The organism is uncultured Ruminococcus sp. (assembly GCF_946415235.1).
Lineage (GTDB): Bacteria > Bacillota > Clostridia > Oscillospirales > Ruminococcaceae > Ruminococcus.
The window spans coordinates 1-44,327 of the sequence record NZ_CAMKRR010000014.1 but is presented as its reverse complement, the minus strand read 5'-3'; the positions used below and the strand labels follow the sequence as shown (position 1 = coordinate 44,327).

Below are 44,327 nucleotides of genomic sequence, written 5' to 3'. Positions count from 1 at the left end.
ACATCGGGTTCGAGTGTTTCCTCATAATTGAAATCTGACATTTGAACTCCTCCTACTATTTATATTATCCTTTAATTCATCTAAATTTATATATCAGTCTATAAATACACTTTATATTTTAGCATAATGCAGCATTTTTTTCAAGTCCTAATTAAACATTTTTTATTTTCAGCGAATTTAACAAGAACAAGCGGTAGAAACACAGCGTTTTGTACAGGAGAAAATTTACTCACCATTGAGTATCCTGAGCGCCGCTGTTGTCGGAATATCCGCTGTAGGCCGTGGTCTCGGCTATGTAGCCGCTGTCGTCGCCGCCGCTCCACCGGCTTCCGTCGTCGTAGCCGCCTGCACTGTTGTCGGACCATTGTGTAGCAGGAGTTTCTGTCCATTGTCCCGAGCTGTTGTCGGACCACTGATTTCCGCTATAATCCGTCCATTGGCCCGAACTGTCGTCCGACCACTGATCCGAACTGTAATCTGTCCACTGATCGCTGCTGTTTCCTGTATAATTCGGCGCAGTTGTCTGTGATTCAGTCCTGCGGTTGTTGTTCTTTTTCTCAAAATCGGCTTCCTGTTCGGGATTTCTCTCGCCCTTTATGGGATTGCCGTATTCATCGGTAAGAGGCTCTGTGGTAGTTTCGGCACCTCCCGGCACGGAAACAGGTCCGTCATTGAGCCTGAAGCTGCACTGATTTGTGCCTATCATAGTGAGATAGCCCTTTTTGCCCTTTACATCTTCCTGCTTCATGACATTCTCGGCAAGACTGAGCTTATACTCCACATCGTTCCAGTTGCCCATTTTAAAGATCATTTCGTTCTTGTACTTGACCATTATGGAGTGTTCGTCGCTCATATCCACAGTCATTATCTTGTCGTCGCCCATTTTCACAATGCTTGCGATAAGAGCCTCAAAGGCTTCGTTCTTGTGCTTGTTTTCGGAAGCGGCAAGCTTACCCGGGGTCTTATCCGCAGGATCAAGTCCGTATATTATGGGAAGATCGGGGGTTATAAAGTTGTTGTCGGCAAGTATCTTTCCTTTTTTGCTCACAAGAAGAGTTCCGCTGCCGTAATTGACATTGAATGCGGGGATACAGCGTGTCACTGTTATCTCAAGCGCCGACGGAAATTTCCTGTCCACGTCCGCACTCTCCACATACAGGAGCTTGTCAAGTATGCGCTGAGCGCTTTTTTTGCAGTCAAGCCGCAGGAGATTATCCCCCTCTTTTATGCCCGAGGCTTCCACTATCTCCTCTGCCGTATACATATCGGACTGTCCTGCCACACGTATCTCGCTTATATTGAATAAAAACGTGTAGCTAATGGTTATGCCCGCAGTAAGAACGAGCAGTATGACCACAAGTCCGTATACGTTCGTCCATCTCTGACGCCTTCTTATGCGCTTTCGGCTGTTCTGCCTTTCAACACTGGTCTTTTCAACGTCTTTCATACATTCTCCATATCTTTCCGCCTCAGCTTCGGCGAATATCTCCGCCTAACCTGCTTACGGCTTCTTCCATTTTTTCATATCCTCTGTCAATATGACATATCTTTGTTATCTCGGAGCTTCCCTCAGCGCAGAGCGCCGCTATGACCATTGCGGCTCCGCCGCGGAGATCGGTGGCTTCGACCTTTGCTCCGCGGAGCCTTTCAACTCCCTTGACCACAGCGACCTTGCCGAGGACCTGTATATCGGCTCCCATTTTTATGAGGGCTTCCGTATGCCTGTATCGGCAGTCGAATATGTTCTCCTCAAACACACTTGTACCGTCTGCGGCTGCAAGTGCCGCCATGAGCACCGCCTGAGCGTCCGTGGGAAAGCCCGGGTGAGGCATTGTCCTTATCCTGTCCCTTACAGCTCTCAGCCGTGAACCGCTGCGAAGATATATCTTTTTTTCAGATGTATAAATACTGCATCCCGTCTGCTCGAGCACCGATAAAAACGGCTCGGTCTCGGGGATACAGGCATTTGTAAGTATAAGCTCGCCCTTTGTCGCAGCTGCCATGGAAAGGTAAGTAGCCGCTACTATCCTGTCGGGCATTATTGTATATTCACAGCCGTGAAGCTGTTGTTTTCCTCTTATAATGATGCGGCTCTCGCCGTCGCCCTTTATGTCGGCACCGCAGCTCCTTAGAAAAGAGCAGAGGTCGCGTATCTCGGGCTCACGCGCCGCATTGTTTATGACCGTTTCACCCTCGGCTGTAACAGCGCAGAGGATAATGTTCTCGGTAGCTCCCACTGAGGGGAAGGCAAGGTTTATCTTTGCGCCCCTTGCTCTGCCCGAAGCGGCTCTGCATATGATGCTTCCCCCGCTTTCACGGATATCTACGCCCATTTTACCGAGTGCGGATATGTGCATATCTATGGGACGCGGTCCGAGCTCGCAGCCTCCGGGAACGCTTACTGTACACTCCCCTGTCCTGCCCAGCATTGCGCCCATAAAGATTATGGACGAGCGCATTTCACGCATGAGCTCCTCGGATACAGCCGTTTCCGAGATCACGGAGGAGTCTATAGACGCGGTATTCTCCGAAAAAGTACACCTGCACCCCACACAGTTGAGTATCCTTGAAGCCGCATAAACGTCGGTCAGGCTCGGACAGCTGTGCAGCGTACATTCGCCGCAGCACAGCAGCGACGCAGCCATTATGGGCAGGGAGCTGTTTTTGCTTCCCTGCAAGGCAAGCTCGCCTCTCAGCCTCCTGCCGCCGTTTATTATGAATTTCTGCATTATACCACCCCACAGCATTTTTATGTATTGTATGCCTGTGGTGCGGATTATGTTACAGATCAAAGTTATGATCTATGAATTTTATGAACGTCTCCGACATTTCATCGGGGATAAACGCGTACATCATATGTCCCTTGTCGGACAGATGTACTTCTCCGCCGCATTTCGCAGCATAATCCATTCCAGCCTGCCGCCATGACAGCTTTTTGGACAGTGTTTTCATGTCGCTTATGTAAAAACAGCACGGACATATCAATATGCCCGTATTGTATGCTTTCTTTGCATTTTCAGTCATCAGAAGAGCTTCTTCCGTGTACTCATCATTGGCTATATTCCTGTAGAAAAGCTCTCTGTATACTTTCTTTTCTTCGTCATCGAGCTCACTGCCGCTGAGAAGTCCCGAGACATTTTCCAGCTTATTTTTCAGCAGCTTTGTTATCAGACCGCCCTTTGCGACCTTTTGCATCACCTTCTGCTGCTTTTTTACCATAGCACAGCGCTTTTCCTCACCGATCTCCTTAGACTGCGAAACAGCCATATCGGGAATGCCCATATCCATGCTGAGTACTGCTTTAACCTCCTCGGGATATGTATTAGACCAGTATACAGCCTCAAATCCCGAATAAGAATGAGCTGCGAGAGCATAAGGCGGCTCAATGCCTGCCTTTCGCAGTGCCTCCCTGTCCTCGGAAACGAGATTTTCAAGTGTTCGCGGAGTTTTCGCACTTCCGCTGAAGCCGTAGCCTGCTTTCTCTATGACCGCAATGCGGTATTTCTCGGACATTCTCCTGTAGATCGGCTTATACTCAAGCACAGGACAGGTCACGCCGCTGCCTGCCATAAAAACTATGGTGAGAGTGCCGCTGCCCTCGGTATACACATTAAGCTCTGTCCCGTTTACCGTAACCTTATTTGTCAGGTTCATTTTTGCGCCTTTGCAATGAGCTTTTCAACTACTTCGAGTATGCGCTCATTTGTATCGGAAAGATGAAGCTTTGCCGCGCTTTCAGACATTTCCCTGACCTTTGCGCTGTCGCCGTAGAGCTTCTCTATCTCTGCTATCATTTTCTCGTTGGTAACGTCTTTCTGCTCGATGACTACTGCCGCTCCCGCATTGCCGAGGACCATTGCGTTGTGGTACTGGTGATTTCCCGCAACTATGGGGGACGGTATCAGTATGGAAGCCTTTCCCGCCGCTTCAAGCTCGGCAAGGGTGGAAGCTCCCGAACGGCAGATAACAAGGTCAGCTGCTGCGAGACAAACGTCCATATCGTTTATATACTCGGTAATACGCAGTCTGTCGGACTTAAGCGGTATACCTGCGGATTTCATGGCCTGCGGAAAAGACTCCTTTCCCATGCCGCCGTAGCCGTGGATATGGTTTATATCAAGCTTTTTGCCTGTATGCCATTTTATGACCTCAGTCATGGTGTCGTTGATACAGCCTGCACCGAGGCTTCCGCCGAAGGAAAGTATAGTGAAGCTGTCGTCGAAACCGAGCTTCTTACGGGCCTCCTCACGGCTCATGGTATTTATGCTGCTCCTTACGGGAAGTCCCGTAACGCTGTACTCGAACTTGCTCTCATCCATGAACTTGAGTGCTTCCTTAACGGTGAGCATAACATAGTCCACTTCTTTTGAGAGGAGCTTATTCGTAACGCCCGGGTACGCATTCTGCTCGTGGATAGCGGCAGGTATGCCCATTCTTGCGGCTTTTCTTATGACAGGTCCTGCTGCATAGCCGCCTGTACCGATAGCGATATCGGGCTTGAAGCCCTCTATTATCTGCTTTGCTCTCCTGCCCGATGTGACAAGATAGGCAAGAGCCTTTGCGTTCCTGCCTATATTTTCAAGGGATATCTTTCTCTGAAAGCCTGCGACCTTGATAGTCTCAAGCTTATAGCCTGCCTTTGGGACAAGCTTTGACTCCATTCCCTTGGGAGTTCCCGCAAAGAGGAATTCTGCATCGGGATACTTTTTCTTTATGATATCTGCTATGGCCAGTCCCGGGTTGATATGTCCGCCCGTTCCGCCGCACGCGATAAGCACTTTCATTCTCATGCTCCTTTTGGCTCAGCAGTTTTCACTCTGCGCCCTGTTCTCTTTTTCCCCGCAGTTTTTGCTTTTTCGTCGGGATAGTACCTCTGCTGGGATATATTCAGCATTATTCCCATTTCCGCAAGCTGCATTATAAGCGCGGTTCCGCCGTAGCTGAAAAACGGCAGGCTTATTCCCGTATTCGGTACGAGATTGCTTACAACGGCAAGGTTGAGCACCGTCTGTATGCCAATCTGTGTGGTGATACCCACCGCTATGAGCATACCGAAGCGGTCCTTGCAGCGGACTGCTATAGAATATCCCTCAACAACAAGAAGGAAGAATACGATTATTATTGCAAGAGCTCCCGCAAAGCCGAGCTCCTCGCATACTATCGGGAAAACGAAGTCGTTCTTTGTTTCGGGGAGGTAAAGGTACTTCTGACGGGAGTTTCCGAGACCGAGCCCGAAAAGTCCGCCCGAACCGATGGCGATAAGGGAGTTTCCCGTCTGCCACGAATCGCCCAGCTTATCCTCAAAGGGCGCCTGCCATGCGTTGATACGCTTGCTTACGTAGCTTCCCGGGATCTGCGCCTGCCATGAGATATAGGCTATGGCAACGCCGAGAGCCGCTGCACCGAGGCCGAGAAAATGCTTCTTGTTGACTCCGCCGCAGAGTATCATGGCTACGGCGATAGTACCGAGAAGGATACAGCCCGAGATATGCTTCTCAAGGACGATGAGCACAAGGTATACACCAAGTATCAGCGCATACTTCACTACTCCCGTCTTGAAGGTATTCATTTTCCTGCCGTCGCGCTCCATGCTGTAGGCAAAGAATATTATCAGAGCAAGCTTCGCTACCTCCGACGGCTGAAGGTTCAGAGGTCCAATATCTATCCATCTTCTCGCGCCCATTGAACCGCCCTCATCGTTACCAATGAGAAGTACTGCAATGAGCAGAACGATACCGCCGAAATACAGAAAGCTTGCAATGTTGAGCTTCTTGAGTATGGGCAGCTTTATGTTCTTGAAGTTGTGATAGTCCATCTTCATAAAAAAAATCATGGCGATGAAGCCGATAACAGCGTGCTTCGCCTGATTTTTCGCATAGAAAAGACCGTCACCGTCGTGCTCGCTGTATGCCCATGCATAGCTTGCGGAGGACATCATTACGATACCCACTACGAGCAGTATCATAACATAAGCAAAGAACGAAAGACTGAGGTCTCCGCGCCTGCCGCCCGAGAATGGGTTAAGGTCGGCAAAGCGCTTTTTTGTATTTTTTTTGCTTGAAGCCATTTTTTCTCCTTATGGTCCGATCATATTTGCAGTATCAGAATACCAGCAGTGTAATTATTCCCAAAACTCCGAAAATAATGCCGCAGAGCGAAAAAGTTATCACGATCTTATACTCGCTGAAGCCGCTCATTTCAAAGTGGTGATGTATAGGCGTCATTTTGAATATGCGTCTGCCCTCGCCGTACTTCTTCTTGGTATGCTTGAACCAGCACACCTGTATCATGACTGAAAGCGCTTCGAGGATATATACCATTGCAGCGAGTACGAGAAGCAGATGCTTGTGCAGAACAAGTCCCACAGCCGTTACCGATGCACCGAGGAACATCGAACCCGTATCGCCCATGAAACACTTGGCAGGGTTCAGGTTCCAGAGAAGGAAGCCGAGACAGCCGCCTGCAAGCGCCATAGTAAAGAAGGTCATCTCGTTCTCCTTAACTATTGAGGCAGCTACAGTGAATATCAGCATCGCTACAAATGTTACCGATCCGCAGAGACCGTCAACTCCGTCTGTGAGATTTACCGCATTCGTAAGGTATATTATCACAGCCATCATCAATACATAATAAAAAATGCCAAGTGACGGACTGGTCCAGAAGCCGAGGTCTATCTTTGTGGATCTGTCGCCGAAGCAGCGTATCGCAAAAAGAAATCCCACGGAGAATACCAGCTGCAGGACTATCTTCTGCCATGCAGTAAGTCCGTCATTGTTCTTTCTCGATATCTTTGTAAAGTCATCTATAAAGCCGATAAGTCCGAAGGAAGCAGCATAGACGATACAGCTGAGCATACGGTAGAAGGCGTTGAAGCTCTCCTTGTCGGTGGTATCTATACCGCCTCTCAGCCTGTATATCCAGTATCCTGCAATAGCAGCTATAATAGTCGAGATTATGAACATGAAACCGCCCATTGTGGGAGTTCCCTGCTTTTTGGCGTGCCATTTCGGGCCGTCCACAGTCTTTATAGGCTGGCCGAACTTTATCTTATGAAGGAAGGGTACAAGGAATATTCCCGATACTCCCGCTATCACAAAGGATAAAAGAACTGTTACAAGATTGATGATCCAGAAAGACATTGACATTTTTTCCAACAACTCCAGTTTTTCTTATTGATCGAGCAGTTTAAGTCCGTCTGCGACGACCTCGCGCTCGTCGAAATGGATATGCTCCATGCCTGCAAGGATCTGATAATCCTCATGTCCCTTGCCCGCAAGTACTATTATATCACCTTTCTCAGCAATTTTCAAGGCATGATATATAGCTTCTCTTCTGTCAGCCACAACATCATAGTTCACAGCCGTTCCATCAAGCCCTGCAAGTATGTCGTCAATAATGGCTTCAGGATCTTCGTTTCGCGGATTATCTGAGGTAACAATGAGCTTGTCAGCGTATTTTGCGGCAGCTTTTGCCATTTTCGGACGCTTTGCCGCATCACGGTTGCCGCCGCAGCCGAAAAGGCATATAAGATCGTTCTCGGTGTACTCCTTTACGCTCCTGAGAATATTCTCAATGGCGTCGGGAGTGTGGGCGTAGTCGCATATAACGGTAAAGTCCCTGCCCGTAGGTATGATCTCGCAGCGTCCCTTTACTCCGTTGTATTCCTCTATTGCGGGGATTATTCTCTCGATGGAGAGCCCCTCTTCAAGGCAGGCTGCAATGGCAGCTGTGATGTTTGACACGTTGAAAAGCCCGGGCATTCTCGTCTTTACAAGGTGGGACTTGCCGTCCCTGCAGAACCAGAAGCTTGAGCCTGTTGACTTTATCTTTATGCCGTCAGCATAGATATCGGCGTTCTCCTTTACGCTGAAGCCGTATTTCTTGCAGCTCACCTCGCCGAAAAGGCGCTTTCCGTAATCGTCGTCGGTGTTTATCACGGCGCAGTCACAGATGTCGAACAGCAGCTTCTTTGCCTGATAGTAGTCCTCCATGTCCTTGTGGTAGTCAAGGTGATCCTGCGTGAGATTGGTAAATACTGCCACATCAAAATAAGATGAGCCTATCCTGTACTGACAGAGTCCGAAGGAGGATACCTCCATGACCACATACTCGCAGCCTGCGTCAGCCATTTTTGCCAGCAAAGCCATGAAATCATAGGTCATGGGCGTTGTATTGTCGGTGTGGAGCACCTCGTCGCCTATCTCGTTCTGTATGGTACCCACAAGTCCTGTCTTGTGACCGTTCTTCATGAGGATATGCTTTATGACGTTTGTGATCGTGGTCTTACCGTTTGTACCCGTTACACCTATCATTTTCATCTTACGCTCGGGATGTCCGAACCATGCGGAGCATATCTGTCCGTAGAGCTTTCGTGAATTATCGGTAAGTATCTGTTTGTCGCCGAGTCCTAGATCACGCTCGCAGACTACTGCGGCTGCTCCCTTTTCAAGCATTTCCGCAGCGGCGGTATGTCCGTCAAAGTTTCCGCCCTTTACGCAGACAAAGAGGCTTCCCTCGGTCACCTTGCGCGTATCATCGGTCACGGAGCTTATCTCGGTATCGCCGATAGCTGTAACAGCATTATTTTCGATAAGATCACTTAATTTCATTTTGTCTGCCTCCTGTCTTTCTGTTTCTCTTTCTTTATATTTATCTCTGTATTTTTTCTTATTTATACGTCAGTCGGTAAATGTCTCGGTCTCGAATTCCAGCTCGATGACCGTTCCTCTCGGTACGTAAGAGCCGCCTGCAACGCTCTGCGACTTTACATAAGAGCCGTCCTGTGCGTTCAGGACGCCCTTTGCAACATAGTTCAGATCGTAGGCGCTGAGTGATTCGTTTGCTATCTGCGGTGAAACTCCGATAAGATACGGCACCTGCACCTTCTTTTCGGTCTCGCTGAGCTTCTCAGTATACAGGTAAATACAGCCGTCCTTTGCCATGGTCTTGCCTGTCATGGGCGACTGCTCGACAACTTCTATGCCGTTTCCGAATTCCTTATGCTTTATGCCCTTTTCATCAAGTATCCTTATCGCCTCGTCGATGCTTGAACCTGTAAGGATCGGGACCTTGATGTCGAGATTTTCAAGCTCTGCTTCATTGTACTCGGGGTTCATGCCGAGATACGGGAGTATCTCCTCGAGCATATCGGCAGCGCAGGGCTTTGCCACGGTGCTGCCGTAGTATCTCTGATCTCCCGCATAGGGCATATCGCCGATAACAAGAAGTATGAGCTCGGGATCGTCTGCGGGAGTAAAGCACATATATGAAGCTCCGTATTCAAGACCGCTTCCTTCGGTATCGTTGTTGTCATTGAGATTACGCATTACCTCGGGCTCGCTTCGTCTCTCTGAGGTTCCCGATTTTCCGCCGATAGCATATCCCTTTATGTACACGTTGCCCTTCTGGTTCTCGATCACTACCTTTTCAAGAGCATCTCGCATCTTTGCAGAGGTATCCTCTGATATGACCTGACGTCTTACGGTTCGCTCGTTCTTCATAACTATATTACCGTCGCTGTCAACAACTCTGTCGACCACATAGGGCGTAAGCAGATATCCGCCGTTAATAGCGGCGCTGCACGCGGTTATGAGCTCTATGGGAGTTACGGTCTCGCACTGTCCGAATGAGGAATATGCAAGGTCGATGTGTGTCATTGCGGCTCTGCCTTCTGTGTCAACAAGGGGCGGGATGTCGCCGTATGCTTCAGCAGGCAGGTCAATGCCTGTGGGTTCGAGGAAGCCGAATGCTTCAAAATAATTATGAAACCTGTCAACTCCGAGGAGCTTTCCGAGCTCCATGAAGGCAGGGTTGCAGGAGTCCTTGAGGGCACCCTGAAAGCTCTCCACGCCATGTCCGCCTCTGTCATGACAATGTATGGGGAAGTCTCGGTCTCCGTCCTTGAACATCTCGACACCGACACAGTAATGCGACCATGTTTCAGTATCTATGGTTTTTTCTTCAAGTGTTGCGGCAGCCGTTATGACCTTGAATACCGATCCCGGCTCGTAACGCTCGCTGATGCACTTGTTCTTTTTCTGCCTTTCCAGTACCTCTGATTCATATTTCTCCTCATCTTCCTCGGTAGGATTATATATAGCCTTCTCGGCGTATACCTTCTGAAGCAGCATATCCGTGGTCAGCTCACCGGGATTATTAAGGTCGTAGCTCGGATATGTAGCCATGCCAAGCACTGCGCCTGTTTTCGGATTCATGAGTATGGCACTGGCGCGGTTCTTTATGCTGAAATCATCAGCCATTTCCTTAAGGTGCTTTTCAAGGATATACTGTATCTCTCTGTCGATAGTCAGATAAACGTCAGAGCCGTCCTTCGGATCGTATGTCTTTGCATACTTGTACGGAAGCGCGTTTCCGTGAGAGTCCTTTGCGGATATCACTCTTCCGTCAACACCCGAAAGGTATTCGTTGTAGGAAGCCTCAACTCCGTAGAAAACATTTCCGTTGGTATAGCCGATAACGCTTGCAGCAAGGTCCTCCTGAGGGTAATAGCGCTTGGTATCCTCCTCATAGCCTATGGATACGAAGCCTAAGTCCTCAAAATAGCTGTATATCTCGTCAACAGTGTTCTTCTCGACCTTGTCCTTGAGCTTTACGTACTGGCCTTCCTTTTCGATGGCGTCCCTGAACTTTCTCTGGGGTATCTCAAGCTTAACCGAAATGAACTCGGTAGCCTGATCCACGACCTCGTCTATGGAAGCGGGAAGAGCGTCCTTTTCATTACCCTCTTCATCATACTGCGGGACATATTCGCCGTTTGCCTTGTCGATATTGCGCTTTTCTATGAGCTTTGAAAGTCTTTCCTTATCCTCCTTGAACTGCTTAGGATCGACAAAAACTGTATATACCGTTGCGCTCTTGGCAAGTGCCACTCCCTTTGCATCATATATAGAGCCTCTGTGTGCCGTTATGGACATAGAGGCAAAATGCTGGTCATTGGCTCTTTCCTGATACTCCTTGTTCTCGAGCACGGATATCTTGAAGAAATTTGCAGCTACAGCCGCAAAAAGTATACTGAACGCAGCTGTCATCACAAACTTGGTCCTGAACCGCATTGCATTTGACGGATTTGTATTTATCACTGAATAATCTTCCTTCCGTGATTAACTGGATAACTGTATAAATAAATAAAGGCAGGGTTTTTATTTGCCCCGCCTTTGAACATCTTATTTATCTTCTCGGATGTCCTTTTCTTTTGATACGACGAAGGATTTATCGCTATTCAAGCGTGGAATTGCCGTTCCCGGGCCCTTTTCACGCCCGAGCCCGGGAACCGCGATCCCTAAATTGATCACCCGCTGTATCTCCTTGTTCTACATATGACCTCGGCAGTTATATATTTTTCAGGTTGCCGATAGTATTCATTTTATACGGGGCAGTCCGTCTTTTTTATATTTATATTGGATCTACCCTCTGAAATATTCCACGCATCTGTCGAAAAAGGACTTTATTTTCGATATCAGGCCTTTTTCCTTCTCGGGAATAGTTACGACATCACCCGTCTGTATTTTGATATAGTTGATCTGTGAGGAGTTTATCTTCTCCATTCCAAGAGACTTCGCATATTCTTCTATGCTCTTGGCAGATACCTTTCCTTCAAGTTCAGACTGGAGTCTTACATTTTCGGCTGCGGTGCTTTCAAGCTTCTCGTTCAGTGCGAATACCTTGTTGTACATGGTATTGCGCTTATCAAGCGAATAGATCACCGAACCGAGCAGTGCGGCAGCTAAGACAGATACGAATATTATCATCATCAATGAACCGCTTCGGGCTTCATTCTTTGTCATACGTATCTCCTGCTTACGCTCAGCCTCATCGCGCATAACATCGCCGTCTCCGGTTGTCTCGTCCGTATCGGCATCGTCATAGCTTTCGTCCATATAATAGCGTACAGTGTTTTCAGCCATTGCTTTCCGCACTCCTTTCTATTATTCTGAGCTTTGCGCTTCTGCTTCTGTTGTTTCTTTCAAGTTCTTGTTCTTTAGCCTCTATGGGCTTTCTGTTCACAAGCATTCCCTGCGGCTTGTGTCCGCATACACACTGGGGAAAATCAGGCGGGCAAATACAGCCTCTGCACCATTCCGCGAACTTTTTCTTTACTATCCTGTCCTCTAAGGAATGGAAGGTTATAACAGCGAGGCGTCCACCTGCTTTCAGACTGAAGAATGCGTCCTCGAGACCTTTTTCAAGGTGCTCGAATTCTCCGTTGACTGCTATTCTTATCGCCTGAAATGTCTTTTTACATGGGTTCTTTTCACGTCTCGCCTTCTGAGGAACACTTTCTCTTATTATATCTGCAAGCTGCAATGTAGTCTCTATAGGCGAACCCTCCCTTGCGCTGACTATATTCGAGGCAATTCTTCTGGAGAATTTCTCTTCCCCGTACTCGAATATTATTCTTGCAAGCTCGGACTCGGAATAGGTATTCACAACATCCGCTGCGCTCATGCCTTCCTTGCTCATTCTCATATCGAGCGGAGCGTCGGAGTGGTATGAGAAGCCTCTGCTTCCCTCATCGAGCTGAAATGACGACACGCCGAGATCCATGAGGATACCGTCGGCATAGTCTATATCAAGTTCATCGAGGACTGCTCTTATCTCAGAATAATTTCTGTGCAGCACCCTTGCATTGGGATAGACAGACAGACGTTCCGTCGCTGCGGCGACTGCATCGGGATCTCTGTCAAGAGCGATAAGTCTGCCCTTTTCATTAAGGCGGGCAGCTATTGCAGAGGAGTGGCCTGCGCCTCCTGCGGTACCGTCAACATAGACACCGTCGGGACGTATATCAAGGCCTTCCAGACATTCCTCAAGCATAACAGGTATGTGGCTGAATTCCATTAGATATTTCTCTCCTTAGTTCCGATATATATTCGGACACAAAGACAAAAACGTCTGTATCAGAGAACAAGATCAGCAAGTGCATCGTTGATCTCGTCCTGTGAGATATTGCTGCTGAAACTCTCCCACTTGGACTTATTCCATATCTCAGCTCGGTTATTTGCGCCGATAACCACTACTTCGTCGGTTATCCCGGCATGGTCCCTGAGCTGCTGCGTGATAAAGATACGTCCCTGCTTATCGGGGACCTGCTTATCAGCGCCCGCAAGAAGTATACGTCTTATGTCGTCGCCCTTCTTACCGGGTAAGGAATGAAGCTTATTGCAGTATTCCTGAAATGCTTCAGGCGAGTAAACGGCGATATAGGAGTCATCATGTCCCTGGCAGAGAAAGAACTCCGCTCCGAGTATTTCGCGCAGCTTTGTGGGAAAGCTCATACGGCCCTTCTGATCTATGCTCGGGTAATAAGTACCGCACAACAGATCTGCCATAGAACTTCGCCTCGCTTTCTCGAAAACTCTTAGGAACGATTTACCCTAATTTGGAAAATTTCACTTCCAATCACCTTTTTTCACCCTAAAACCATTTTACCATTATTTTATGGAGAAAGCAAGTGGAGTTTTTTACAATTGTTAACGCAAAAATTCACTGTTTTTTGTGGATTTTGTTTAAACATTAACCAAAGCAAGAACAAACGTTTTTGTTATTGTTAATTGATTTTCTGAGTTTTTCACCTTTTTTCACCTTAGGGGATTAATTTCAGGTTTTTTTCACCTCTCGGCTTCACCTTTCATCACCCAAAAGGAGAAATAAGTCTTCGGATATACCAAGGCACTGCCCCATATTCATCCAAAGACTTATTTCTTTTGTTCTGTAATACTGTATCGGCACAAAGCCGTTTATCAATCATATGTATATGTAAGATTGAATTTTGAGGATTTAAGTCCCATCATCATAGAGAAGGGATATCCCTTTGCTGTTGTCTGTCCGTCGATGCTGACTTCCGTGACATATCCTGTCTGCTCTGAGTAAACAGGCTTTATCCAGTTGCCCGGATCGTCGGAAAGTGTTATATGGTATGCAGATTCAAGCTTTTTCTTTACTGTTTCTGCATCCATATATGTGACCGTTCCCCAGTGAGGATCGAATGCGGCGTCGTAATCGCTGGGCACACTTCTCAGATAGGGGTAATCCGCATAGAATACCTCATAGCAGTTTGCCGAGCAGCCGCCGCTTGAAGCGGAGAATACTGTCAGGGCATAGCTGCCGTCATAGAAAAGCGCTTCGCCGAGGACCTCGTTGCAGGCGTCGATAACTATTTGCGGCGGGTCTGCCTTTCCTCTAAGGTCACTGGAATCGTCGTGGTTATACTTAAGATAAGTATATACGGCAACTGCCTGTGCCTTGATAGCTTCATAAGAGAAGCTTCCGCCTACCTCGCGGTTTACTATCTCGGATACTACCTTAAGGGTATCTCCCGCAGGCTCGTGAGCAATAGTAAGCTCTTCCTCATCGGTCTCGCCTGTATTCATAAGGTAAGTACCGGGGTAATAGTGGAACAGGATATCCTGATATGTCCATCCTGCGTAAGCTGCATAGAAATTAGCGCCGTTCTGGCTCATTCCCACGCCGTGTCCCCAGCCGTATGTAACAAAGGCGAATTGTCCCGGCTTTGTATCAAGGTTGGGATCTGGCTGTGAAGAAGGTATATCTCCGACAGTAGCTCCCGAGGTAACGACCTCTACAGCTGTCGGGGTCTTTGTACGGCTGATGGCCGCATTCTTTGACAGAGTGGGCGTAGCCTTCCTGAGTGCATTTTTCTTCTTTGTAACAGCTTCCTCAAGAGCTTTGCGCTCTTCCTCGGAAAGACCCGCATAAGGGTCAACGGGCTCGCCTACCCTTGCCATTTCGGGAGTTGCGGGCTCGTAGCTTATAAGAGTAAGACTGGAATCGTAATCGCTGACATCAGCTTTTTCCCAGTCAGCGGGTGTATTCTGTTCCGCGTCCCCGTTTTCTGCGAGGGCTTCGGAAACTGCTTCAGTTATTTCGGATGTGGTATCAGCCGTTTCGGTTTCGGAAACTGCCGCAGCAGTTTCCTCTGCGGACGTACCGTCCTCCGCAATGGTGATGCCTGTAGAAGCCGAGAGCACCAATGCTCCCGAAGTGACAGCTGCTGCTCTTTTAAGCATTGTCTGTACCTTCATAACGATCTCCTTTTATTATATAGTAAGGCGTTACTGCTGAGGCTGCTCGGCAGCAGCCTGTTCAGCTGCTTCCTTTTCCTTCTGAGCCTGTAAAAAGGCTTCGGTATGCTGTATGGAATTGAGGTCTCCTGCGACCTCGCCCTCTCTCAGCCTTCTTGCGACAACAAGGAACCTTGAATTGTCCCAGTCCGCATAGCAGGTAGAGAGCGTCAGCAGTTTATCGCCGTATTTTACATCTATTCCCGTGTCTATACCCCATGTGCGCTTGCAGCAGTCGATATAGAAGTTGAAGTCCTCCTCATTATCCAGTTCTTCCATGTTCCAGTAGTGGAAATCGGTAGCGTCATAGGTTCCGCTGGTAACAAGGTAAGCGAATATAACATAATCGTAATCCCTGTAGTTGGAACTGAGCTTTATGAACGGATACTGATTGTAGAAATCAAAGCCTGCACGGTATTTTCTCAGTGAACCCATCATCGTGCCGTCATACCAGCTGTGGCCGTAGATAACGAGGTTCTCCGAATGTTCAAGATCATTGCTGCCGAAAATATCCCTGTAATCGGCAAAGAGCGTTCCCCTGTCATAGTACTGTCTGAAAAGGTCCTTTTCAAGATAGAACATATTCGGAGGATATGCGTCAGGTCCGTAGTACGGATCGTTTGCCTGTACCTCACCGGGGTCATGCACAAAAGGATAGTCCACCTGTGTACCGTCGATCTTGATATATCCCATTATATCCTTATTCAGTCTCCTGAGAGACTTTGTCCTTTCGCTTATGCCTGTTTCCGACGGAACGTACTTATACTTGTCCGACAGCTTTTTGGGCAGCTCGGTGGTCGGCTCGGTAACTGCTGTGGTGATCTGTTCACTGCTCGGAGTGGGGACAGATCTCTTTTCCTTGTTAAGCAGTACAGCTGCTGTTCCGAGACCTAAAGCCGCTGCACAGGCAGCGCAGGCCGAAATGTTCTTAAAAGCTTTGCTCATGGCTTATCACTTTCCTCCCTTTGGACCGTAAGGAACAAATTCCGCCTCAGGATAGTAATGTTCATTAGGATGTTCATCGTAATACAGCGTAGGCCACTTTATATTGGGATTGGGCTGGCTGTCCTGAGTACCCTTCATGGGGTCCTCACCCTCTCTTACCTGCCTTGCAAGTATGATAAGACGGGCTCGTTCGTCAGGAAGATAGCTGTTACAGGTGGAAAGTGTAAGAAGCGGATCGCCGTACTTGACGTCTACGTCGTTTGTGCGGATCGTCCTTCTCTTTGCTTCGTTGACGAAATTGTAAAAATCTTCCTCACTGTCAAAGTCGATATCGTTCCAGCATTCAAATTTGGTATCGGTATCATCGAAAGCATCAACTACGAAAAACGCAAATATCTTATACTGGTAATTCTCGTAATTGGAGCTGAGGTTTATAATGGGGTGAAGCCCGTAATATGCTTCGTTTCTGACATAGTATTTAAGGCATCCGAACATCTGGTCGTCGTACATATTGTGTCCGTAAATGATAAGATTATCGGAATTCGGACACTTCAGATAGCCGTCATCGTCCACTTCATCAAAGTGATTTCTGTAGTCGAGGAATATCTCTCCCGCAACATTTTCGCTGAGGTCGTACTTCCTTGTGAGGTACTTTTCATTGTCCTCAGCCTGTAAAACAGGGTTGTTCAAAGGTGTGTCGGGTATGCTTATTACTCCGACGATATCGCTGCTCAACTCGCGGAGCTTGCGCGCGCCCTCGAGCATGGTGTACTTTTTCCTTTTGTCCTCGTCTGTTTTCTTTACGGGAGTTTTCTTCTTTTCGGAAGCCGTATCGTATATCTCCATGATCTTCTCGGTCTTGTTCTTGCTTGACCACAGATCATAGTAGTAATCGCCCACCATGTATCCGCAGACAAAAATAGCTATGACCGAGCACAGAAATACGACTTTTCTTATGCACTCGCCGACGCTGTCTCCCTTATGCGGAAAAAGGTCGATGAGGCGCTGTTTGAAGCTTTTCTTCTTCTTTTTCTTCTTGGTTTTCTTCTTTTTTTCGGGAAATACGGCTTCTTCCGCCGCAGCTCCCGCAGCATCGGGGATTATATCCCTGTGCTGTGCCACTTTGCTTTCGTGCTCCGCCTCTTGTATATTTTCGGCGGCAGCAGCCTCGCTGTCTGTATTCCGAGCTCTTTCCTCAGCTGCTCTTACGATAGCCTCTTCAGAGATGACTCTGGTCGGCTCTTCGGCCTCATCAGGCTTTACGGAAAAGACTGCTTCAAGGTCTATATCCTCTTCCGGCTCCTCAGCTGACTCTTCGGATACCTCTGTAAAGTCCTCCACCTTATCAGTGACCGTATCTGCGACCTCTGTAAAGTCGCCTGCGATCTCCTCCGCTATCTCCTTGAGTTCCTCATGTGCGGGTGTCTCAAGTCCGTCAAGCAGATCGGATATATCGGGTGTGGTGCTTTCAGCGGCTTTCTCCGCAGCGTCGGCAGCTTCCGCAGCCATTCTGGCAGCCTCTGCCTTTTCGTAAGCTATAGCAGCGTCAAGCTCTTCAAGTATATCCGCCGCCGTTGCCATTTTCTTTTCCTTGGCTCTCATTATGCGGTCGGAGATACTCTCTGTATGTTCTGTTTCTGTTTTATTATCATAGGTCGTGGGAGCTACTTCCGCTTCACTGTGTATCGACCTTCTGATAGCTTTTATTTTTTCAGCTCTGCGCTGAGCCTCTGAGCTTTCTTCATTGAATCTGTCGCTCATCAGTCTGTAATCTCCTCCATCAGCATTTTTTCGACAATTTCAAAGGCATAAGCAGCGGCGCATTTTCGTATATTCGCCCTGCTCATGTCGCTGAGCTTACATAGCTCCGGCAGCTTTACAAATTCCCTGCCGCAAATATCGAAACCGATATAGACCGTTCCCACGGGTGTATCAGCAGTTCCGCCCGATGGACCTGCAATACCCGTCACGGAAACGCACACGTCTGCCCCTGAGCGCTGTTTCAGCCCTCTGACCATACTCAATGCCGTCTGTTCGCTCACCACGCCGAAAGCCCGAATAGTTTCGGCGGGAACTCCCAGAAATTCGGTCTTGATGCGCTCGGAATAAGTACATATCCCAAGCTCGAATACCGCAGACGCGCCCGATACTGATGTTATAAGCTCTGAAAGAAGTCCTCCCGTACAGCTCTCCGCTGTAGCTATGGTCAGACTTTTTCGTTCTAATAATTTTACAACATTTTCAACTGTTTTGTCAAGTTTATCGGTATCATATTCAGAAAATTTAACGCTTACCACTAAATCGCCGTCCTTGCTTTAGTTAATATCTCACAAAAATGATGTGATTAATTTGTGAAAAACTTAAAATTAATCTCCGTAATTGAAGGTCTTCATTATCGTTCCCTCAACGGCTTTCTGTATAAGCGGCTCAAAATCAAAGCTGTTCTGTGCTTTTTCGATATCCGCCAGCTGAGGTCTTACCTTCGGGTGACGTGGTGTGAACACAGTGCAGCAGTCCTCATAAGGGAGCACGGAAGTGTCAAATGTATCTATTTTACGCGCGATCTCGATTATCTCGGTCTTGTCCATGCCTACGCAGGGACGGAATACGGGTATACGGCATACAGCATCGGTGCAGACCATTGCTGCCATTGTCTGACTTGCCACCTGTCCCACGCTCTCGCCTGTGATAAGTGCAAGGCAGTTGTCCTTTTCGGCGATGCGCTGTGCTATCTCCATCATGAGCCTTCTCATTATAATAGTAAAAAACTCCTCGGGGCAGTGGTCCTTTATGGCTTCCTGAAGCTCGGTAAAGGGCACACAGTAGAAGGCGATGCCGCCGCAGTAGTCCGTAAGCTTCTGACAGAGCTGCTCGACCTTGAGCTGTGCACGGTCTGAGGTATAGGGCGGGCTCACATAGTGGATAGCCGTGATGTGTATTCCGCGCTTTGCCATCATATAGCCTGCTACAGGGCTGTCTATACCGCCTGACAGCAGAAGCATTGCCTTGCCGCTGCTTCCCACGGGAAGTCCTCCCGCGCCCTTGATATTCTCGGCGTGGACAAAGGCGTTCTCGTCGCGTATCTCAACAGTTACCGTGACCTCGGGGTTTTTTACGTCTACTGTAAGGTGCGGGAACTTTTCAAGAAGCTTTCCGCCAAGCTCCATGCATATCTCGGGGGATTTCATGGGAAAAGCCTTGTCCGAGCGCTTTGCGTTGACCTTGAAGGTCTTTGCACAGCTGAGTACATCCTCAAGGTACTCGTAGCTCTTGCTGCATATGTCATCGAAGTCCTTCTCGCATACGCAGGCGCGGCAGTAAGCCGCTATGCCGAATATCTTGCCTACGCGGTCAGCTGCCTCGTTGAGGTCGATATCCTCGTCCAGAGGAGTTATATATGTTGTGGACTGAGCGCTGGTCAGCTGAAAGTGACCGAGGGGCTTCAGTCTTCGCTTTATGTTCTTTATGAGCATATCCTCAAAGGTCTTTTTGTTGAGACCCTTCAGTGCCATTTCTCCGTATTTTACAAGTATCAGTTCTTTCATTCCGTTTCTCCTATACTATATTAATATGGGTTATGTGAAGATTATTGTGGTTTATTGAATGCCTGTCGTTCGCAATTGCTTATTATACCACAAACGCAAATTCAGTCAAGACTGTAACAAGCGCCGTAAACAGCGGTCTTGACAGAATTTGTGTTTGTAGTTCGAGGCAATTACGCAAACGCCCAGCCACTTCCGACCACCAAAAAAAGTTATTTACCCTTAATGTGTATTATCCTCTCACCTTTTCCATGCCCTCGCGGAGAGCCTTGCAGAAGATATCAAGCTCCTCCTCGGTGGTCTCGGCGGTCATGCTTACCCTCAGAGCGCTGTCCGCACGTTTGTCCTTTATTCCGAACTGTCCGAGGACTCCGCTCTGCTGTCCCTTTGAACAGGCAGAACCGCTGGAAACATATATCTCCCTGCTTTCGAGAAAGTGCAGCATTATCTCCGAGCGCTTGCCAACTGCCGAAATATTCACCACATAAGGCGAGCCGTCCTCGGGAGAGTTCACAGTTACTCCCTCTATACCGCTGAGCTTGTCCAGCAGATAAGCTTTTAGTCCGCTTACCTTTTCATAGCGCTCCGTTATCGTGGGAGAAAGCTTCTTCACAGCCGCTCCGAAAGCCGCTATCATGGGAACGCTCTCAGTACCCGAGCGTATGCCCTTTTCCTGCTTGCCGCCCGTTATAACGGGAAGTACGCGGACTCCTTTTTTAATGTATAAAGCTCCCACGCCCTTGCCGCCGTGTATCTTGTGACCGCTGAGGGATATAAGATCGGCGCAGAGCGCATTTGCCCTGACAGGCAGCTTCATGAAAGCCTGTACGCAGTCCGTATGGGTGATGATATCGGGATATTTGCGCTTTACCGCGGAAAATGTCTCCTTTACGGGGAGAATATAGCCTGTTTCGTTATTTACGTACATCATGCTGATAAGGCAGGTATCATCATCGCAGGCACTGACAAAGTCAGCCGCATAGTACCGCCCGTCCTCACGGGGAGAAACTCTCACGATCTCAAAGCCCTTTGCTCCGAGGTCTGCGGCAGTCTCCTCAACGGAAGCGTGCTCAACCGCAGAAATGACTATCTTTTTTCTCTTTCTTCCGTAAGCAGCCGAAGCTCCGCGGAGTGCAAGATTATTGCTCTCGGTAGCGCCCGATGTAAAGTATATATTATCGCTGTCAGCGCCTATTGCCGAAGCTATGGCTTTTCTTGCGTCGTCAACGAGCAGCTGGGCATTAAGTCCCGCACGGTGGAGCGACGAGGGATTGCCGTATTTTTCGGCCATTGCGACCACAGCCGCCGCGACAGCTTCCGCGCAGGGCTTTGTGGTAGCCGCATTGTCAAGGTAAACTTCCATTTCCGTAATTCATTCCTTTGTCATAAACATTCTTTTTATTATACCACACTATTAAAAAAAAAGCAACCGCCGCACTGCATAAGCGGACAAAATATGAAAAATCGAAAATATATTCGTTTTTTGTTGCATTTCCGAGCCGTTTGTGGTATAATTCATATGTATATCTGTTTTTAAAGGAGACACTATTGTGAAAAGGAGCTTTATGACGCACGGCTGTACAAAAGAAAAATACCTGACAGCATTCCTCATAGGCTTCGGAACTATGCTGTTCTCGCTGCTTCCCATGATGCTGACGGAGCATGGGTATTTCATATACTACGGCGACTACAACGCCCAGCAGATACCCTTTTACTGCCTTGCGAACTCGGCGGTGCGGAGCGGTCAGTTCGGCTGGAACTGGCTCACGGATCTCGGCTCGGACTTCATGACCTCATACTCCTTCTACCTGTTCGGAAGTCCCTTTTTCTGGCTGACAGCCCTTCTTCCCCGAAGTCTTATGCTCTATGCAATGCCTGTTGTGCTCGCTTTAAAGCACGGCACGGCTTCCTTGACCGCCTATGCTTTTATACGCAGGTTTGTCCGCGGGAAAAATGCCGCTCTCACGGGAGCTCTGCTCTATTCCTTCTCGGGATTTCAGATATACAACGTATTTTTCAATCATTTTCAGGACGTTACCGCATTTTTCCCCCTGATGCTCATAGCGCTGGAGGAATGCGTGAACAACCGACGCCGAGGCGTTTTTGCACTGACAACTGCGCTTATGGCGTGTATAAACTACTATTTCTTTGCAGGTCAGGCGGTATTCCTCGTTATTTACTTCCTTTGCCGCATGAAAAATCCTGATTTCCGCATATCATGGCGCGGCTTCCTGCGGCTTCTTGCCGAAGCAGTCCTCGGAACCCTTATGTCAGCGTTCATTCTTCTCCCGTCGGCTATGGCGCTTATAGGGAATTCCCGGCTGAACGAGCACCTTTACGGTACGGAAATGATATCCTACGCAGACAGAACCCTCGTACCGCATATAATACAGAGCTTCTTCATGCCCTGCGATCCCCCGGGATACCCCATACTTTTCAGTCAGAACTATGAAACATGGGCTTCCATAGGCGGATACCTGCCGCTGTTCTCCATGACAGGCGTCATATCCTTCATGCATATGAGGAAAAAGCACTGGGCTTCAAGGCTCACGGCGGTATGCATATTATTCGCATTCGTTCCCGTGCTCAACTCGCTTTTTCAGGCGCTCAACTCCTACTATTATGCACGCTGGTTCTATATGCCAATACTGATAATGGCTATGATGACCGCACATACCCTTGACGACGAAGGCTCCGACAGCTTCATCGGACTTAAAGCCAGCGCCGCAGTGCTGGCGGTATATGCAGTTATCGGCATACTTCCGAGAAAGCCCGAAAACGGCGAAAAACCGAAGCTTTTCTCCATGCCCGATGATATCCCGTATTTCTGGGCAACTGTCGCAGCGGCGGCAGTGCTCCTCGTCTGTGCATATCATATACTGCGAAGAAAGAAAAAGGGTACGCTGAGCACAGCTTTCATGGTATTTGTCACATCAGCGGCGTCCATAATATGTATGTTCACCACAACACTTTACTCCGCAAGCAGCGTAAGCTCCGCAGAGCACTACATTGACACCTTCATAGACTATGAGGACGAGGTCTGCGAAAAGACCGACAGCAGCAATTTCTTCCGCACAGATACGGGCTTCAACACCGAGAACGCCTCTATGATATGGGGACTTCCCTCCATAAGAGCGTTTCACAGCGTTGTCTCACCGTCCATAATGGACTTCTACAGCTTTATCGGCATAAGGCGTGACGTTGCTTCAAGGCCTTCACTGCATCACTACGGACTGAGGAGCCTCCTCTCCGTCAAATACTTCTACAAGGAGAAGTCAGAGGGAAACAGCTACAGCAGCCTTGTTTCGGGAGTATCCTCCGAACAGACAAGACATACGAATAACGATCCCGAGGAAGAGGACATCAGCAGCGTTATCATACCCGATGAGCTTACAGGCTTTGAATACGTGGGTGATACAGCAAATTTCGAGGTATATGAAAACAAGTTCTTCATTCCCATGGGCTGGGCTTACGATTCATATATCACTCAGGCGGAAGCAAGAAAGAAAAGCCCCGTCCAGCGCGAGGTCATAATGATAAGGTCACTTGTCCTCACAGATGAACAGGCTGAAAAATACAGGGATATTCTTACGGAGTTCGACCCTGAGTACTACCCTGCCATAAACCGTAAGACCTACGAGTTTTTCTGCCGCCAGAAGCAGCAGTGCTGCGCCGAGAGCTTTTCATACGACTCAAAGGGATTCCGCTCAGTGATCGAACTTGAAAGTCCTCAGCTCGTATTTTTCAGCGTTCCCTGCAGCAGCGGCTGGAGCGCCGAGGTAAACGGCAGAAAAGCCGATATAGAACGGGTGAACGAGGGATTTATGGCTGTAAGAGCCGATAAGGGAAAGAATAATATCGTTTTCCGTTACAGGACCCCCTACCTCAGTGAGGGTATCATAATAAGCGCCTGCGCAGCGGCAGTACTCATACTTTACCTGCTCATTTTCCGCAAAAAGGGCGGCAAAAATGAGCCTTATCCATTCAGGCACTTCTACGGCTATACTTCATGTCAGAAAATAAAGGCCGCACAGGAGCACTGTGACAGTCTTTTCAATAAAAAGGAGAAATGATCATGCATTTACAGGAAAAAACCATATCCAGCGACCTTATCTACGAAGGTCCCATCTTCACCATCACTCACGATAAGGCAGAGCTCGAAAACAGCAAGACTGCTGTACGTGACGTACTCCACCATAACGGCGGTGTATGCGTGATACCCATAACCGAGAATAACGAGATATTTCTCGTGAAGCAGTTCCGCTACCCATTTCAGACCGTTACACGGGAAGTCCCTGCAGGCAAGCTCGAAAAGGGCGAGGATCACGGCGAATGCGGAAGGCGCGAGCTCCTCGAGGAAACAGGCTATACCTGCAAGGAATATATCTACCTGGGAGAAATGCTCCCCACACCCGCATACAACACCGAGATAACATATATGTACCTTGCCAAAGGACTCACCTTCAGCAGTCAGAGCCTTGATCCGGACGAGTTCCTCGACGTTGAGAGGATACCTCTCTCGGAGGCTGTAAAGCAGGTAATGGACGGAACTATCCGTGACGGAAAGACGCAGATTGCTGTCCTCAAGGCAGCACGTATGCTGGGTATATAACAAAAAGACCTGCATATCGCAGGTCTTGGTGTCTGACTTATATCAGACAGCTTCTTCGCTTCCCTCGGGCTGTTCTGTCTCGAGCACAGCAAGCTGTCTTTCATATGCGTCAAGTATGGTCTCCTCGAAAAGCTTTCTTGCGGAAGCTGATATAGGATGAACGATGTCACGGAATACTCCGTTCTCGTCCTTTCTGCTCGGCATTGCTACGAAAAGCCTCTCGTCGCCCTGCACCACCTTGATGTCATGTACGGCAAACAGTTCGTCGATAGTTACCGAAACGACTGCTCTGAGCCTGCCGTCAGACATGATCTTTCTGATCTTTACATCTGTGATTTCCATTGTTTTCCTCCTTGTCAGTCTTTGTGACTCACGGTACACGCACCGAATTAATTTATATTTATAACCATTAATTTCGGCAGAAAGTAAACCTATAAACTATTATACCTCACATTTTGTAAAATTGCAAGCGCTTTAGACGAAATGAGGGATAAAATTTTATAATAATTCTGTGACAGAACGGTGAAAACCGTTCCGCACACTTTCATGCTCGGAGAGCATACCCCCTTTTAATTCTTTTATTCAGGAAAGGTGATCGTTTTGGATATCAATATCTTAAAAGGCAAAAAGCACATTCATTTCATCGGTATAGGCGGTTCGGGAATGTATCCGCTGGCGCAGATACTCCATTCACAGGGCTATTACCTCACAGGCTCTGACAACAACGAGACAGAGACACTCGATGCAGTAAGAAAAATGGGTATCCCGGTTTTCATCGGTCAGAGAGCAGAAAATATCGAGGGCGCAGACCTTATTGTACACACTGCCGCCATCATGGCAGACAATCCCGAGCTCATGGCTGCAAGAGCAAGCGGAGTACCCGTACTTGAACGTGCAGACCTTCTCGGTATCGTCACAAGTTGGTACGACAACGCAATCTGTGTTTCGGGAACTCACGGCAAGACCTCAACTACCTCAATGATAACGCAGATCCTCTTCACCGCAGGGGTTGACCTCTCCGCATATATCGGTGGAAAACTCCCATGCATAGGCGGAAGCGGCGTTGCGGGCAAAAGCGATATAATGGTGTGCGAATCCTGCGAATTCGAGGACCATTTCCTCAAATTCTTCCCCGATATATCCGTTATCCTCAATATCGACGCCGATCACCTTGATTACTTCGGAACACTGGAAAATATTATCAGGTCATTCCATAAATTCAATGAGAATACCTCAAAATGCATTATCGTGAACGGCTCTGACGCCAATTCAATGAAGTCCCTCGAGGGCATCAGCGGCAAGGAGATCATCACCTTCGGCAAGGACAGCTCCTGCGACTACTATCCCGAGAACGTAAAGCATGAAAACGGACTTCTCACCACCTACGACGCAATGTACAAGGGCGAAAAGCTCGGGACAATAACACTCCACGTTGCGGGCATACACAATGTGCTCAATTCCCTTGCTGCTGTTGCCGCTTCACGCTATGTTGGTGTTGACTTTGAGTTCATACAGAAAGGCCTTGAGGACTTCCGCGGTGCCAAGCGCCGATTTGAAAAGCTGGGCTTTGAAAAGGGCATAACCGTTGTGGACGACTACGCTCACCACCCCACAGAGCTCGAAGCTACCCTCAATGCCGCTATGGAGATGGACTTCAATAAGGTATGGGCAGTTTTCCAGCCCTTCACCTTCTCACGTACAAAGCTGCTCCTTGACGACTTCGCAAGAGTATTACAGATACCAGACCACGCGGTTCTCACTGATATTATGGGAAGCCGCGAGAAGAACACCTACGGAATCTTCACACGCCACCTTGCGGAAAAGATACCCGATTGTATCTGGTTCCCGCAGGACGAGTCCGCAGAATGGACTGACGAGCGCAAATACGCCAATTTTGAGCAGATTTGCGACTACATCTGTGAACACGCACAGGAGGGCGACCTCGTTATAACTCTCGGCTGCGGCGACGCATACAAAATAGCGAAAATGATACTGAAAAAGCTTTCGGAGGAGAAATGATATGCTTAAGGATAAGGAAATAGCTGTTTTCAACTATATAAAGTCACGTCTGAGCGACGGTATGTCCCCGTCGGTAAGGGAGATTATGGACGCAATGGGCTTCAAGTCCACGTCCACAGCTCACCGATACATAGAGACCCTCGTCCGTGAGGGCCTTATCGAGAAAACAGGCAATCTCAACCGCACTCTCCGCCTGCCCAACAGCGGCACCACATCGGTTCCCGTTATGGGTACGGTCACCGCAGGACAGCCTATCACAGCCGTTGAGGACATCACGGGTTATATAGGCTTTGAAGCTCCCGGAGTAGATCCGCAGGAGCTCTTTGCGCTGAAAGTACGCGGCGAAAGCATGATAGACGCAGGCATACTCGACGGTGATATAGTAATAGTAAAGCGCATGAACTACGCCGAAAACGGCGATATCGTAGTTGCCTTTATAGACCGTGAGGAGGCTACGGTAAAGCGCTTCTTCAAGGAAAAAGGCCATTATCGTCTCCAGCCCGAGAATACCACTATGGAGCCCATAATCGTCAATGAGGTGGAAGTCCTCGGCAAGGTCATTGGCTTGAAGAGATATTACTGAGCCATGTAGGGGACGGCGCAGCTAATCATCGGAAACTAACCACTAAAATAAATTTTTTTCAAAAAACACTTCCCTTTTTGCGAAAAATAGTGTATAATGTAGAGTGGTTAATAATACGCCACGGAAAGGACGATATAAATGCTTAATGAAGTAAAGGTCATAATATGCGGTAAGGAGTACAAGATAAAAACTGCCGAAGCTCCTAACTACGTTTATGCTCTCGCAAGAGCCCTTGAAACAAAGATCAACGAGATCACCGCAGCAAGCGGTTCTTCGCCTTATGCAGCTTCCATAATGGTTGCAATGGCTCTCCTTGACGACCTCAACAAGGCAAATCAGCGCCTTGACAATATCCGCGATCAGACAAAGGAGTACGTGGACGAGGCAGGCAGGACACGTATAGAGCGCGATGCTGCCCAGAAGGAGATCGAGGTGCTCAAGTCCAAGATAACACAGCTTGAAAATATGGTCAAGCTCAAGCAGCTCAGCGACAGCATTTGATGAGCAAAACCGAGATACTCGCTCCCGCAGGCAGCATGGAAACTCTCCGTGCGGCTCTGAGATCGGGCGCTCAGGCTGTATACATAGGCGGAAAGCGCTTTTCCGCGCGAAGCAGTGCCGCTAATTTCTCTATTGAGGAAATAAAGGAAGCCGCTGCTCTCTGCCACAGATACGGTGCAAAGCTCGACCTTGCCGTAAATACGGTGATATCCGACGATGAAGCTGCCGATTTCTGCGAGTACATAAAGGCTGCCGCCAAAAATGGCATTGACGCTTTCATAGTTCAGGACTGGGGCTGTGCCGAGCTGATACGCCGATGCGTTCCCGACGCCGTGCTCCACGGTTCTACGCAGATGTCGGTGCATACAGCCGCAGGAGCTTCGCTTCTGAAAGAGCTGGGATATTCAAGAGTAGTCCCCGCAAGAGAGCTGGACAGGGATACTATTTCCCGCATATGCAAGGTCGGCATAGAGACTGAGATATTCGTACACGGTGCACTGTGTATGTCCGTCTCGGGACAGTGTTATATGTCGGCAATGATAGGCTCGCGCTCCGCCAACCGCGGCTGCTGCGGACAAGCCTGCCGGCTTCCCTTTTCTGCTGTTGGCAATAAGGACAAAGCCGCTCTTTCACTGAAAGACCTGTCGCTGCTCCCCAATGCCCGTGAGCTTGCCGATATGGGAGTTGACTCCTTCAAGATAGAGGGACGCATGAAGCGCCCCGAATATGTTGCTTCCGCCGTACACGAGCTGAAGAACGCCCTTGAAGGCCATGCCCCTGATATGAAGCTCCTCCGCGGAGTTTTCTCCCGAAGCGGCTTCACTGACGGCTATTTTACGGGTAAAAGGCAGGATATGTTCGGAGTCCGTGAAAAGGACGACGTTATATCCGCCCATGAGCTCATACCGAAGATACACGAGCTTTACCGCTTTGAGCGCAAAGCCTTCACTGCTGATTTCCATGCGGTCATAAAAGCAGGACAGCCTGTGGTCATAACCGCGGTATGCGGCAATGTATCGGCTTCCGCCGAGGGCGAAGCTCCTGAAAAGGCTCTGAACCGCCCCACAGACGAGGCTGCACTGATAAAGCAGCTCTCAAAGCTGGGAGATACTGTATTCAGCTTCGGAAAGCTCACATCAGATCTCGATGAAGGGCTTATAGTCCCCGCAGGAAAGCTCAATGAGCTGCGCCGTGCGGTCACAGAAAAGCTGACAGCTGCCATAACTGCCGAAAATACACCTGTATATACCATCTCGGACTATTTTCCGCGTATTCCGCAGATAAGCCGGGGAGAGACTGCCGAAAAGCTTCCTCTGCGTACATTCTGCCGCACTGCCGGGCAGATAAAAGCTGCCGCGGAGCTGTCGGAGCATATAATAGTCCCCATGGAGCTGCTCGATGATGATATACTCGGCAGCGTGGATATACAGAAGATCATCATTTCGCCGCCCCGCTTCATAGTCAATGAGGAGCTCATTACCCAAAAGCTCACAGAACTAAAGGCAAAGGGGCTTGACAGGCTGTACTGCCACACTCCCGACTGTATCGCCATTGGCAAAAAGGCGGGATTAAGGCTTCACGGAAGCTTTACTCTCAATGTTTTCAACTCCTACAGCGCGGAATATCTCCGCGGTCTCGGCCTTGAGGACTGCGTTTTCTCTGTGGAGGCAGCTCTTCCGCAGATATCAGCCATACGCACCGAGCTTCCCATAGGAGCTGTGATATACGGCAGACTTCCACTTATGCTCACAAGGAACTGCCCCATAAAGAACGAAGTCGGCTGCGGAAAATGCACCAAAAGGCTCATTGACCGCACAGGCAGGGAGCTCCCCGTCGTATGCTCGAAGGACTGCACGGAGATACTTAACGCCGACAGGCTTTGTATGCTTGACAGACTTGACGAAATACATGGTATAAGCTACGGCGTTATATATCTTTCTGATGAGGACGCCGACAGCACCCGTGCCGCTCTCAGCGGACGCAAGCCGCAGGGAAATATTACCCGCGGACTTTACTACAGAGGTATCACAACATGAAACTCACCTTTAAAAAGCTCGATCCACGGGCTGTTATACCCTCAAGGGCTACTGCGGGCAGCGCAGGTCTTGACCTTTGCGCCTGCCTTGAAGCTCCCGTTGTACTCGCCCCGGGAGAAATAAAAATGATACCCATAGGTATCACGGCAGAGCCTGATTCCGACGATATCGCTCTGCTCATATACCCACGCTCGGGACTGTCCTCAAAGTACGGTGTTTCCCTTGCAAACTGCGTGGGCGTAGTTGACAGCGACTACCGCGGAGCATGGTTCGTCCCCCTTATAAACCACGGAAAAGAGCCATTTACCGTTGAACACGGTATGCGCGTGGCTCAGATGATACCAACACGTATATTAATACCCGATATAGAGGTCAGCGACGAGCTCTCGGAAACAGAGCGCGGGAGCGGCGGCTTCGGTTCATCGGGAATTAAATAAATCATATAAAACAAAGGATTGGAGATATCATTATGAAAAAGACACTCTATTTTCTGCTTCTTTTTGTATGCGCCTGCATTCTCGGAGGAGTTATCGGAAACGTTTCATCAGGCTCTTTCGCATGGCTGGGCTATTCAAGAGGTATAAGCCTTTCTCCCAGCACCTTCTCTATGGAGCTCTTCAGCATCACATTCGGCTTTACTTTCAATATAAACGTTGCACAGATCATATGCATAATCATTGCAATATATGCATATATCAAAACTGCGCCCAAGGTAGTTCCCGATTAATAATCGCTTATTATCGTCCTTTTCGACAGTTTTTCATCACCGCCCTGCGCTTATGTTTCCGTATTATACTAAAATCGCAGGTATCGGGAAATTCTTGTAAAAAATTCTTGTACATATTTCCCGTTGGTGATATAATATAATATGTGTATATACAGAATCATTGCATTTAAGGAGCTGCAGAATGTTTACAAAAGATATTGGCATTGACCTCGGCACTGCTAATACCCTCGTATATATGAGAGGAAAGGGTATAATAATAAGAGAGCCCTCGGTAGTTGCCGTAAATACCAGAACGGATAAATGCCGCTATGTCGGTAAGGAGGCAAAGGACGTCATCGGAAGGACCCCGGGTTCCATAGTTGCCGTAAGACCTCTCAAGGACGGCGTTATAGCCGACTTCGACATTGCCACAACTATGCTTCAGGAATTTATAAAAAAAGCTCTGAAGGGTACCTTTTTCACAAAGGCAAATGTTATCATATGCATCCCGTCGGGTGTTACAGCCGTTGAAAGACGTGCGGTGCGCGAATCCTGCAAAAAGGCAGGCGCAAATAACGTCCTTATCATCGAAGAGCCTATGGCTGCGGCTATCGGTGCAGGTCTCCCCACAAATGAGGCGGCAGGCAGCATGATAGTCGATATCGGCGGCGGTACCAGCGAAGTTGCCGTTATATCAATGGGCGGCATAGTTGCTTCACGCTCGGTAAGATGTGCGGGCGATGAATTCGACGCCGCTATCATAAACTATATCAAGAAGAAATACAATCTCCTTATCGGCGAGAGGACCGCAGAGAATATCAAGCTCGATATCGGCTCGGCTTTTCCAAGCGAAAAGGAAGAATCACAGGAAATAAAAGGAAGAAATCTCCTCAACGGACTGCCCGAGAACGTCACCGTAACATCAGCTGAGATACGCGACGCTCTCGTTGAGCCCCTTTCAAGAGTCATAGACGCCATAAAGTCAACTCTTGAGGAAACTCCACCAGAGCTTTCCGCCGATATCATAGATCACGGCATAACTCTTGCAGGCGGCGGCGCTCTGCTGAGAGGTCTGGACAAGCTCATAAACCGCGAAACGGGTATGCCCGTTTATATCGCAGAGTATCCCCTTGACTGCGTTGCAGAGGGTACAGGAAAAATACTCGAAAACATCAACGATTATCAGGACGCTCTCACTGAAAACGTCAAGTACTATTAAGGGGGAGCTCCATGCGTGATTTCATAAAAAGCACCAGATTCAAGATTCTGCTTGCTTTTCTCGCATTTCTCGTGGGAATAATGGTCTATGCCGTTACAAAGGGCGGCTATTCCGTTTCGGGAGCGTCCTTTATCAATACCCTCACCAAGCCCTTCCGCGCCGCTTCCAACGGCATAAGCATGAAAATGGAGCATACCGTTGACAAGCTGAAAAATGCGGACAGGTATTTCGAGGAAAATGAACAGCTGAGAAAACAGATCGGCGAGCTAAATGCTCAGCTCACCGATTATGATGCTGTAAAGGCTGAGGTGGAGGAGCTCCGCAAGTTCGTTACGATAAAGCAGGATCATGAGGACTATCTGCTCTCTCAGCCCTGCAAGGTACTGGGGTATGTTACCAACGATCCCTTCAAGTCATTCACTATCGACAAGGGCTCTGATGACGGTATCCTCACCTATTGTCCCGTTGTGACTGCCGAGGGTCTTGTGGGTATCACAGTTGAGGTCTCGGAGCACGTTTCCACCGTTAGGACCATTCTCTCACCCGATCTTTCCGTAGCTGCCGTTGCTTCCGCTTCAAATGCGGATCAGGGCATAATCGAGGGAAATGTCCTCTCATCGGAAAGCGGTCATACCAAGCTCATTCACGTGCCGAAAAAGAACAAGCTCAAACGCGGCGATCTTATGATAACTGCGGGCTCAAGCGGTATTTTCCCCAAGGACTACCCTATCGGCACTATCATAGAAACAGGCTTCGATTCAAACGGCCTTTCGGTATGCGCTGAGATACAGCCATGCGTGGACGTTGCCCGTCTTACCTCTGTTATCGTTATAACCGATTTCAGCGGCAAGAAGGAGGAAGACGAAGATGAGGATTAGATCTACCCGTGAGCAGCAGATACTCCGCGTAAAGACTGCTCTCCGCTGGCTGGTGTACTATCTGCTCATCTTTCTCAGCTTCATCATCATGACCTCTGGTACTCTTTACAAGCCCATACTCCTTGTTCCGCTTGCCATAGGCATTGCCATAAACAACAATATCTACGGTGCGGCGGTAACGGGAGCTGTCTGCGGCTTCCTTACGGATATAAGCTGCGGTAAGCTCTTCGGCTACAATGCGGTGATACTTGCTTTTTTCTGCATTGCCGCAAATCTTGTATTTGAGCTTTACCTCAGAGACCGCTTCATCAACTTCATGATGATAACTGCCGTTGTTTCCTACATACAGTGCAGACTGGACTATAAATTCTACTATCAGATGTGGGGCTATGAAAATGTAAGCCGCATATTTGTGAGAGTTTCCCTGAGAGTCTGGATATACACTGTAATATCAGCGGTCTTTATATATATCGTGCTGAAGCTTGTAAACCGCTTGCTCATGCCAAAGGAACACCTGACGATCGAGGAAGCTCTGAATACGAACATTCAGTCGGAAAACAGAAGATAATCTTTCAGACCGCACCACAGGTGCGGTCATAATCATAAAGGAGGCAGACCCTTGAAAGGATTTGCGGAAAATCTCAAATCTATCATTATTATACTGCTGGTAGTGATGCTGGCTCTCCTCAGCTCCTTCCGCCTTATGAAAATTCAGGTGGTGGGCGACAAGGAGATAGCTACGCCTCAGCTCTATGAGCCCGGCACCCTCACCTACACCAAGGGCGTCAAGGCTACTCGCGGAGAGATAATGGACTATGCGGGAAATGTGCTCATCACCAATGACTCCCGTACAGACCTTGTGCTCCAAATGGCTTTCTTCCCTACCGATCTTCAGGAGGGAAACAGGATACTTCTCGGTATATACAGAGCCCTCGACGAACACGGCTATAAATTCGAGGAAAGTATTCCAGTATCCTTCGAGCAGCCGTACTATTTCAAAAAAACTGACGTTTCCGAGCTTATCTCCGACCTTAACCTCAATGTTTACGCTACTGCGGAAAACTGCATCGACAAGCTCATTTCCGATTATGAGATAGCCGAGGACTATACCCCCGAGGAAAAGCGTATCATCGCAGGTATGCGCTATCAGATGATAGACAAGGACTTCTCCTATACCAACGATCTCCTCCTTGCAAAAAATGTAGACGAAAAAACAGTCGTTGAACTCAAGGAGCTCGGCAATTTCTACCGCGGCATCGAAGCTGTGGACGCTTGCGAAAGAAAAATAGTCCGCGGAGATATCCTCCCCCACGAGATAGGCACTGTAGGCCCTATCTACGCCGAAGAATACGACGAGCTCAAATCAAAGGGCTACAGCTATAACGATACCCTCGGCAAGAGCGGTATCGAGTACGCTATGGAAACTCCTCTCCGCGGTCTTAACGGCGAAGAACAGATAGCTGTAAAGGACGGAGTTGTACGAGACGTAAAGACTATCGCTGATGCTACCTCGGGCGAGACCGTAAAACTCACCGTTGACGGCGCTTATCAGCTGAAATTGCAGGAGGTTCTCGACAACTTCCTGAACTATACCTTCCCTGCAATAAACCCCATGCCAAGTCTGCTGAAGGGAAAATGCGGAGCTGTATGCGTCCTTGACGCCAAGACCGGCGCTGTAAAGGGTATGGCTACTGCTCCCACCTATAACCTCAAGGATTACGTCGAGAATTATGAATACTTCTTACAGGCGGATGATTCTCCCCTTGTAAACCGCTGCACCTACGGTCTTTACCGCCCCGGCTCTACTTTCAAGACCATAACTGCTACAGCAGGTCTCAACGAGGGCATAGTCACAGGCGGCACTCCCCTTTTCTGCGGCCATGACTACTGGTTCTACGGCAGTCACTACTCATGTACGGGCAATCACGGAAATATCACAATGCGCCGTGCTATAGAAGTATCCTGCAACAGCTACTTCTATGAGCTTTCACGTATGCTGGGTATCGACAATATCACAAAATATTCAAAATTGTACGGACTTTCTTCTCATACAGGCATCGAAACAGGCGACGCAGAGGGCTATCTCTGTAACCCCGAGACCTTTGAGGAACACGGTCAGGAATGGGTAATAGGAAATGTTATACAGGCAGGTATCGGTAACCAGGACTGCGGTATCACTCCCCTGCAAATGGCTGTTGTTGCAAGCACCATAGGAAACCGCGGAGTAAGATATCAGCCCTATATCGTTGACAGCTACTACACCTACGGTTCACGCCAGCTCATCAGAAAGACAGAACCTGTCGTTGCCAATCAGATAGAGCTGAATACTCCCGATCTTTATGACTATATCATAGGCGGTATGATCGACGCTTCACGCAGTATGCCTGCGAAGTATTCCCTTTCAAACCTCGGCTTCGATGTGGCTATAAAAACAGGTACTCCTCAGGTAGGTGCAAACCCTAACGACCAGAACTCGTTCTTTATCGGCTTTGCTCCCGCGGACGATCCCGAGATCGCTTTTGCAGGAGTTGTCGAGCACGGTGAATACTCGAAATATATGATAAGGGACCTTATCCTCGCTTATCAGGAATGCTATGGCCTTAACGGCACAGCTCCCACAAAGCATGATCTTCCCGATGAGATACGTCCCGTTCTCACTACAACCGAAACCACGACTACAACAACTACAGCGACCACGACGACTGTCACAGCAACTACCGCAGCTACAGTTTTTGAGCCATACACTGAGCCCGAGACCACTGCTGCATATCAGCAGCCATGGTCTCAGCCAACAGAGCCTGCTGCTCAGAACACTGAGCCGTGGACAGCTCCCGATGCTTCTCTGCCTCCTGCTTCCTCCGTGGATACCAGCGGCTTAACACCCGAAGCTTCACAGGAGCCCGATGATAACTGATAAAAGATGGTGTGATATCACACCATCTTTTTGCTTTATAGCAAGACGTATGCATATTTTTCGATGATATGTCAATAATACTGTCGGAGGTGTTAGTGTGAAGAAAAACGAACTGACCGACAAATACTACGGAAAAGGCTCTAAAGGCTTCTACGCCGCTCTCGGAATAAGTGCCGTAATGATTGGCGCTGCCTGCCTTTTCGCTCACAAGCAGGGTGACAGGATAACGCAGGTAAAGCCCTCTGCCGAAAAAAACAGCATCGTGCATGAGGCTGCCGTTGACAAACGAGTTACCAACATACCCAAGACTACCGCTGCTCATGCATCCCCCGTGACAACTGCTGCGACTGCTCCGAAAATAACCGAGATCCCGCAGCAGACCATTCCTGCCGCCGAGATAACTGTTGATGCTCCTTTCAGTGATAACAGCTTCAATGAACAGGCTCAGCCAGCGGCAGCCGATCTTTCGGGAGCTGCTGCTCCTCTTGCGGATATCGGCAATATCCTCAGCGAATTCAGCAACGGAGAGCTTGTAAAAAACGCTACTACGGGAACATGGCAGACTCATAACGGTACTGACATAGCCGCAGAGGTCGGAGCAGATGTCTATGCAATAGCGGACGGCGAAATAAGATCAGTGACCAACGATCCGCTCTGGGGAGTTTCGGTAGTTGTTGACCATAATAACGGATATATCTCAAAATACCGCGGTCTCGGAGCTGATCTCGCTGTAAAGCAGGACGATAAAGTAAGCCGCGGCGAGATTATCGGCTGCGTGGGTGAAACTGCGGATATCGAAAGCAGTCTCGCTCCGCATCTTCATATCGAAGTCATTCACGACGGAAAATTCATTGACCCTATGTCTGTAACTTCCTGTAACTGAGACAAGCTCACTTCTGACTTTTCGGGAGTGAGCTTTTTTCTTGACTTTTATTATTATATGTGATATAATCTGATTTATATTTTATATGCAGGGAGGCATCCTTATGAACGCACTTGTCATCAATTGCAGTCCTGTGCAAAACGGCGCAGGTCATATCGGCTATTATATAGCTCCCCCATACCGCGGAAAGTGCTTCGGCACACGCGGTCTCGGACTTATTGCGGATATTGCCCGAAATGTGATCTCCGAGGACGAGATATACCTAAGAGTACATAAGAATAACCCCGCTTCCCTTAAAGCCATGCAGAAAAACGGAGGTTATATCCACCATGAGGACGAGCAGTTCTGCTTTGTCCGCATTAAGAAATGATAAAAGCCGATGTCTGAAAAAGACATCGGCTTTTCTGATCTTCCGATATTATTCGTATCTGAGTGCCTCGATAGGGTCCAGCTTTGCTGCTTTTCCTGCGGGGTAGCTTCCGAAGAAAACTCCGATAAGCATTGAAAAACCAAGGGAGAGCAGTATCGCATTGAGCGAGGGCTGTATGGAAAGTGCAACGAAATCCTGATATTCGGGCATCTGTCCCAAAGCATATCTTGCGATATAGCCTATGAGGTAACCGTTGAATATTCCAAGAAGCACACCTATTATGCCGCCTATGAGACAGAGTATAATCGCTTCTACGATAAACTGCGTCTTGATATGGCGCTTTTTAGCTCCGAGAGCCTTTCTTACGCCTATCTCCCGCGTTCTCTCGGTAATGCTGACAAGCATGATGTTCATTACGCCGATACCGCCTACAAGAAGCGAGATAGCTGCTATTATGGATATTACCAGTGTTACGATGTTAAGTACCTTATTTACAATTCCAAGCTCATTCTGCGGATCGTATATCTCGATGCCCCAGTACTTGTTGTTCCTGTACTTTTCATTGAAGAATCTTTCGATATCCCTTAATGCCTGATCCCTGTCCATCGACATATCGTTCAGCATAAATGTAATATACCAATCGCGGGAATTGCTCTCGTTTGAACGGTTCAGCTTTTTTGCGGTTTCATAGGGTATCATAACCGGCGTTTCCCTGTCCATGAAATTAGACGTTGACTGCATATACTTTTCAAGTATCTTAGGAAATTTGAAAACTCCTACGATAGTGAAATCGGTATCGCACAGACCTGTTATATCCAAGCTGATATCGCTGCCGACAGCATTTGCGTCCTCGTGTCCGAAATACTGCTTTACAAATATATCCGAAACGATTATCGAGTGCTTTCTGCCATTGTCGTCATCATTATTTACGGTCCTTCCGCTGAGCATCTTATATATGCTCGCGGATTTAATGTATCCTTCCGTCACGCCTGATATGGAGACATTGAGCTTATCGCCCTTCTTGTTCTTCACCGTTCCCGCACCGAGATCGTTTGACCTGCTGACGAGGTATCTTCCCGGATACTTTGCTTCAAGCTCCTTCAGCATATCATCGGTTATGTAGTCGTCTTCCTCCATGGGTCTGTACTGATAAACACCGTCTTCATCCTGGTTTTCCTCCTGCTTGAAGCGGTACTCCACATCAAAGGTCTGACCGCCGAGCTTGTTGAAGGAGTTTGAAAGTGTCTTTTTCAGTGAATTTCCGAGAGTTGTAATGGTTATTACCGCACTTATGCCTATTATGATACCGAGCATGGTAAGTATGGCTCTCATCTTGTTCGACCTGAGAGAGGCTATGGCAAGGCGTATATTTTCAAAGAAGAACATTCTGCCCACCTGCCTTTCCCGTGTCGGATATGATCTTTCCGTCCCTGAGAGTGATTATCCTGTCCGTTTCGGCAGCAAGCTCCTTGCTGTGAGTGATAAGGACTATGGTCTTGTTCTCCTCCTTGTGCAGCTTGTGAAATATATCCATTACCATATGTCCCGTTACGGTATCAAGTGCGCCCGTAGGCTCGTCCGCAAGTATGATGGACGGCGAATTGGCAAGAGCTCTTGCAATGGCTATCCTCTGCTTCTGACCGCCCGAGAGCTCGTTGGGGTTATGGGTAGCTCTGTCGCTCATTTCCACCATTTCAAGCAGCTTTTCCGCACGGCGTCTGCGCTCTCTCCTGCCGACGCCTGCATAAAGCATTGGCAGCTCTACATTTTCTATGGCATTTGTACGCGAAACAAGATTGAAGTTCTGGAACACAAAGCCTATCTCCTTGTTTCTTATAGCGCTCAGCTCCGAATCGTTGAGCTGTGCAACATCAATGCCGTTGAGCATATATACACCGTCTGTGGGACGGTCAAGAGCTCCTATGATATTCATTAGGGTACTCTTTCCCGAACCTGAAGGACCTACTATGGAAGTAAATTCTCCCTCGTTTATCTTGAAGTTGAGTCCGTGAAGTATCTCAAGCTCGTTGGGCATTCCGATATAGAACTTCTTTACTATACCGTGCATAGAGATGATCGTCTTCATCGGCATTACTCCTCGGGAACGCTGAGCGGGATAAGGTCGCCGTCAGATACGCCCACGGGATCAGTCAGAACGATATCTCCCTCGTTTACATAGCCTGATATGATCTCGGTGTAGTAATCGCCCTCAAAGCCTTTTGATATCTTACGCTTTGAGATACTGTACATATCGTTTTCCTGAGGCGTTGCAACGAATATGAAGTATCCCTCGTTCTCGCCGCCGCGGATAGCGTCGTAGGGAACGCTGAGCACATCCTCGCGCTTGTCGAGGATTATCTTTACGCTCGCAGACATTCCGATGAGGAGACCGCAGTCCTTTTCCTCTACGCTTACCTCAACGGTATATCCGCCTGTTTCATATTTAGCCTTGCCTGAGGAGATTATTTTCTCTATACGCTTTACCCTGCCCCTGATTATCCTGTCCTCTGTTGCGCTGGTCTTTATCTCGGCTTCCATGCCCTCGTTCACCTTGAGGATATCAGCCTCGCTGACCTTGCCCGACACGATAAGCTCGGAGGTATTCTCGATAGTCATGATATTTCCCGACTCGGGAACGCTTCCCTCGGAAATATTGAGCTCGGTAACGACACCGTCCCTTTCCGCTCTGACAGTACATTTTTCTATCCTCTCACGGAGCTCTTCAAGCTGGCTGTCCCCGGAATCGTCGGAAACGGTATACTTCTCGTTATCCAAAGCATCCTGTGCGCTCTGGACCAGCTCATCGCCCTTTTCAACTGCCGCATTGTACGCTTCGCTGGCAGCGTCAACAGCACTGTCAAATCCTGGCAGACTTTCCTGAAAAGCAGCAAGCTCCTTTTCTGCTTCCTTAAACTCATTTTCAAGAGCGTCAAGCTCCATTTTCATGCTTTCCTTGTTATGGGCGTCGTCAGGGGTATTCGCCCATGCGTTATATACGTCTATCTGTCTGCTGTACAGTTCGTTGTAGGCGTCTATCATTCTGTTATATTCGTCATAAGCTGCATCGCGCTTTGAAACAGCCGTATCATATGCCGACTTTGCCTTTGAAATGAGCGAATCCTTCTCGCTCTGCGCCTTGTTGTAGTTTCTGACGATAAGGTCGTGGCTGTGCTGTGAAGCCCCCTGCACCTTTTCACTGTTCCTGACCAGCTTGTCATACTGATCCTGAAGCTTCCTGCTGTCGAATTCACAGAGTATATCCCCTGCCTTAACGCTGTCTCCGACCTTTACATTGAGCTTGCTTACCTTGAGTGTGGGATCGGCAGTCACCATGAGCTTGTCACTGCTGGATATCTGTCCCGAAAAGCTTGAATAGCTCGTAAGGTCCTGACGCTTTACAAATCCGCAGGTATCAGAGCGCGTGACTATACTCTGAGTCGCTCCGCGTATGGCATTTCTCACAAACAATACTCCGCCGCCGATAATAAGAAGTATAATAAGCAGTATCACGATACGTTTTATTATTTTCTTGCTGTTTCCCATCTTCCTGTCTCCTCCTAAGAGATTATTTATACAATAATCATAGCATATTTTACATGAAACGTCAATAATTTTCTCTCCGTTTACCCCAAATGATGCATAAAATACAAAGGGTGCGATGAATAAGCTCTATCGCACCCTTTATAAAATTATACATGAAGAAGAAATTTTCTCAGTTCCTCTATTGGTATGGGCTTTGAGTACTTGTAGCCCTGTAAATACTGCGCCATCATAAGCTTGCAGCGGTCCTCATCGTATTCGTTCTCAACGCCCTCGAAGAGTATGGAGTATTTGAGGTCGTGGAACATATTTGCGAAGGTCTTTACCATATACTGCGAAGAAGCATTTTTCAGCGACTCTATCAGCAGCGAACGGTCAAACTTGATGATATCGAAGGGTATTTCCATGATACGCTCGAAATTTGAATAGCCTGTTCCGAAATCGTCAAGGTAGAACTTTATTCCCAGCCCCTGAAGCTGTATAACGCGCTGTTTCATAAGATTGAAGTCCGCGTCGCTTCGGCTCTCTGTTATCTCAACAGCTATTTTTCCGTATTCTATGCCGTTACTCTCGATTATGCCCTTGACCTCATCGCAGAACGAATCGTATCTAAGGTCTATAGCCGAAAAGTTTACGGATATGCGCTTGACTATATAGCCCTCGTTCAGGAAGCCTTTCATTGCAAAACAGGTCTTGTTGAGTATTATCATACTGAGATTGTGTATCAGGTTAAACTGCTCGGCAAGAGGTATGAACTGATCGGGGAATACCATTCCCGTCTTGTCAAGCTTCAGGCGCATAAGCGCCTCTGCTGTATCGTACTGCCCTGTATTGAGATTGTATACGGGCTGACAGTAAACAAGTACACGGTGGTCGAAAAGGTCCTTTTTTTCAGCGATATCTTCAAGCTCGCTGAGAATATAGTGCTTGTCGTAATAATCCTTTATATCATCGGGCGTTACACGCACGACGGTATTGAACGGCATTTTCATGTCGGTATAATCAATGATATTATGGTAATCACTTACATTTATCACACTGTCCGACGACTCCATGATAACTATCTTATAATCAATGTTGAATTTTGTATGGCTCTTTTTGAAGTCATCAAGCATCTTTGCTACTATCCTGTCGTATTCAGTATTCTTCTGCTTTACTATCGTCATGACGAAGCTGTCATTCGGGAAGCTGTAAAGTATCGCCTTTTTGACGTTGATACGGAAGAATTCGTAAAATTCAGTCCTGAGATCGGCAGATTTGGTTATCTTTGAAGAGAAACCCGGCATATGGCAGCACATAATGATCATTTCTTTTCCCTTTGAAAGGTTTTCTCTGATCTCATCAGCAAAATATTCTCCCGAGACCGCACCCGTATCAATATTGAAGGGATTGGAATGGAACAGGAAAATAATGCTTATTATAGGCAGGAAACAGCATATGGAAGTATATGATACCTGTCGTTTGAGCCCCTGTATGCAGAGAAGAAGGTTTGACATTACCAGAACGCTCATAAGTCCCATGAATACCTTGGTAAGCAGCCTTTTTCTGAACTTTATCAGCATGTACACGATATTTATCATGAAAAGCATATAAAGCATTTCAAAAATATCAAAGCCTGCACTGAACCTGTGATCTTTTGTGATATAGAAGCCGAATTTGAAATACGACGCCGCTATATCAAAAAGTACCGCAATGACTGCCGATGTAAAAATGACTATCCTGTTTATCTTCTTATTGCGTAAAGGAAGCCACAATGATCCCTTTATGTACCTTATATAAAAGATCATAATGAAAATAAAGATAACATGATGAATCAGCCTCATACCATAAATGAAAGGTATATTCAGATCATCCTTCAGCAGGCCGGTCTGGAAATAAATGTTTGCCGACGCAGCCAAAAATCCGAATATAAGGATATGCATTATAATGCTGAAGCTCGTTTTTTCTTTTCCTATATGCGTTTGCTTGATCAGTATCCCCATTACAATACACAGTGCAAGAACTATAATATCTCCTACAGGCGTGTAACTTCCGAGATAAAGTTCAGAATTCACAAACATATTTCCACCCCCCTGTGAAAAAAGTCAAATAGAACTCTCACTTTGTCGCACACATATATTATAACATTTTCTACTAAAAAAGTCAACCAGAAATCACAAAACTGATAAAAATGCTGTTAAAGTTTTACAATGAGCCGGTTTTTGTCAGATTATTGTATAATACAGCCGTTTTGCCGAACAAAAAACAGGAGCTGTACAAAAGCAGCTCCTGCCGTATTCAAATATTGCCGTTTTCCTTGAAAAGCTTCATCATCTCATTGGTCAGACTGTGCTCATAGGGCTGGAGTACTATATCCTCCCTGCTGACCCATTCTGCGTATTTCAGCTCGGATTCGTCCATTTTTATGGCATCGTCACCGTCCACATCACAGTAAAAGCCCACAAGCAGGTCGGAAGCCATTCCCCACGGCTGGGATTTATAGTAGCGTATATTCTTAACGTGCAGCCCTGCCTCTTCCATGACCTCGCGCTGAACGGTCTGTTCGAGGGTCTCTCCTATCTCCGTAAAGCCTGCGATAAGAGCATTGTGTGCAAAGCCTCTCCTGTAGCGGGTTATGAGTATCCTGCCGCCGTTGATGACTCCCACTATGACCGCAGGGTTTATCCTCGGATAGACCTTATTTCCGCAGCTTTCACAGACAAGAGCTCTTTCCTTATCATCACAGTGTGTGTTTCCGCCGCATTTTCCGCAGAATTTGTTTTCCTCATACCACTTGGCAAGGTGAAAAGCCGTAAAAGCCGCAAAAAGGTACTTGCCGCTGCACTTATCCCTAAGTTCACGGATCGTATAAAGGGCAAAGCTGCCGTTTTTGATCTCAATTTCGCCATTTCCGCGCACAAGGAAGAACGCCTCGTCATCTACCGAAAAAAGATATATCATATCAGTATTTTCTGCAAGCTCGGAAGCCCGCGGAAAATTCACATCGCTTCCGCTTATGTCGGCAAGTATCCTGCCGTCCCAGAAACAGACCGCAAAGCTCTTTTCGGGACAGTCCGAGGGCTGAACCCTGCGGAAGCTGTTGTCAAGTCTGCTCGGGTAAATATCCTGTATCATTTCAGCTGCTCCTTTTTGATCAATTATTGATAACACATTAATTATACAATATGAGCAGCAGTACGTCAAGGGCAGATATATCTTCCGTCGCTGTTTCTCTGCGTTTGCTTGAATTGTTAACATTTATATGATATAATAAATGTAACGAACTATTCGTAGGAGGTCTTTGCCATGCAGCACAGCGGTACAAATACTATAAATACTCCGAGGCTCCTGCTTCGCAGGTTTGAAGAGGGAGACCTCAGTGATATGCTCCGCAACTGGGCAGCAGATCCCGCAGTGCAGACCGAATACGGCGAGCCTGTATATTCCACAGCCGCAGAAGCAAAGGAGCTCCTCGATAAATACATCAGCGGCTATGACAGCAAAGGCTTTTACAGGTGGGCTGTCATAGAGAAAACAAGCGGACAAAATATAGGACAGATCGCATTCTGCCGCGTATATGAGGATATCCGCACCGCAGAGATAGAATACTGCATAGGCTCTGCCTTTCAGGGACACGGCTATGCAGGAGAAGCTCTTTCCGCAGTGATCTCGGAGATATTCGGAACAACGGATTTTTGCAGACTTGAAGCATACCACCGCGCCGAGAACAAAAAATCGGGACGTGTGCTTGAAAAGTCCGAAATGAAAATAACGGATAACGTAGAACGTTTCAGACAGCAGGGCATTTCTCCTGAAGGAGAGGTGTGCTACTGCATAGAAAAAAGCTGAACAGGAGGTACGCTATGAAACTCAATTTCACAAAGCTAAAACCAAGCAGCCCTGATTTCCGCAGGATAAAACAGCTTTACATGAGAGCCTTCCCAGCCGATGAACGCGCACCTTTTCTTATGCTCGTTCTGAAAGCCAAGAAGAAAAACGTGGACTTCTGGTCCGTACACTGCAATGACGAATGGGCGGGAATGCTATATATCGTCAATTACCGCGATCTTTCATACATCTTTTACCTTGCTGTTTCCGAGGAGTGCCGAGGCAAGGGTATAGGAAGCGCAGTTTTGCAGAACGCAAAGAAGCTCTACAAGGGCCGCAGACTTTTCCTTGCCATAGAACAGCTTGATGAGGCGTCCGAAAACTACGACGAAAGGGTAAAGCGCAGACAGTTCTATCTGAAAAACGGCTTCAATGAGCTGCACAAGAAGCTCCGCGAGGGAAAGGTAACATACGAGATACTGGGCATAGGCGGCGACGTTGAAGGCTCGGAGTATGTTGCGCTTATGAAGTCCTACGCGGGAAGCATACTCTCTAAGCTTTTTACCATGGAATTTGTGGACTGAATATACTTTAAAATGCTGTAATTTGCATTAATATAAATCATAATTTATATTCGTAGGGGCGGATATTATCCGCCCGAAATTACACTT

Annotated in this window: 39 protein-coding genes; 16 read left to right on the top strand and 23 right to left on the bottom strand. The window is 47.9% G+C overall.

Translation table 11 applies throughout. The features are described 5' to 3' along the window. Positions 1 to 229 precede the first annotated feature (229 nt). The 17 genes from Q0R37_RS05240 to Q0R37_RS05160 form a co-directional block, all read right to left on the bottom strand. Positions 230 to 1,447: an FtsQ-type POTRA domain-containing protein gene (locus Q0R37_RS05240; RefSeq protein WP_294752193.1), complete on the bottom strand. Its 1,218-nt coding sequence runs from the start codon at positions 1,445 to 1,447 to the stop codon at positions 230 to 232. Between the two features lie 22 nt (positions 1,448 to 1,469). After that, positions 1,470 to 2,729, bottom strand: coding sequence for a UDP-N-acetylglucosamine 1-carboxyvinyltransferase (gene murA / locus Q0R37_RS05235; RefSeq protein WP_294752191.1), 1,260 nt, complete (start codon positions 2,727 to 2,729; stop codon positions 1,470 to 1,472). Positions 2,730 to 2,781: 52 nt separating this feature from the next. Then, positions 2,782 to 3,654: an alpha/beta hydrolase gene (locus Q0R37_RS05230; RefSeq protein ID WP_294752189.1), complete on the bottom strand. Its 873-nt coding sequence runs from the start codon at positions 3,652 to 3,654 to the stop codon at positions 2,782 to 2,784. Beyond that, complete coding sequence (murG, locus tag Q0R37_RS05225; RefSeq protein WP_294752188.1) at positions 3,651 to 4,784, bottom strand: undecaprenyldiphospho-muramoylpentapeptide beta-N-acetylglucosaminyltransferase; 1,134 nt, start codon at positions 4,782 to 4,784, stop codon at positions 3,651 to 3,653. Before murG ends, Q0R37_RS05230 begins: the two co-directional genes overlap by 4 nt. A gap of 2 nt (positions 4,785 to 4,786) precedes the next feature. Next, on the bottom strand, positions 4,787 to 6,067 hold the full coding sequence (locus Q0R37_RS05220) for a putative peptidoglycan glycosyltransferase FtsW (RefSeq protein WP_294752186.1): 1,281 nt from the start codon (positions 6,065 to 6,067) through the stop codon (positions 4,787 to 4,789). A 34-nt stretch (positions 6,068 to 6,101) separates the two neighbouring features. Then, complete coding sequence (gene mraY / locus Q0R37_RS05215) at positions 6,102 to 7,139, bottom strand: phospho-N-acetylmuramoyl-pentapeptide-transferase (protein ID WP_294752185.1); 1,038 nt, start codon at positions 7,137 to 7,139, stop codon at positions 6,102 to 6,104. 30 nt (positions 7,140 to 7,169) lie between these two features. After that, positions 7,170 to 8,609, bottom strand: a complete 1,440-nt coding sequence (locus Q0R37_RS05210; RefSeq protein WP_294752183.1) for a UDP-N-acetylmuramoyl-L-alanyl-D-glutamate--2,6-diaminopimelate ligase — start codon at positions 8,607 to 8,609, stop codon at positions 7,170 to 7,172. Positions 8,610 to 8,678: 69 nt separating this feature from the next. Continuing rightward, complete coding sequence (locus Q0R37_RS05205) at positions 8,679 to 11,099, bottom strand: penicillin-binding transpeptidase domain-containing protein (protein ID WP_294752181.1); 2,421 nt, start codon at positions 11,097 to 11,099, stop codon at positions 8,679 to 8,681. Positions 11,100 to 11,423: 324 nt separating this feature from the next. Next, complete coding sequence (locus tag Q0R37_RS05200; protein WP_294752180.1) at positions 11,424 to 11,924, bottom strand: hypothetical protein; 501 nt, start codon at positions 11,922 to 11,924, stop codon at positions 11,424 to 11,426. Further along, the gene (gene rsmH, locus Q0R37_RS05195) at positions 11,917 to 12,858 is read right to left on the bottom strand and encodes a 16S rRNA (cytosine(1402)-N(4))-methyltransferase RsmH (protein ID WP_294752178.1); all 942 of its coding nucleotides are present in this window, start codon (positions 12,856 to 12,858) and stop codon (positions 11,917 to 11,919) included. The genes Q0R37_RS05200 and rsmH overlap by 8 nt, the downstream gene beginning before the upstream one ends. A 59-nt stretch (positions 12,859 to 12,917) precedes the next feature. Then, entirely contained in the window at positions 12,918 to 13,349 is a 432-nt protein-coding gene (locus tag Q0R37_RS05190) for a division/cell wall cluster transcriptional repressor MraZ (protein ID WP_294752176.1), read from the bottom strand. A gap of 411 nt (positions 13,350 to 13,760) precedes the next feature. Further along, the gene (locus tag Q0R37_RS05185) at positions 13,761 to 15,062 is read right to left on the bottom strand and encodes a SpoIID/LytB domain-containing protein (protein WP_294752174.1); all 1,302 of its coding nucleotides are present in this window, start codon (positions 15,060 to 15,062) and stop codon (positions 13,761 to 13,763) included. Positions 15,063 to 15,092: 30 nt separating this feature from the next. After that, positions 15,093 to 16,046 carry a class B sortase gene (locus Q0R37_RS05180; protein WP_294752172.1) on the bottom strand — a complete coding sequence of 318 codons (954 nt, stop codon included), beginning with the start codon at positions 16,044 to 16,046 and terminating at the stop codon, positions 15,093 to 15,095. Between the two features lie 6 nt (positions 16,047 to 16,052). Beyond that, positions 16,053 to 17,807, bottom strand: a complete 1,755-nt coding sequence (gene srtB / locus Q0R37_RS05175; protein WP_294752171.1) for a class B sortase — start codon at positions 17,805 to 17,807, stop codon at positions 16,053 to 16,055. Further along, positions 17,807 to 18,343, bottom strand: coding sequence for a CinA family protein (locus Q0R37_RS05170; RefSeq protein WP_294752169.1), 537 nt, complete (start codon positions 18,341 to 18,343; stop codon positions 17,807 to 17,809). Before Q0R37_RS05170 ends, srtB begins: the two co-directional genes overlap by 1 nt. A 69-nt stretch (positions 18,344 to 18,412) precedes the next feature. Further along, positions 18,413 to 19,591, bottom strand: a complete 1,179-nt coding sequence (gene thiI, locus Q0R37_RS05165) for a tRNA uracil 4-sulfurtransferase ThiI (RefSeq protein WP_294752167.1) — start codon at positions 19,589 to 19,591, stop codon at positions 18,413 to 18,415. A gap of 229 nt (positions 19,592 to 19,820) precedes the next feature. Beyond that, a complete protein-coding gene (locus Q0R37_RS05160) occupies positions 19,821 to 20,951 on the bottom strand; it encodes a cysteine desulfurase family protein (protein ID WP_294752165.1) in 1,131 nt (376 codons plus the stop codon). Positions 20,952 to 21,138: 187 nt separating this feature from the next. Here Q0R37_RS05160 and Q0R37_RS05155 point away from each other — a divergent pair, with 187 nt between their 5' ends. Both Q0R37_RS05155 and Q0R37_RS05150 read left to right on the top strand, forming a co-directional pair. Further along, entirely contained in the window at positions 21,139 to 23,661 is a 2,523-nt protein-coding gene (locus Q0R37_RS05155) for a YfhO family protein (RefSeq protein WP_294752163.1), read from the top strand. A gap of 2 nt (positions 23,662 to 23,663) precedes the next feature. Further along, the gene (locus Q0R37_RS05150; protein WP_294752161.1) at positions 23,664 to 24,200 is read left to right on the top strand and encodes an NUDIX hydrolase; all 537 of its coding nucleotides are present in this window, start codon (positions 23,664 to 23,666) and stop codon (positions 24,198 to 24,200) included. 42 nt (positions 24,201 to 24,242) lie between these two features. On the opposite strand, the gene spoVG is transcribed toward Q0R37_RS05150, so the two are convergent. After that, positions 24,243 to 24,542 (bottom strand): septation regulator SpoVG, encoded by a 300-nt coding sequence (spoVG, locus tag Q0R37_RS05145; protein WP_294752158.1) that lies wholly within the window; start codon positions 24,540 to 24,542, stop codon positions 24,243 to 24,245. A gap of 258 nt (positions 24,543 to 24,800) precedes the next feature. Between spoVG and murC the strand changes: the two genes are divergently transcribed. The 12 genes from murC to Q0R37_RS05085 all read left to right on the top strand — a co-directional run bounded on the left by murC (position 24,801) and on the right by Q0R37_RS05085 (position 36,309). Beyond that, a complete protein-coding gene (murC, locus tag Q0R37_RS05140; RefSeq protein WP_294752156.1) occupies positions 24,801 to 26,219 on the top strand; it encodes a UDP-N-acetylmuramate--L-alanine ligase in 1,419 nt (472 codons plus the stop codon). Position 26,220: 1 nt separating this feature from the next. Further along, a complete protein-coding gene (gene lexA / locus Q0R37_RS05135) occupies positions 26,221 to 26,802 on the top strand; it encodes a transcriptional repressor LexA (RefSeq protein WP_294752154.1) in 582 nt (193 codons plus the stop codon). A 138-nt stretch (positions 26,803 to 26,940) separates the two neighbouring features. Further along, positions 26,941 to 27,303: a cell division protein ZapA gene (locus tag Q0R37_RS05130; RefSeq protein WP_294752151.1), complete on the top strand. Its 363-nt coding sequence runs from the start codon at positions 26,941 to 26,943 to the stop codon at positions 27,301 to 27,303. Beyond that, a complete protein-coding gene (locus Q0R37_RS05125; protein ID WP_294752148.1) occupies positions 27,303 to 29,339 on the top strand; it encodes a U32 family peptidase in 2,037 nt (678 codons plus the stop codon). Before Q0R37_RS05130 ends, Q0R37_RS05125 begins: the two co-directional genes overlap by 1 nt. Beyond that, on the top strand, positions 29,336 to 29,776 hold the full coding sequence (gene dut, locus Q0R37_RS05120) for a dUTP diphosphatase (protein ID WP_294752146.1): 441 nt from the start codon (positions 29,336 to 29,338) through the stop codon (positions 29,774 to 29,776). Before Q0R37_RS05125 ends, dut begins: the two co-directional genes overlap by 4 nt. 32 nt (positions 29,777 to 29,808) lie before the next feature. Then, positions 29,809 to 30,066 (top strand): DUF4321 domain-containing protein, encoded by a 258-nt coding sequence (locus Q0R37_RS05115; protein WP_294752143.1) that lies wholly within the window; start codon positions 29,809 to 29,811, stop codon positions 30,064 to 30,066. Between the two features lie 181 nt (positions 30,067 to 30,247). After that, positions 30,248 to 31,264, top strand: a complete 1,017-nt coding sequence (locus Q0R37_RS05110) for a rod shape-determining protein (protein WP_294752141.1) — start codon at positions 30,248 to 30,250, stop codon at positions 31,262 to 31,264. Between the two features lie 11 nt (positions 31,265 to 31,275). Further along, positions 31,276 to 32,142: a rod shape-determining protein MreC gene (gene mreC, locus Q0R37_RS05105; protein WP_294752139.1), complete on the top strand. Its 867-nt coding sequence runs from the start codon at positions 31,276 to 31,278 to the stop codon at positions 32,140 to 32,142. Continuing rightward, positions 32,132 to 32,710, top strand: coding sequence for a rod shape-determining protein MreD (locus Q0R37_RS05100; RefSeq protein WP_294752136.1), 579 nt, complete (start codon positions 32,132 to 32,134; stop codon positions 32,708 to 32,710). Before mreC ends, Q0R37_RS05100 begins: the two co-directional genes overlap by 11 nt. Positions 32,711 to 32,761: 51 nt before the next feature. Beyond that, positions 32,762 to 35,056 (top strand): penicillin-binding transpeptidase domain-containing protein, encoded by a 2,295-nt coding sequence (locus Q0R37_RS05095; protein ID WP_294752133.1) that lies wholly within the window; start codon positions 32,762 to 32,764, stop codon positions 35,054 to 35,056. 97 nt (positions 35,057 to 35,153) lie between these two features. Then, on the top strand, positions 35,154 to 35,939 hold the full coding sequence (locus Q0R37_RS05090; protein ID WP_294752130.1) for a M23 family metallopeptidase: 786 nt from the start codon (positions 35,154 to 35,156) through the stop codon (positions 35,937 to 35,939). 103 nt (positions 35,940 to 36,042) lie between these two features. Continuing rightward, the gene (locus tag Q0R37_RS05085; RefSeq protein ID WP_294752127.1) at positions 36,043 to 36,309 is read left to right on the top strand and encodes a GNAT family protein; all 267 of its coding nucleotides are present in this window, start codon (positions 36,043 to 36,045) and stop codon (positions 36,307 to 36,309) included. A gap of 48 nt (positions 36,310 to 36,357) precedes the next feature. Here the strand turns inward: Q0R37_RS05085 and Q0R37_RS05080 are convergent, their stop codons facing one another. The 5 genes from Q0R37_RS05080 to nudC form a co-directional block, all read right to left on the bottom strand. Further along, positions 36,358 to 37,695, bottom strand: coding sequence for an ABC transporter permease (locus tag Q0R37_RS05080; RefSeq protein ID WP_294752124.1), 1,338 nt, complete (start codon positions 37,693 to 37,695; stop codon positions 36,358 to 36,360). Further along, positions 37,682 to 38,395 carry an ABC transporter ATP-binding protein gene (locus tag Q0R37_RS05075; RefSeq protein WP_294752123.1) on the bottom strand — a complete coding sequence of 238 codons (714 nt, stop codon included), beginning with the start codon at positions 38,393 to 38,395 and terminating at the stop codon, positions 37,682 to 37,684. Before Q0R37_RS05075 ends, Q0R37_RS05080 begins: the two co-directional genes overlap by 14 nt. Before the next feature lie 5 nt (positions 38,396 to 38,400). Then, positions 38,401 to 39,852, bottom strand: a complete 1,452-nt coding sequence (locus Q0R37_RS05070) for an efflux RND transporter periplasmic adaptor subunit (protein ID WP_294752120.1) — start codon at positions 39,850 to 39,852, stop codon at positions 38,401 to 38,403. A 146-nt stretch (positions 39,853 to 39,998) separates the two neighbouring features. Beyond that, positions 39,999 to 41,909: an EAL domain-containing protein gene (locus Q0R37_RS05065; RefSeq protein WP_294752118.1), complete on the bottom strand. Its 1,911-nt coding sequence runs from the start codon at positions 41,907 to 41,909 to the stop codon at positions 39,999 to 40,001. Between the two features lie 217 nt (positions 41,910 to 42,126). Next, a complete protein-coding gene (gene nudC / locus Q0R37_RS05060; protein WP_294752116.1) occupies positions 42,127 to 42,963 on the bottom strand; it encodes an NAD(+) diphosphatase in 837 nt (278 codons plus the stop codon). A 171-nt stretch (positions 42,964 to 43,134) separates the two neighbouring features. Between nudC and Q0R37_RS05055 the strand changes: the two genes are divergently transcribed. Both Q0R37_RS05055 and Q0R37_RS05050 read left to right on the top strand, forming a co-directional pair. Further along, entirely contained in the window at positions 43,135 to 43,677 is a 543-nt protein-coding gene (locus tag Q0R37_RS05055; RefSeq protein ID WP_294752112.1) for a GNAT family N-acetyltransferase, read from the top strand. A 14-nt stretch (positions 43,678 to 43,691) separates the two neighbouring features. Beyond that, on the top strand, positions 43,692 to 44,240 hold the full coding sequence (locus tag Q0R37_RS05050) for a GNAT family N-acetyltransferase (RefSeq protein WP_294752109.1): 549 nt from the start codon (positions 43,692 to 43,694) through the stop codon (positions 44,238 to 44,240). The last annotated feature ends 87 nt before the right edge of the window (positions 44,241 to 44,327 follow it).

What these genes read in the sequence shown, in the direction of transcription:
- Q0R37_RS05240 (WP_294752193.1), bottom strand. Translation starts at nt 1,447, where the DNA reads ATGAAAGACGTTGAAAAGACCAGTGTTGAAAGGCAGAACAGCCGAAAG.
- murA (WP_294752191.1), bottom strand. Translation starts at nt 2,729, where the DNA reads ATGCAGAAATTCATAATAAACGGCGGCAGGAGGCTGAGAGGCGAGCTT.
- Q0R37_RS05230 (WP_294752189.1), bottom strand. Translation starts at nt 3,654, where the DNA reads ATGAACCTGACAAATAAGGTTACGGTAAACGGGACAGAGCTTAATGTG.
- murG (WP_294752188.1), bottom strand. Translation starts at nt 4,784, where the DNA reads ATGAAAGTGCTTATCGCGTGCGGCGGAACGGGCGGACATATCAACCCG.
- Q0R37_RS05220 (WP_294752186.1), bottom strand. Translation starts at nt 6,067, where the DNA reads ATGGCTTCAAGCAAAAAAAATACAAAAAAGCGCTTTGCCGACCTTAAC.
- mraY (WP_294752185.1), bottom strand. Translation starts at nt 7,139, where the DNA reads ATGTCTTTCTGGATCATCAATCTTGTAACAGTTCTTTTATCCTTTGTG.
- Q0R37_RS05210 (WP_294752183.1), bottom strand. Translation starts at nt 8,609, where the DNA reads ATGAAATTAAGTGATCTTATCGAAAATAATGCTGTTACAGCTATCGGC.
- Q0R37_RS05200 (WP_294752180.1), bottom strand. Translation starts at nt 11,924, where the DNA reads ATGGCTGAAAACACTGTACGCTATTATATGGACGAAAGCTATGACGAT.
- rsmH (WP_294752178.1), bottom strand. Translation starts at nt 12,858, where the DNA reads ATGGAATTCAGCCACATACCTGTTATGCTTGAGGAATGTCTGGAAGGC.
- Q0R37_RS05190 (WP_294752176.1), bottom strand. Translation starts at nt 13,349, where the DNA reads ATGGCAGATCTGTTGTGCGGTACTTATTACCCGAGCATAGATCAGAAG.
- Q0R37_RS05185 (WP_294752174.1), bottom strand. Translation starts at nt 15,062, where the DNA reads ATGAAGGTACAGACAATGCTTAAAAGAGCAGCAGCTGTCACTTCGGGA.
- Q0R37_RS05180 (WP_294752172.1), bottom strand. Translation starts at nt 16,046, where the DNA reads ATGAGCAAAGCTTTTAAGAACATTTCGGCCTGCGCTGCCTGTGCAGCG.
- srtB (WP_294752171.1), bottom strand. Translation starts at nt 17,807, where the DNA reads ATGAGCGACAGATTCAATGAAGAAAGCTCAGAGGCTCAGCGCAGAGCT.
- thiI (WP_294752167.1), bottom strand. Translation starts at nt 19,591, where the DNA reads ATGAAAGAACTGATACTTGTAAAATACGGAGAAATGGCACTGAAGGGT.
- Q0R37_RS05160 (WP_294752165.1), bottom strand. Translation starts at nt 20,951, where the DNA reads ATGGAAGTTTACCTTGACAATGCGGCTACCACAAAGCCCTGCGCGGAA.
- Q0R37_RS05150 (WP_294752161.1), top strand. Translation starts at nt 23,664, where the DNA reads ATGCATTTACAGGAAAAAACCATATCCAGCGACCTTATCTACGAAGGT.
- spoVG (WP_294752158.1), bottom strand. Translation starts at nt 24,542, where the DNA reads ATGGAAATCACAGATGTAAAGATCAGAAAGATCATGTCTGACGGCAGG.
- lexA (WP_294752154.1), top strand. Translation starts at nt 26,221, where the DNA reads ATGCTTAAGGATAAGGAAATAGCTGTTTTCAACTATATAAAGTCACGT.
- Q0R37_RS05130 (WP_294752151.1), top strand. Translation starts at nt 26,941, where the DNA reads ATGCTTAATGAAGTAAAGGTCATAATATGCGGTAAGGAGTACAAGATA.
- Q0R37_RS05125 (WP_294752148.1), top strand. Translation starts at nt 27,303, where the DNA reads ATGAGCAAAACCGAGATACTCGCTCCCGCAGGCAGCATGGAAACTCTC.
- dut (WP_294752146.1), top strand. Translation starts at nt 29,336, where the DNA reads ATGAAACTCACCTTTAAAAAGCTCGATCCACGGGCTGTTATACCCTCA.
- Q0R37_RS05115 (WP_294752143.1), top strand. Translation starts at nt 29,809, where the DNA reads ATGAAAAAGACACTCTATTTTCTGCTTCTTTTTGTATGCGCCTGCATT.
- Q0R37_RS05110 (WP_294752141.1), top strand. Translation starts at nt 30,248, where the DNA reads ATGTTTACAAAAGATATTGGCATTGACCTCGGCACTGCTAATACCCTC.
- mreC (WP_294752139.1), top strand. Translation starts at nt 31,276, where the DNA reads ATGCGTGATTTCATAAAAAGCACCAGATTCAAGATTCTGCTTGCTTTT.
- Q0R37_RS05100 (WP_294752136.1), top strand. Translation starts at nt 32,132, where the DNA reads ATGAGGATTAGATCTACCCGTGAGCAGCAGATACTCCGCGTAAAGACT.
- Q0R37_RS05085 (WP_294752127.1), top strand. Translation starts at nt 36,043, where the DNA reads ATGAACGCACTTGTCATCAATTGCAGTCCTGTGCAAAACGGCGCAGGT.
- Q0R37_RS05080 (WP_294752124.1), bottom strand. Translation starts at nt 37,695, where the DNA reads ATGTTCTTCTTTGAAAATATACGCCTTGCCATAGCCTCTCTCAGGTCG.
- Q0R37_RS05075 (WP_294752123.1), bottom strand. Translation starts at nt 38,395, where the DNA reads ATGAAGACGATCATCTCTATGCACGGTATAGTAAAGAAGTTCTATATC.
- Q0R37_RS05070 (WP_294752120.1), bottom strand. Translation starts at nt 39,852, where the DNA reads ATGGGAAACAGCAAGAAAATAATAAAACGTATCGTGATACTGCTTATT.
- Q0R37_RS05065 (WP_294752118.1), bottom strand. Translation starts at nt 41,909, where the DNA reads ATGTTTGTGAATTCTGAACTTTATCTCGGAAGTTACACGCCTGTAGGA.
- nudC (WP_294752116.1), bottom strand. Translation starts at nt 42,963, where the DNA reads ATGATACAGGATATTTACCCGAGCAGACTTGACAACAGCTTCCGCAGG.
- Q0R37_RS05055 (WP_294752112.1), top strand. Translation starts at nt 43,135, where the DNA reads ATGCAGCACAGCGGTACAAATACTATAAATACTCCGAGGCTCCTGCTT.
- Q0R37_RS05050 (WP_294752109.1), top strand. Translation starts at nt 43,692, where the DNA reads ATGAAACTCAATTTCACAAAGCTAAAACCAAGCAGCCCTGATTTCCGC.